Annotated in this window: 56 protein-coding genes (2 of these 56 only partly in view); 5 read left to right on the top strand and 51 right to left on the bottom strand. The window is 43.6% G+C overall.

Features of this window, described 5'->3' with window-relative positions:
• Nucleotides 1-1,011, bottom strand: the 5' portion of a protein-coding gene (locus NST85_RS12445) for a CobW family GTP-binding protein (protein ID WP_341189437.1). Its footprint begins 54 nt before the window's first position; the window shows 1,011 of its 1,065 coding nt (coding positions 1-1,011); it begins with the start codon at nucleotides 1,009-1,011; its stop codon lies beyond the left edge, outside the window.
• Between the two features lie 153 nt (nucleotides 1,012-1,164).
• Between NST85_RS12445 and NST85_RS12440 the strand changes: the two genes are divergently transcribed.
• A complete protein-coding gene (locus tag NST85_RS12440; RefSeq protein WP_341189436.1) occupies nucleotides 1,165-1,677 on the top strand; it encodes a MogA/MoaB family molybdenum cofactor biosynthesis protein in 513 nt (170 codons plus the stop codon).
• A gap of 90 nt (nucleotides 1,678-1,767) precedes the next feature.
• Here NST85_RS12440 and NST85_RS12435 read toward each other — a convergent pair whose 3' ends face one another.
• From NST85_RS12435 to miaB, 11 genes are all read right to left on the bottom strand, one after another.
• Nucleotides 1,768-2,286 (bottom strand): hypothetical protein, encoded by a 519-nt coding sequence (locus tag NST85_RS12435; protein ID WP_341189435.1) that lies wholly within the window; start codon nucleotides 2,284-2,286, stop codon nucleotides 1,768-1,770.
• A gap of 177 nt (nucleotides 2,287-2,463) precedes the next feature.
• The gene (locus tag NST85_RS12430) at nucleotides 2,464-3,465 is read right to left on the bottom strand and encodes an acrylyl-CoA reductase family protein (RefSeq protein ID WP_127194891.1); all 1,002 of its coding nucleotides are present in this window, start codon (nucleotides 3,463-3,465) and stop codon (nucleotides 2,464-2,466) included.
• A 38-nt stretch (nucleotides 3,466-3,503) separates the two neighbouring features.
• Nucleotides 3,504-5,810 (bottom strand): thiamine pyrophosphate-dependent enzyme, encoded by a 2,307-nt coding sequence (locus NST85_RS12425; RefSeq protein WP_127194892.1) that lies wholly within the window; start codon nucleotides 5,808-5,810, stop codon nucleotides 3,504-3,506.
• A 20-nt stretch (nucleotides 5,811-5,830) separates the two neighbouring features.
• Entirely contained in the window at nucleotides 5,831-6,838 is a 1,008-nt protein-coding gene (locus tag NST85_RS12420; RefSeq protein WP_127194893.1) for a 2-oxoacid:acceptor oxidoreductase family protein, read from the bottom strand.
• 360 nt (nucleotides 6,839-7,198) lie between these two features.
• Nucleotides 7,199-8,248 (bottom strand): YkvI family membrane protein, encoded by a 1,050-nt coding sequence (locus NST85_RS12415; protein WP_127194894.1) that lies wholly within the window; start codon nucleotides 8,246-8,248, stop codon nucleotides 7,199-7,201.
• A gap of 163 nt (nucleotides 8,249-8,411) precedes the next feature.
• Nucleotides 8,412-9,866: a nicotinate phosphoribosyltransferase gene (locus tag NST85_RS12410; protein ID WP_127194895.1), complete on the bottom strand. Its 1,455-nt coding sequence runs from the start codon at nucleotides 9,864-9,866 to the stop codon at nucleotides 8,412-8,414.
• A 240-nt stretch (nucleotides 9,867-10,106) separates the two neighbouring features.
• Complete coding sequence (locus NST85_RS12405; protein WP_341189434.1) at nucleotides 10,107-10,658, bottom strand: cysteine hydrolase family protein; 552 nt, start codon at nucleotides 10,656-10,658, stop codon at nucleotides 10,107-10,109.
• 57 nt (nucleotides 10,659-10,715) lie between these two features.
• On the bottom strand, nucleotides 10,716-11,498 hold the full coding sequence (locus NST85_RS12400; protein WP_127194897.1) for an NUDIX domain-containing protein: 783 nt from the start codon (nucleotides 11,496-11,498) through the stop codon (nucleotides 10,716-10,718).
• A gap of 119 nt (nucleotides 11,499-11,617) precedes the next feature.
• Nucleotides 11,618-12,025, bottom strand: coding sequence for a PaaI family thioesterase (locus NST85_RS12395; protein WP_307399670.1), 408 nt, complete (start codon nucleotides 12,023-12,025; stop codon nucleotides 11,618-11,620).
• A 97-nt stretch (nucleotides 12,026-12,122) separates the two neighbouring features.
• Nucleotides 12,123-12,575 (bottom strand): RicAFT regulatory complex protein RicA family protein, encoded by a 453-nt coding sequence (locus tag NST85_RS12390; protein ID WP_127194898.1) that lies wholly within the window; start codon nucleotides 12,573-12,575, stop codon nucleotides 12,123-12,125.
• Nucleotides 12,576-12,631: 56 nt separating this feature from the next.
• On the bottom strand, nucleotides 12,632-14,239 hold the full coding sequence (gene miaB, locus NST85_RS12385) for a tRNA (N6-isopentenyl adenosine(37)-C2)-methylthiotransferase MiaB (protein ID WP_341189433.1): 1,608 nt from the start codon (nucleotides 14,237-14,239) through the stop codon (nucleotides 12,632-12,634).
• 189 nt (nucleotides 14,240-14,428) lie between these two features.
• Here miaB and NST85_RS12380 point away from each other — a divergent pair, with 189 nt between their 5' ends.
• Entirely contained in the window at nucleotides 14,429-14,875 is a 447-nt protein-coding gene (locus tag NST85_RS12380) for an NUDIX hydrolase (RefSeq protein WP_341189432.1), read from the top strand.
• A 108-nt stretch (nucleotides 14,876-14,983) separates the two neighbouring features.
• Here NST85_RS12380 and NST85_RS12375 read toward each other — a convergent pair whose 3' ends face one another.
• The gene (locus NST85_RS12375) at nucleotides 14,984-15,190 is read right to left on the bottom strand and encodes a DUF1657 domain-containing protein (RefSeq protein WP_127191708.1); all 207 of its coding nucleotides are present in this window, start codon (nucleotides 15,188-15,190) and stop codon (nucleotides 14,984-14,986) included.
• A gap of 175 nt (nucleotides 15,191-15,365) precedes the next feature.
• Between NST85_RS12375 and NST85_RS12370 the strand changes: the two genes are divergently transcribed.
• From NST85_RS12370 to spoVAD, 3 genes are read left to right on the top strand one after another with little or no spacing between them, the layout of a single operon-like run.
• Nucleotides 15,366-16,226, top strand: a complete 861-nt coding sequence (locus tag NST85_RS12370) for a DUF421 domain-containing protein (protein ID WP_307399679.1) — start codon at nucleotides 15,366-15,368, stop codon at nucleotides 16,224-16,226.
• Nucleotides 16,227-16,237: 11 nt separating this feature from the next.
• Nucleotides 16,238-16,726 (top strand): stage V sporulation protein AC, encoded by a 489-nt coding sequence (spoVAC, locus tag NST85_RS12365; RefSeq protein ID WP_127191710.1) that lies wholly within the window; start codon nucleotides 16,238-16,240, stop codon nucleotides 16,724-16,726.
• 1 nt (nucleotide 16,727) lies between these two features.
• Nucleotides 16,728-17,732: a stage V sporulation protein AD gene (gene spoVAD, locus NST85_RS12360; RefSeq protein WP_341189431.1), complete on the top strand. Its 1,005-nt coding sequence runs from the start codon at nucleotides 16,728-16,730 to the stop codon at nucleotides 17,730-17,732.
• A gap of 75 nt (nucleotides 17,733-17,807) precedes the next feature.
• On the opposite strand, the gene pduL is transcribed toward spoVAD, so the two are convergent.
• From pduL to NST85_RS12170, 38 genes are all read right to left on the bottom strand, one after another.
• Nucleotides 17,808-18,380 (bottom strand): phosphate propanoyltransferase, encoded by a 573-nt coding sequence (gene pduL / locus NST85_RS12355; RefSeq protein ID WP_307399684.1) that lies wholly within the window; start codon nucleotides 18,378-18,380, stop codon nucleotides 17,808-17,810.
• Between the two features lie 119 nt (nucleotides 18,381-18,499).
• Nucleotides 18,500-19,366, bottom strand: coding sequence for a 2-oxoacid:ferredoxin oxidoreductase subunit beta (locus NST85_RS12350; RefSeq protein WP_341189430.1), 867 nt, complete (start codon nucleotides 19,364-19,366; stop codon nucleotides 18,500-18,502).
• Nucleotides 19,366-21,129: a 2-oxoacid:acceptor oxidoreductase subunit alpha gene (locus tag NST85_RS12345; protein ID WP_341189429.1), complete on the bottom strand. Its 1,764-nt coding sequence runs from the start codon at nucleotides 21,127-21,129 to the stop codon at nucleotides 19,366-19,368. Before NST85_RS12345 ends, NST85_RS12350 begins: the two co-directional genes overlap by 1 nt.
• Nucleotides 21,130-21,366: 237 nt before the next feature.
• The gene (locus tag NST85_RS12340; RefSeq protein WP_341189428.1) at nucleotides 21,367-22,311 is read right to left on the bottom strand and encodes a dipeptidase; all 945 of its coding nucleotides are present in this window, start codon (nucleotides 22,309-22,311) and stop codon (nucleotides 21,367-21,369) included.
• Nucleotides 22,312-22,407: 96 nt separating this feature from the next.
• The gene (locus tag NST85_RS12335; protein ID WP_127191716.1) at nucleotides 22,408-22,668 is read right to left on the bottom strand and encodes a stage V sporulation protein S; all 261 of its coding nucleotides are present in this window, start codon (nucleotides 22,666-22,668) and stop codon (nucleotides 22,408-22,410) included.
• Nucleotides 22,669-22,767: 99 nt separating this feature from the next.
• Complete coding sequence (locus NST85_RS12330; RefSeq protein WP_127191717.1) at nucleotides 22,768-23,562, bottom strand: TIGR00282 family metallophosphoesterase; 795 nt, start codon at nucleotides 23,560-23,562, stop codon at nucleotides 22,768-22,770.
• A gap of 111 nt (nucleotides 23,563-23,673) precedes the next feature.
• On the bottom strand, nucleotides 23,674-25,215 hold the full coding sequence (rny, locus tag NST85_RS12325) for a ribonuclease Y (RefSeq protein ID WP_341189427.1): 1,542 nt from the start codon (nucleotides 25,213-25,215) through the stop codon (nucleotides 23,674-23,676).
• Between the two features lie 299 nt (nucleotides 25,216-25,514).
• Nucleotides 25,515-26,348 (bottom strand): regulatory protein RecX, encoded by an 834-nt coding sequence (locus tag NST85_RS12320; protein ID WP_341189426.1) that lies wholly within the window; start codon nucleotides 26,346-26,348, stop codon nucleotides 25,515-25,517.
• 121 nt (nucleotides 26,349-26,469) lie between these two features.
• Complete coding sequence (gene recA, locus NST85_RS12315) at nucleotides 26,470-27,531, bottom strand: recombinase RecA (RefSeq protein WP_127191719.1); 1,062 nt, start codon at nucleotides 27,529-27,531, stop codon at nucleotides 26,470-26,472.
• 1,049 nt (nucleotides 27,532-28,580) lie between these two features.
• Nucleotides 28,581-29,846 (bottom strand): competence/damage-inducible protein A, encoded by a 1,266-nt coding sequence (locus NST85_RS12310; RefSeq protein ID WP_341189425.1) that lies wholly within the window; start codon nucleotides 29,844-29,846, stop codon nucleotides 28,581-28,583.
• A gap of 54 nt (nucleotides 29,847-29,900) precedes the next feature.
• Nucleotides 29,901-30,488: a CDP-diacylglycerol--glycerol-3-phosphate 3-phosphatidyltransferase gene (gene pgsA / locus NST85_RS12305; protein ID WP_127191934.1), complete on the bottom strand. Its 588-nt coding sequence runs from the start codon at nucleotides 30,486-30,488 to the stop codon at nucleotides 29,901-29,903.
• A gap of 2 nt (nucleotides 30,489-30,490) precedes the next feature.
• On the bottom strand, nucleotides 30,491-30,652 hold the full coding sequence (locus NST85_RS12300; RefSeq protein WP_341189424.1) for a hypothetical protein: 162 nt from the start codon (nucleotides 30,650-30,652) through the stop codon (nucleotides 30,491-30,493).
• A 142-nt stretch (nucleotides 30,653-30,794) separates the two neighbouring features.
• A complete protein-coding gene (locus NST85_RS12295) occupies nucleotides 30,795-31,286 on the bottom strand; it encodes a YajQ family cyclic di-GMP-binding protein (protein WP_127191721.1) in 492 nt (163 codons plus the stop codon).
• A gap of 198 nt (nucleotides 31,287-31,484) precedes the next feature.
• A complete protein-coding gene (locus NST85_RS12290) occupies nucleotides 31,485-31,652 on the bottom strand; it encodes a hypothetical protein (RefSeq protein ID WP_341189423.1) in 168 nt (55 codons plus the stop codon).
• Nucleotides 31,653-31,734: 82 nt separating this feature from the next.
• On the bottom strand, nucleotides 31,735-32,724 hold the full coding sequence (locus NST85_RS12285; protein ID WP_341189422.1) for a RodZ family helix-turn-helix domain-containing protein: 990 nt from the start codon (nucleotides 32,722-32,724) through the stop codon (nucleotides 31,735-31,737).
• A gap of 70 nt (nucleotides 32,725-32,794) precedes the next feature.
• Nucleotides 32,795-33,565 (bottom strand): DUF3388 domain-containing protein, encoded by a 771-nt coding sequence (locus NST85_RS12280; RefSeq protein ID WP_127191935.1) that lies wholly within the window; start codon nucleotides 33,563-33,565, stop codon nucleotides 32,795-32,797.
• Between the two features lie 212 nt (nucleotides 33,566-33,777).
• On the bottom strand, nucleotides 33,778-34,032 hold the full coding sequence (locus NST85_RS12275) for a DUF3243 domain-containing protein (RefSeq protein ID WP_127191936.1): 255 nt from the start codon (nucleotides 34,030-34,032) through the stop codon (nucleotides 33,778-33,780).
• Between the two features lie 126 nt (nucleotides 34,033-34,158).
• Nucleotides 34,159-34,926: an elongation factor P 5-aminopentanone reductase gene (gene ymfI, locus NST85_RS12270; protein ID WP_341189421.1), complete on the bottom strand. Its 768-nt coding sequence runs from the start codon at nucleotides 34,924-34,926 to the stop codon at nucleotides 34,159-34,161.
• A 1-nt stretch (nucleotide 34,927) separates the two neighbouring features.
• Nucleotides 34,928-36,208: an EF-P 5-aminopentanol modification-associated protein YfmH gene (gene yfmH, locus NST85_RS12265; RefSeq protein ID WP_341189420.1), complete on the bottom strand. Its 1,281-nt coding sequence runs from the start codon at nucleotides 36,206-36,208 to the stop codon at nucleotides 34,928-34,930.
• Nucleotides 36,209-36,211: 3 nt separating this feature from the next.
• The gene (gene yfmF / locus NST85_RS12260; RefSeq protein ID WP_341189419.1) at nucleotides 36,212-37,492 is read right to left on the bottom strand and encodes an EF-P 5-aminopentanol modification-associated protein YfmF; all 1,281 of its coding nucleotides are present in this window, start codon (nucleotides 37,490-37,492) and stop codon (nucleotides 36,212-36,214) included.
• 172 nt (nucleotides 37,493-37,664) lie between these two features.
• Complete coding sequence (gene sleB / locus NST85_RS12255) at nucleotides 37,665-38,501, bottom strand: spore cortex-lytic enzyme (RefSeq protein ID WP_307399738.1); 837 nt, start codon at nucleotides 38,499-38,501, stop codon at nucleotides 37,665-37,667.
• A gap of 170 nt (nucleotides 38,502-38,671) precedes the next feature.
• Nucleotides 38,672-41,272 carry a DNA translocase FtsK gene (locus NST85_RS12250; RefSeq protein ID WP_445671180.1) on the bottom strand — a complete coding sequence of 867 codons (2,601 nt, stop codon included), beginning with the start codon at nucleotides 41,270-41,272 and terminating at the stop codon, nucleotides 38,672-38,674.
• A gap of 129 nt (nucleotides 41,273-41,401) precedes the next feature.
• Entirely contained in the window at nucleotides 41,402-41,635 is a 234-nt protein-coding gene (locus NST85_RS12245) for a YlzJ-like family protein (protein WP_307399744.1), read from the bottom strand.
• The gene (locus tag NST85_RS12240; RefSeq protein WP_370877720.1) at nucleotides 41,632-42,399 is read right to left on the bottom strand and encodes a ClpP family protease; all 768 of its coding nucleotides are present in this window, start codon (nucleotides 42,397-42,399) and stop codon (nucleotides 41,632-41,634) included. The genes NST85_RS12245 and NST85_RS12240 overlap by 4 nt, the downstream gene beginning before the upstream one ends.
• A 297-nt stretch (nucleotides 42,400-42,696) precedes the next feature.
• Entirely contained in the window at nucleotides 42,697-44,376 is a 1,680-nt protein-coding gene (locus NST85_RS12235; RefSeq protein ID WP_307399746.1) for a ribonuclease J, read from the bottom strand.
• A gap of 231 nt (nucleotides 44,377-44,607) precedes the next feature.
• Nucleotides 44,608-45,483 carry a 4-hydroxy-tetrahydrodipicolinate synthase gene (dapA, locus tag NST85_RS12230; protein WP_341189417.1) on the bottom strand — a complete coding sequence of 292 codons (876 nt, stop codon included), beginning with the start codon at nucleotides 45,481-45,483 and terminating at the stop codon, nucleotides 44,608-44,610.
• Nucleotides 45,484-45,557: 74 nt separating this feature from the next.
• Nucleotides 45,558-46,781 (bottom strand): aspartate kinase, encoded by a 1,224-nt coding sequence (dapG, locus tag NST85_RS12225; RefSeq protein ID WP_127191732.1) that lies wholly within the window; start codon nucleotides 46,779-46,781, stop codon nucleotides 45,558-45,560.
• A gap of 85 nt (nucleotides 46,782-46,866) precedes the next feature.
• Complete coding sequence (locus NST85_RS12220) at nucleotides 46,867-47,901, bottom strand: aspartate-semialdehyde dehydrogenase (protein WP_341189416.1); 1,035 nt, start codon at nucleotides 47,899-47,901, stop codon at nucleotides 46,867-46,869.
• 71 nt (nucleotides 47,902-47,972) lie between these two features.
• Nucleotides 47,973-48,566 (bottom strand): dipicolinate synthase subunit B, encoded by a 594-nt coding sequence (locus NST85_RS12215; protein WP_127191734.1) that lies wholly within the window; start codon nucleotides 48,564-48,566, stop codon nucleotides 47,973-47,975.
• Nucleotides 48,563-49,462, bottom strand: coding sequence for a dipicolinate synthase subunit DpsA (dpsA, locus tag NST85_RS12210; protein ID WP_127191735.1), 900 nt, complete (start codon nucleotides 49,460-49,462; stop codon nucleotides 48,563-48,565). Before dpsA ends, NST85_RS12215 begins: the two co-directional genes overlap by 4 nt.
• A 163-nt stretch (nucleotides 49,463-49,625) precedes the next feature.
• Complete coding sequence (gene dut, locus NST85_RS12205) at nucleotides 49,626-50,081, bottom strand: dUTP diphosphatase (protein WP_445671153.1); 456 nt, start codon at nucleotides 50,079-50,081, stop codon at nucleotides 49,626-49,628.
• Nucleotides 50,065-51,318, bottom strand: coding sequence for a M16 family metallopeptidase (locus NST85_RS12200; protein WP_127191737.1), 1,254 nt, complete (start codon nucleotides 51,316-51,318; stop codon nucleotides 50,065-50,067). Before NST85_RS12200 ends, dut begins: the two co-directional genes overlap by 17 nt.
• Nucleotides 51,319-51,446: 128 nt before the next feature.
• The gene (locus NST85_RS12195; RefSeq protein WP_127191738.1) at nucleotides 51,447-52,433 is read right to left on the bottom strand and encodes a polysaccharide deacetylase family protein; all 987 of its coding nucleotides are present in this window, start codon (nucleotides 52,431-52,433) and stop codon (nucleotides 51,447-51,449) included.
• A 178-nt stretch (nucleotides 52,434-52,611) separates the two neighbouring features.
• Entirely contained in the window at nucleotides 52,612-54,705 is a 2,094-nt protein-coding gene (pnp, locus tag NST85_RS12190) for a polyribonucleotide nucleotidyltransferase (RefSeq protein WP_127191739.1), read from the bottom strand.
• 225 nt (nucleotides 54,706-54,930) lie between these two features.
• On the bottom strand, nucleotides 54,931-55,200 hold the full coding sequence (gene rpsO, locus NST85_RS12185; protein WP_127191740.1) for a 30S ribosomal protein S15: 270 nt from the start codon (nucleotides 55,198-55,200) through the stop codon (nucleotides 54,931-54,933).
• Between the two features lie 196 nt (nucleotides 55,201-55,396).
• On the bottom strand, nucleotides 55,397-56,338 hold the full coding sequence (locus tag NST85_RS12180; protein WP_127191741.1) for a bifunctional riboflavin kinase/FAD synthetase: 942 nt from the start codon (nucleotides 56,336-56,338) through the stop codon (nucleotides 55,397-55,399).
• A gap of 38 nt (nucleotides 56,339-56,376) precedes the next feature.
• Nucleotides 56,377-57,297 carry a tRNA pseudouridine(55) synthase TruB gene (gene truB / locus NST85_RS12175; RefSeq protein WP_127191742.1) on the bottom strand — a complete coding sequence of 307 codons (921 nt, stop codon included), beginning with the start codon at nucleotides 57,295-57,297 and terminating at the stop codon, nucleotides 56,377-56,379.
• Nucleotides 57,294-57,671, bottom strand: partial view of a DHH family phosphoesterase gene (locus NST85_RS12170; RefSeq protein ID WP_127191743.1) — the 3' portion only. 600 nt of this gene lie beyond the right edge of the window; the window shows 378 of its 978 coding nt (coding positions 601-978); the start codon falls outside the window, past its right edge; its stop codon occupies nucleotides 57,294-57,296. Before NST85_RS12170 ends, truB begins: the two co-directional genes overlap by 4 nt.

Genomic DNA, 57,671 nt, shown 5'->3' with positions numbered 1-57,671 from the left:
TTGATCGAAATGTTCCCCAATAAATACAGCAACATCAGGGACGTCTCCTTGCGGTGTAATTTTAAGATAATCAGCTTCACGGTAGGCGTATTGGAACAGGAAGCGACTAGCCGTATCCGAGAAACTTAGCACGCCTTTACCCCTGTATACTTCCCGTGGTAACTCAGCAATAAACCGCTCAAACTCTACACTATCCACCGGTCCATTAAAATAATGACTATACACCGTAACATGATTATGCGATACATGAGTATGCGGGTGGTTATGAAGATCCTTATCATGTTCGTGGTGCTCATGGCCTTCACCATGCTCATGTTTGCAATTCTCATCACATTTTTCATGATCATCCTCAAGATTGTACTCTTCCTTAACTGAACTAACCCCACCATTAGAATGCTGTTTTAATTTGTCTCGCAAAAGTACTCCAAGATCTACATCACATTTCACCGCATCAACGATTTCAGCGTAAGGATTCAGTTTGATAAGCAATTCCCTGATTTCCTCTCGCTTCTCCTCGCTGATTCGATCCACCTTATTCAGAATCAACACAGAACCGCAGCGGATCTGATCAAGCATTAAGCGGTAAGTTTTCCCCTTCTGGGACTCATATAACTCCGCCAAATACGCAGAATCAACGACTGTAATCATCGGTTTAATCTCCAGCTTCAAATACAGGGAAACCTCTGTAACCGCATCAAATATCTCCATCGGATTAGCTGCACCTGTCGCTTCAATGATGACCAAATCAGGTTGTTCCTGTGTAACTAACTCCGACATTTGAAGTCCTAAATCACCTCGCACCGTACAACAGATGCATCCATCTAACATTTCCGCCATGGGGACTTCCTCAGTCACCAACAGACCATCCAAATTGATGTCTCCAAGCTCATTCATTATCACAGCAGGACGTAGCCCGTTATCTTTCCAATAAGACAATAAACGCTGTAACAGCGTCGTTTTACCGCTCCCTAAAAATCCGGATAAAATATATACTGGTGTAACTCTTTCCATATTCAAATCCTCGCTTCCAATACCCATTGTATGAAAGCGAGTTTACACCAAGCCGCCGCTAGATGCAACCTCTTGTCCAAAATCTGATTATGACGTTACATGTGGTAATATATATAATGGACTCAAACCTGTCCGGAAAAGGAGAGAACATGGATGAAATCAGTAGATGAGCACCGTAGTCAAGCGCCGGACAACGTCTCCTGTATGATTGTTACGGTATCAGACACCCGAACAACGGAAACGGATACGAGTGGTCAATTGATGCGTACCCTACTTGAGGAGAACGGTTATACAGTTGTAAAATATCAAATCGTCAAGGACGATTATGACGGGATACGCCAACTATTGCGAGAAGCTGCTCCCGATCCCCGTGTGGAGGCCGTTCTACTTACCGGTGGTACTGGAATTGCACCGAGGGATACGACTTATGAGGCCGTGCGTAGCCTGCTCAGTAAGGAAATACCCGGATTTGGCGAAATATTCCGTTATCTCAGCTTTACCGAAGACATCGGTTCTGCAGCCATTCTAAGCAGAGCGATAGCTGGTACCATCAACAATATGGCCGTATTCTCCATGCCGGGTTCTCAAGGGGCTGTTAAGCTTGCTATGGAACGGATCGTTCTTCCTGAATTACGGCATGTCATGCGTGAAATTTATAAGAAATAACACAAAGAAATCGCCCCTTTTTTGATAAATTGGAAGTACCACCAACCATCATTAAAAGGAGCGATTTTTCGCCTATAATCTTAGTTCTTATTATTCTAAGTTATCTAGCAAATTCTCAAATACTAATTCCATATCATCACGGTACTGACTTTTCGTCTGACCACTAGAGGCATAGACTAGAGCGGTGTTATCCCTGGCTGAAATAACAGCAGTTTCAGAAGAATCTACTTCGTCTTTCCCATCCTCAGAACCGTATATTTCCGTAATCTCACGAACCCGGTCGCTCTCACTTGGATATATATGCACGATAACGAAATGACGCGCATCTCCATTGATGAAATAGCTGTAACTGATATTGCCATCTAACCCTTCAGCATAAGTTTCGTGGGACAAACGGATTCCACGCTGTACACATTCGTTTTTTAACGATTGAAGAAACGTAGTATTTCGTGTAGTGCCATTGATCCGCTGATTTTTATTTCCATCTTGGTAGCTTTTCATATTGTATCTGTCCACTTCTTCTTTTGCCGTTCTTTGCATCCCGTCACTACACGCCGCAGTCATCGATAATGCAATCACGGTATACAGGCTAACCGTCCACCACTTCATAGGTAAAATCCTTCCTTTTTTGTAAGGTTGAACTCCATTCTCTCTGTGGATAGGTTGCCTATACGTCCCCCATTTTATACCAATATGTATGCTTCATAAATCCATGTATGCAGCAAAAAAGACATCCCCCACAATATTATGTGGAGAATGTCTTGACATTGACCTCGTGCGACTAGTTTATTTACTAATTAGTGAAATAACCTGACGGCCAACGGCTTTACCTCCCAGAATGGTGGATAAAGCTACCGGAAGTCCATCCAATTCGTATACCGTAACGGCATCTTCTAAAGCTGTAACTGGTTTCCAATCACCAGCAAGCTGTTGCCAAAGCTTCAACCGTAACGGTGCCGGACAGAATACAGAGTCGATTCCAAGTAAATTTACACCCCGCAAAATAAACGGAAATACCGACGTATCGAACTTCCCACCACCAGTAAGACCTGACAAAGCGATGGATCCACCGTATTTAACTGATTTAAGCAGTTCTCCAGTGGTTGCGCCACCAACCGGATCAATAACAGCAGCCCATAACTCTTTACCTAGTACGCCTCTACTACCTTGGGAGATATCTTCTCTTGAGATGACGTTTTGAGCACCAAGTCCGAGTAATTTGTCCTGCATATCACTCTTACCAGTAGCCGCTGTCACTTCGTATCCAAGCTTGCCCAATATCGCTACAGCCATGCTTCCTACACCACCAGTCGCTCCCGTAACAAGTACGGGGCCACTTTCAGGCGTTAAGCCGTTCGCAAGCAAGCGCTCAACCGATAAAGCCGCTGTAAATCCAGCAGTACCTATCGCCATCGCTTCAAGCGGGGTTAGTCCTTCAGGCAAGGAGACTAGCCAGTCGGCAGGAACTCGCGCTACTTCAGCGTATCCGCCCTCATGTGTAACACCCAGTCCGTATCCGGTGCAAAGAACAAGATCTCCAGATTGGAATCGATCATCCCGAGAATCTACTACTTCTCCCGCCAAATCTATTCCTGGAATGAAGGGAAATGATTTTACAATCTTCCCTTCCTCCGTGCTTGCGAGTCCATCTTTATAGTTCACACTAGAGTAATGTACTCTCACTGTCACTTCGCCTTCTGGTAGATCTGTTAAGCTGATCTGATCGATACCTGCCCGGAACCCCAAGTCATCCTGATGGACGCGAAATGCTCGGAATAACTCCTCTATGATGTCCGCCTCCTTCTTTTATGACAACAATGCCTTTTTTACAAATAAGGATTTTCATTCTTGGCTAATAGTACTTGCCAACGTCTTTGTACTTCGCGCTCAAACGAAGCTAGTGCTTCCGCATTTTCTGGTTTGGTTAAATGGCGAGTTTTACCCATAGTCTTCAGCCAATCAACCAGCGGAATCCGTTTGTCCTTGTCTTCTGGATTGAATGTAATTGTTGTTTGGCCATGTTCCACTTCATACAGTGGGAAGAAGCAGGAGTGAACAGCCGCATCAATAATATCCGTACCCTTATCATCCGGGCTGATCCAGTTGAGCGGACAAGCTATTAATATTTTACCATAGACGAGTCCTTCATTCTGAGCGTACCACTGCGCCTTAGCCGCTTTCTTCACTAAATCCTGTGGATGCGATTCACTACCCGTAAATACATACGGAATGTTGGTCGCTGCCATAATTTGCGCTGTATCCTTATGATGAGACGCTTTACCCTTTTGTACTGAGCCAATGTTCGATGTGGAAGTACGATGTCCGATCGGCGTTGAGTAAGACATTTGCGCGCCTGTGTTCATGTATCCTTCGTTATCATACTCTACGATGATCATACGATGGTTACGAAGGGCTGCTCCAATCGCTGGTCCCATACCGATATCCATCCCGCCATCGCCTGTAACCATTACGAACGTAAAGTCATCCTGTAGACCAAGATCATCGAGTTCGCCTCTACGTTTACGCTCCCAGAACATCTCTACAACACCGGATAACGTTGCAGCACCGTTCTGGAACAAGTTATGAATATAAGTTGCCTTATGGGAGGAGTAAGGATAGCCTGTCGTTACAACCATCGCACAGCCTGTATGGAACAATGCGACGATGTCACCTTCAATTCCTTTGAAGAACAGCTCTAGTCCTGAGAAAATGCCACATCCCGGACAAGCTCCATGACCTGGTGCAATCCGTTTCGGTTTCTTAGTCAGAGCACGAAGTGGTGGAATACGCACACCAAGCTTCCCTGTTTCCTCATTGCGAGTCACCGTAATGAGTCCAGTTTTCAAATCCTCAAATTTAAGTGGGTTTAACACTCTCTTTTGTGTCTTCTCTTTATCTCCAGGTGTGTGTCCATAATAATCAAACGGAACGCTCACTTTATTCTGCTCTGCCGCTTCAATCGCCAGCGAGAACAAATGATGACCATCCTCTGCGTAAAACTCCTTGCCGCCAAGACCGTAAATACGGCTAACAACTTGTGTTGTCTGATTGCCATATGTAAACAGCGCGGCTTTAATTTCATTCACCATGTTACCGCCATAGGCACCATAAGAATCAGCCCGATCTCCTACGGTTATCGCCTTCACATTTTTCAAGGCCTCAGCAATTTGGCGTTGTGGGAATGGACGAATCATATTAGGTGCGATGGAACCTGCCTTAATCCCTTTCAGACGCAGCTCGTCTACAACATCCTTAATAATCTCCGAAGCCGAGTTCATTAAGAATACGGCAACTTCCGCATCCTCCATCCGGTACTCATCCAGCATTTTGTATTCCCGACCAGTTAATACAGCATATTCTCCAGCGATTCTCTCAAAAACAGCCTCAGCATTGTACATTGCTTGGGATTGTTGGTAACAGTTGTTGATATAATCCGGTTCGTTCATATAAGGACCCACCGTAATGGGGTTGTTGCGATCTAATGTATGTGCGAATCCTGCTGGGGGTTGTTCTCCAACAAACTTTTGCACATCTTCGCGATTAGCAAAGGTGTGGACACGACGTTTCTGATGGGATGTGAAATAACCATCTGACGCCACAAGCACCGGCAAACGTACTTCTGGATCTTCAGCCAATTTTATCGCCATAATGTTCATATCATATACGGCTTGCGGATCACGACACATCAGAATCGGCCACCCCGTATTGAGAGCGTAGTACAGATCGGAATGATCTCCGTGAATGTTAAGTGGTCCCGATACGGAGCGACAAACTAAGTTCATAACCATCGGAAAACGTGTTCCTGACTGTACAGGCATCTGCTCCAACATATACATATACCCATTTGCACTCGTTGCGTTAAATACCCGTCCGCCGCCTGTTGAGGCACCAAAACAAATACCAGCAGAGCTATGTTCTCCGTCAGATGGAACCAGCTTGATATCATGCTGCCCGTCAGCCTTCATCAAATCTAAATATTGAGCCACTTCCGTTGAAGGCGAGATAGGAAAATACCCCATAATATGATAGTTAATCTGATGAGCAGCATAAGCTGCCATCTCATTACCGGACTCATATACGACACGTTGTTCAACTTTGGCTACGCCACGTTCTTTTTCCATATTAATTGCCATATCGGTTCCGCCTCTCTATATTAGTGAACAGCCAAATCGAAGAGGTGCGGAACACGATGATCATCCGCATAGCCGTCTTCCTCACGTTCGCCGGACAATGCGTCCGTCGGACAAGCATGTATGCATTTCAGGCAACCTTTACAATATTGATAGTCAATCCCATTTAAGAACATTTGTGGTCTGCCCTTTTTATCAAGTCTCTCTTCCCATACGAAGCAATTATCTGGACATACGGTATCGCACTGCGCGCAGTGTATGCAGGTTTCTTCTTTAAAGTGAGGCATCATTCCCGAACGGGAAATGCTAAGATCCTTCAGAATACTATTACCAGGATTCGAAATGATTCCTCCCATATGTTGAGTTTCATAACCAAGCACCGGAGTGTCTGTACGAACAAATTCTGGCATACTAGCACCCTCAGGCAATTCAAAGGTATGGAATACTACCTCATTATATCCTCGTTCAAATGTAGCTAAAGCTGGGGCAACTGTCTGTGGATATTTCTTCTCCAGCGATTTAGTAATGACATCCTTCATGGTCTCTGGATCAAGAAATGGACATAAACGGAACATAGCTCCTAACATCGCCATATTGACGCGGTTATTTAGTTCAAGCGCAATGCCCGTTGCATCTATAACGGCAATAGTTCCGCCGATGAGCTTCATTTTTTCTTTCAATTCTTCTGGAGTTTTGCGAGAGTTCACCAGAACCGTACTGTCCTCATAAATACCACTAATTACGTTTACGGTCTTCGCGAGTGCTTCTTGAAAGATACAAACGACATGTGGACGTTCAACTGGTGAGGTATCACGGATTGGCGTGTCCAAATCACAGAAACGGATATGTGCTTTAACAGGTGAACCTTTCTTCTCTGAACCATATGAGGAGAAGCTTACACCGTTTAATCCTGCGCCCTCTACACCTGCCTCAGCGAGCATTTTACCCGCCAAATTGGCACCTAATCCCCCGATTGACTCCAAGCGGATTTCAAAAAAACCAAGCTCATTTAATTTAGGTAGAAGTACCACTTCTTGACCCCCCTCTTTGCAAATATGAGTTCTCACGATCTAATTCAAGGAAATTAAAGCATATAACTGGAAAAATAACCGGATCTCGAAGCCTATTTTTGAGTAAAATGTCACAGTAAAATATACCCCGATTAATTTTTCAATTTATCATAGATTTAGTGTGATGAATGTAACAATTGTCATAAGGACAAACTCATTTTGACATATTCAACTTGGTTGTCATCAAATCCACACTTTGTCGAATTAACGCAGGAAAATCGCTGAACATATCATTTCCTGCGCTTTCCCGAGAAATAATTAAAATACGAAAAACCATCCCTTAAAAGGAACAGTTTCACACAGCAGTATCATAGCTTTTATTTAGATGATTTTTTTCGGATATTTTTTAATAACTAAGAAAAATAGTAGAATCATACCCAAGTAACCAAAGATAGGGTAAAGGTAGTAGAGAAGTGAGCTGAACCCCACTTGGCTGATTAAGAAGCAAGACAATAGAATGAATAGAGCTACCCCTAATTTCGGGAAAGTATATAAGCTCTGGATCTGACGAGTTATTCCAAAAACGTTACCTACCAGTGTTGTGAAAATTTCTCCGTATATCACGATTAAGAACAAAATATGCATCGGCATTCCGAAACTACGAATGATCTCAGCCATGGGGATATCAAACTGTACAATTTCCGGCATCCTAGAATTTATCGCAAAATGACTGATCAATAACATAAAGCCAAGTCCAATGCCACCCCAAATCCCGCCCCACTTTAACACATTTTCATCCTTAACTTCATTACCGAGTGGGACCATAACCGCTTGGATAAAAGCAAAGTTTAAAGCAGCGTAAGCAAATGGACTAATCAACCATTTAAAATCTTGCAAATGCCCTCTTTGCAAATCCGTTGTATGCAAGATATTTTCAAACCCAACTACCTTTGTGGCAATGATAATTAAGAAAATGAGCATCATGGGTACGACCAACGAATTCACAATTAATATACCGTTCATCTCTTTAGTCATGACAAGAAAGCAAAGTAGAATACTGATGATAATGCCAAGTTGATAAGGTAATCCCAACTGTTCCTCAAAGATGGAACCTGCCCCTGATATCATGACCGATGTTACACCAAATAAGATTATAAACGTCAGTACATTAGCAACTTTTCCAAAAAAACTACCAAACAAATAATTGTTTAGTTCCTGATATGAATTAGCTTTGATTCGATGCGACAGAATCATCATTTTAGTACCAATCCACATAAATAGTAACGTAGCTATAAATATACCTACTCCACCGATTGCTCCGTATATAGTGAAAAACTGCATGATCGATTGTCCAGAGGCAAAACCAGCACCAACTACCGTCCCTATATAAGTTGCGGCAATTTGCAATATCAACCTTGTTTTTTTGCTCATATATCCCCCACCGCATATAAAAGATTAGATGATACACTAGTCTATGTCTGCCAGGCTTGTATATTCCGAAAAATGGAAATGTGCTCAAATAATAAAAGGTTGGTTAATAGGCTTATTAGACCTAGTAACCAACCTTTTATAGGTGCACTTAATTTACTTAAGATTATTCCTCTTGCAGGTTCATATAATCCTCGATCATTTTTTGCTTCAATTCCCAAGCTTCCTGACTCAAGTTGATGCGATACTTCTCTGGATTGAGTTTTCTTAAATATTCAGGCCAGAACAAATTAAGCTGCTGTTGATGAAATTCACGAATTTCTTCCAGGGTTGGAAGGTCGTATACCAACTTACCTTCATCAAAAACAAGTTGGAGCATGGAGACCGTATCATAATCTGTTACGGATTTTTTAATATAAGGATGCACTGGATCAAAAAGTCGAAGTTTACCTCCACTACGCGCATGTTGCTCATGCGTGAAGCAAATATAATCAGCGGTTGCCTTGCCACTATCTCGATTAATAAGCCGTAGTACATCTTTTTTGCCAGGTGAGGTCACTTTCTCTGGGTTACCCGAAATCTTAATCGTCGGTTCCATCTTGCCATCCTTCTCACGCTCAACTAGCTTGTATACACCACCAAGAGCAGGTTGATCTGCAGCCGTAATGAGTTGTGTTCCAACACCCCAAATATCAATCTTAGCACCCTGGGATTTGAGGTTGAAGATTGTATTCTCATCTAGATCATTGGAGGCAACAATCTTTACATAAGGTAGACCGGCGTCATCCAGCATTTTGCGGGCTTTAATCGATAGATAGGCAAGGTCTCCACTATCCAAGCGGATACTTCCTAAACGTTTGCCCATCGCTTCAAGTTTCTTCGCTGTCTTGATAGCATTGGGTACTCCGCTTTGCAAAGTGTCGAACGTATCCACAAGTAACGAGACTTGATCAGGTAAGGCCTTAGCATAGACTTCAAATGCCTCTAGCTCTGAATCAAAGATTTGAACCCAAGAGTGAGCGTGTGTGCCTTTCGTGGGTATACCAAAAATCTCACCAGCTAGCATATTAGATGTTGCATCGAATCCCGATATATAAGCTGCACGTGCTCCCCAAATCGCTGCATCGGCTTCCTGTGCCCGGCGAGTACCAAATTCTAGCAGAACATCATTCTCTGCTACACGTTTGACCCGAGACGCTTTGGTAGCAATTAGTGTTTGAAAATTCATAAAATTCAGTAATGCCGTCTCCACCAGTTGCGTCTCCAAAATAGTTCCCTCTATACGAATTAAAGGTTCATTTGGAAAAACCACAGCTCCTTCTTGCATGGAGTGCATCGTTCCTCTAAAACGGAAATCCCGTAGTAACTCCAAAAATTCCGGTTTATAGTTTTCCTCCTGCTTAGCCAGATAAGACAGATCGTCTTCAGTGAAACGCAAGTTAGAGATGTACTTTACAATCCGTTCTAATCCAGCAAATACAGCAAATCCATTACCAAAAGGTAACTTACGAAAATAAGCCTCAAACACCGCTTTACGAAGATGTGTCCCATTAATCCAATGAGCGTACATCATATTAATTTGATATTTATCAGTATGTAGCGCCAAGTTTTCACTTTGCATCGTCTCTCATCCTCTCTGGCTGCCTGATATTTTCTTGTATAATTAGGCTACGTGGGCAAAATGTTCTTACGATCGCTGTTGTCCCCGAATTTCTTTATTGAATGGTTGAATTGGTTGAAATTCGGGGACAAAGGCGAACGTAGCTCAAGCTTCCGATGTAGCTTTCTCAAGGAAAGCTTTTAGCTTCTTCAGAATCATTTCGCCCTCGTAGCTAGTATCATCTTATATAACGCAAAATGTTCAGCCACAATCATGACTATCTGTCACCTTTGCACCCAAACTTCCACGAAGATGATCCAGCGCCCAGACATGGCCCTCTGGATTAAAACTAGCTACAGCATCATTATAAACCGTAATCGCAAAGCCCTTATTGTAAGCATCTACAGCTGTATGTAGTATACAAATATCCGTACAAACACCGATCAGATGCACTTCTGTTATCCCTCGCTCACGGAGTTTCACTTCGAGGTCAGTACCGCAAAAAGCACTATATCTGGTCTTATCCATCCAATATACCTTATCAGCATGGCGAGTATACACCTCAGCCAGATCTCCATATAATTCCCGGCCTTCTGTACCGCGTAAATTATGTGGTGGAAATAGCTTACTTTCGGGATGCCAACTATCTTCTCGTTCATGAAGATCTACAGCCATGACTACAAAATCGCCATGCTCAACATATAGTTCAGTCAATCGGCAAATATTGCCCGCAATCGCGATTGCGGGTTCGCCTACAGGAAGATTACCATCTACAAAATCATTCGTGAAATCAATCACGATAAGTGCCTTCATGAATTTCACCCCATTAATTAATTTAGATGAAGTGCTACGCGTAACGACAAGAACAACCTACGTATAAATAGATAATTGCGGTGTATAGTCCGTAAAGCGATATAACTGTGCTGGTCGTTGTGAGTACTGATTAGATAATAAAGCCTTACCGTTCTCGTCACGAACCTCTTCCAAAATTCCTTGACGACTACGTGTTGAGGTAATTTTTCGGATGAAATTCAACTCAGCAAAGTCGGGTACAACCGTCTGAATAACTTGGTACAATTCACCCAATGTAAAATGCGGAGGAAGAAATTGCTTAGCGATTGTCGTGTGCAGCATCTGCTGTTGAATTCTTTTGTAAGCATCCTGCAATATTTCGCGATGATCAAATGCCAAATCCAAATCTTCAAGCGCCTCATTCACGGTAAATAAGCCAACCTCTTGCGCATCATCCGCAGATTGACGTTTCTCTAGAACCGACTCCTCAACAAGTGCTGAGAAGGCGTGAGAGATAATCCATCCACGGGGATCTCGTCCTGGCTTACTATAGACTCCAAGATACTCTAGATGATGACCATCATCAACACCTGTTTCTTCCTTCAGCTCTCTTCTCGCTGTCTCGAATAGCGATTCATCTTCCTGAGAGAATCCGCCCGGAAGCGCCCATGCGCCAGCAAAAGGCCAGCTTCTACGCCGAATCAACATGACCTTAAGCTCAAACCGAGGCAACGATTTAGTCGCTGCCTTACGCTCGAGTCTCGCCAGAGTAAACATAACAATATCCGCTGGTATGCCATCAGGTGTCCGGTATTTCTTCACATCATAATTTTGTTTGTTCTGATCCTGTTCCTTGCTCATCAACAATCACCACATCAGTCATTTGATAACGTCCGCACCCAAAGGTGCTGGGCATTCCCTTATATTCATAACCTTAAAGATGTTATACAAAATCATCTAAATTAATCATTAACCCGTGTTTACTTCGAATCTCGAGGTAGGCGAAATGTTGCTGTCGAGATACACGCTAATGTTCCATCTTCACCACGAACCTCGGAGCGAAGTGTCATCGTACGGTGTGTCTCATGTAGTGGATAGGCCGAAGCAATCAATTCACCACTACGCATCGCACTTAAGAAGTTGACATTCAAATGAGTCGTAACTCCTTGGCTGCCATTCTTAATCGCCGTGACCAGTGTCCCCATAGCTTGATCCATCATGGAAGATAGAACTCCTCCATGTACGATTCCCATTGAATTCAGATGCGATTCATTCACCGTTAATCCTAGTTCTACAAGCTTGCTGTCTGCTGACAACATCCGCAAGCCAAGCAGTCCCCAAAATGATTTCTCACTTCGAGCCATAATTTCCGACCAATCCATATCCATATAGGTTCCCCCTATGTTGTTTAGGTAGATAGAAATCTACTTTATTCATGATGTTAATCATCAAAAAGTGCGGAAGATATATCTCCGCACCCCTTTATTATTCGCCGTATCCTGATGTAGTTTCAGGAGCACTACCAGCTTCCACATTAACTTTCTCCGAGACGGTATCTCGGATTACAGAAATGACAAGTTGGAGTAGATAATTAATATCGCTCTGGCTTTGTTGAAACTCAGTAACCACAGGAATACTTTCTAATTCCTCCTGAAGCTCATTCATTTCGCCTTCAATCTTCTCTACCATCGCTTTATTCTGAAAGCTTTCAAATGCAACTACTTCTTTTTGCTTCTTCTTGATCGTACTGATCAGAGCTTGTACACGTTCATGCTGCTGAATCAATTGCTCTGCCTTTTGAAAATGCTGAACTTCTTCGCTCGTTCCGATCAATTCGGCGAGTTCCTTAGCTTTGGACATGATATCTCCGCGAATGACTAGATCACGAGAATTAAATTTTGGAATACCGCAATCTGTATGATCATTATGTTGTTCCAAGGTCTTCTCCCCTTATCGATTAATCGGATTTACGGCCTGGGCATCATAATTAATAATTAAGCCAGCATGACCGCTTCCGGTACAATATTACCTTTAATATACCACGTCATCGGGTCAGTAATCTCTACTTTGACGAAGGTTCCGATTAAATCACTACTTCCTTCAAAGTGAACCAGCTTATTACTGCGAGTACGACCTGCGAGTACATTTGAGTTATTCTTACTTTCTCCCTCAACCAGCACTTCAACGATTTGTCCCTGTACCCCATCATTACTCTTCCGGCTATATTGATTGATCGTCTCATTCAACCGCTGAAGACGTTCCTTCTTAGCTTCCATAGGTACGTTATCTTCCATTACTGCTGCAGGTGTACCCTCACGCGGTGAGTAAATATAAGAATAAGCAAAATCGAAACCGACTTCTTGTACTAGGGACAATGTATCTGCAAATTGTTCTTCGGTCTCCCCTGGGAAGCCGACAATGATGTCCGTCGTTAACACTACATTAGGAATTGCTGCCTTGATTCTTGACACAAGATTCAGATAATGTTCCCGTGTATACTTGCGGCTCATACGTTTCAGCACCTCAGTACTACCTGATTGTACCGGTAGATGAATATGCTCTACGAGGTTACCCCCTTTAGCCAACACCTCAATCAAATGATCATCAAAATCACGTGGATGTGAGGTCATGAAACGGACACGCGGGATATCGATCTTGCGAATATCATCCATTAGATCAGCGAACAAGTACTGAATATCTGTAAAATCCTTACCGTACGCATTGACATTCTGACCAAGCAAGGTAATTTCCTTGAATCCTTGACGCGCCAATTCCCTTACCTCGGCGATCACATCTTCAGGTCGACGGCTGCGTTCCTTACCACGAGTAAATGGAACAATACAATATGTACAGAACTTATCGCAGCCATACATAATGTTAACCCATGCACGCATGCCTTCACGTTTCTTCGGCAAATTCTCAATGATATCGCCTTCTTTGGACCATACTTCAACAACCAATTCCTTACTAAATAATGCCCCTTGGATTAGTTGCGGTAGACGATGCAGATTATGCGTTCCGAAGATCATATCGACGAATGAATGCTTCTGCAGTATCCGATTCACAACACTTTCTTCTTGTGACATGCATCCGCATACCCCAAGTAACAAACCTGGCTTCTCTGTCTTCAATACTTTTAGATGACCCAGTTCGCCAAACACCTTGTCTTCTGCGTTCTCCCGAATCGCACAAGTATTAAGCAGGATAATATCCGCCTCTTTGCGATCTTCTGTAGACTGATAGCCCATTTGTTCTAGTAGACCCTTCATTGTCTCCGTATCATGCTCATTCATCTGACAACCATAGGTCGCTATAGAATAATAATGTTGACGTTGAAGGTTCATTTGTCTAAATTGTTCCATCAGTTCGTGAGTATCGGTATCTTCGAAGTTAATCACTTCAATTTCTTGCTTCCCTCTTCGTTTACCCTCTTTGTAATCCGGGTTCGAATTGATTTGTACCGTACGTCCCTTAATCCGATAAGTGGTCTTGCCGTCTTCTTCTGAGATTACTTTTGCATCCGAAAAATCAAAATACTTGGAGTAATCCTTCGAACCCTTGCCGGATTTTAAGTCCGGTGAGTTTGGGTTCTCCTTAGTCATATTTGTTCACGTCCTTTATGTGATAGAGCTCTGCAATTTTGTACTTTGCTAATATAAAATTATAACATAAGGCTTTGACGCAATCCATGTATTACAAATTTTAAAATACTGTCCCTATATATAGAAAGGCAATCGGCACCACTTTTCATGGTATAATTTTCGAGACTATTTTAAATATATAGGGAAGATGTGGTCCGTTTGATTACAGTAGTAAGTTGTCTGATTATACATAACAATAAAGTTCTAATGATTCAAGAAGGCAAAGATCACATATACGGATTATGGAATCTCCCAGGTGGTAGATTAGAAAATAATGAAAGATTAGCTGACGCTGTTGTGAGAGAGGTTGCTGAAGAAACAGGGTATCAGATTACCCTCTCTGGATTAACCGGTATTTATAATTTTGTTAGCGAAGCAGATACACAAGTTATCATGTTTGGCTTCACTGGTGATGTTATAGGCGGAGATCTAAAATTTGATAATGAGGAAATAGTAAATGCAAAATGGTTGTCCCCTCATGAAATTGCTGAATTGAGCGATGATGAACTGCGCAATGGCAAACTTATCAGAAAGATCATTAAGGATGTTAACAATAATTGCACAGTATCTCTTGATGTCATTCATGATCTAATTTAATTATTTATGCAGTAAAAAAGAGCTGTCCCTTCAGTAGAGTTTTCTACTTTGGGGGCAGCTCTTTTGATGTCTATATAGGGGCACGTCGAGATACTCAACTATTGATAATTAGAAACCTTTGTATTGAGGCTCCTCATTTTCTAGTTGTTGTACCCGGCTCTCCACCTGCGTTACGATTTGTTGTGTTTGTTCGGCACAATTCGTAAACATAGTTTTTGCCTCTTTATTTTCTGTACCAAGTGCGAAGGTCTCAAGACTCGCTTGAGCACTTTTTAATGATGCCAACGTCGTTTTAACTTGGGATGCTACTGTCAAAAATATCACCACCTTTTGTTTTTAGGGATCTTTTCTTGCGCACTATAATTTGTCCTGCTATTTCATAAAAGATTCAACTTCACTATTTCCATTTTTTATTTTAGTAAAAAACATGAGATATGCGCACAATTGGATTACTCGTATGTTAAAAGTTCTAATCGAAAGGAGTATGGACATGCCGCAATGGCTAGAAGTTATTATTCGAACATTGGTTTCTGTTGTTGTCTTATTCGGTCTAACCCGCCTTCTAGGGAAAAGACAAATATCCCAGTTGTCGTTCTTTGAATATATCACAGGGATAACCCTCGGCAGCATTACTGCTTACGTATCCATTGACATCAATACAGATTGGTACCTTGGACTGATCTCTATGGGCGTGTGGGTACTTGTCTCCCTTGGTATTGAAATTCTACAAATGAAAAGTAAGAAAGCTAGAAACTTGATTGACAGTAAGGGGACCGTACTGATTAAAGATGGCAAAATCCTCGAGGATAATCTGAAAAAGGAACGTCTGACGAATGAAGATTTACTTGAGCAGCTTCGGAAAAAGAGTATTTTCAAAGCCGCTGAAGTAGAATTTGCCGTCATGGAGCCAGATGGAGAAATTAATGCATTACTCAAAAATGAATATCAACCCCTAACACCTTCTCACCTTGGTATTAAAGTATCCCCAGAACCTGAACCGCAGGCCGTTATTCTGGATGGAGAAATTATGGATGAACCACTTTCAACATTGAAATTAAACAGACAATGGCTCAATACCGAATTAGAAAAAATAGGCGTCTCATTAGACAATGTCTATCTTGCCCAAGTTGACGGATACGGTCAATTATTTGTCGATTTGTACGATGATCTCGTTCAAGTTCCCGAACCCCAAGTAAAAGCATCCTTGTTAGCGCAAATCAAAAAGTGTGAGGCTGATCTCGAAATGTTCGCCCTCTCAACACAAGATCCCGCCGTCAAAGCGATGTATGGGACTTGCTCTACAAAGCTGCAACAAGTAATTGATGAAGTTAAGCCCATATTGTCACAATAGGAGGCCTGAGCATGTCAAACAAGAAGAGCAAGAAACTCACTCCAACACAACAACAATACCAACGATTGGCCAGTTCACGTGAGCCAAAACGACCTGTAGCAGTCAATTGTCTCCGTGCTTTCTTATCCGGCGGATTCATTTGTCTGCTGGGAGAGTGCATTCGCAAGGCTTTCATAACTTACGGTGGCTTTACTGAGAAGACAGCATCCGACCCCACTGTTGCTGTTCTTATCATCTTGTCGGTTATACTGACCTGTCTAGGTGTATACGATAAAATCGCACAATGGGCCGGAGCTGGGTCTGCCGTTCCTGTCACGGGATTCGCCAACTCGATGGCGTCTTCTGCCATAGAGCACCGAGCTGAAGGTTTAGTTCTAGGCGTTGGCGCTGGTATGTTCCAACTAGCAGGCTCGGTTATCGTCTTTGGAACAGTGGCCGCATTTATCATTGGCTTGATTTATGCTCTATTCGTCCCGGGCTTTGCGGGAGGTGGCCACTAAGATGCTCAAAGGACATCAAAGCTGGATATTTGAGAAAAAGCCGAAAATTATAAGTACTGCAACAGTAGTTGGCCCATTTGAGGGTCAAGGACCACTGGCCAATGATTTCGATATCATCCATGGAGATTTGTATTTAGGACAGGATAGTTGGGAGAAAGCGGAGAGAGTACTCCTCGAAGAATCCACCCAATTAGCGATAGAAAAGGCAAGGTTAACTAAAGAACAGATCCAGTTTTACTTTGGTGGGGATCTGATGAATCAGATCATTAGTAGTAGCTTTGCTGCCCGGACGCTTAGCATCCCTTATATCGGCATGTTTGGTGCATGTTCGACGTCCATGGAAAGTTTGGCACTGGCATCTTTTATCGTCAACCACAATGGGGCCAAATATGCGTTAGCTGGAACTGGCAGTCATAATGCAAGCGTAGAGAAGCAATTCCGCTATCCTACGGAATATGGCTCACAAAAGCCCCCTACAGCACAATTTACGGTGACTGGCTCAGGAGCGGCTGTAGTGTCGCTTGAAGGAGAAGGACCCTCCGTAACTTCAGCTACTATAGGCCGGGTTATCGACATGGGAATTACCGACCCGTTTAATATGGGCGCAGCTATGGCACCTGCTGCAGTTGATACGATTGAGGCTCACTTTCGCGATCTACAAATCAAGCCTTCCCATTATGATCTGATTGTGACAGGAGACTTATCTAAAGTCGGGTATGAAATCGCCGAGGATTTACTCAAAAGACATCACATTCCGATGGAGGAAACCACCTATAAAGATTGTGGAATGATGATCTACGATTATAACAAACAAAAAGTTCAGTCCGGCGCAAGTGGCTGCGGCTGTTCTGCAGTCGTCACTTACGGACATCTATTAAACCGGATTCGTAAGGGCGATCTGAAGCGAATCCTAGTCGTCGCAACAGGCGCCTTGCTCTCCCCCATATCATTCCAACAAGGTGAGAGTATTCCTTGTATCGCTCATGCAGTCTCCATTGAGCGGTGAGCACGCTTAACGCATTTGCATATAAACAAAAAGAGACGAGGATATAAATCCTCGTCTCTTTCGTTATTAAACTTATTATTCTACGATTTCAGCTGTATCGCCATTGTTAGCACCGGCAGCATTCGCTTCATCCGTATCAATATGCATATCCAAAGCGAAAGAATCAGAAACGCGGGCAACAACATTCTCTAATACTAATCCACGTTCGCCTCCAAGGCGAACTTTGAGCATTTGTTTATCTTGAATGCCCCATTTTGCTGCATCAGACGTATGGAAGTGAATGTGACGAGCGGCAATGATAACGCCTTGCTCCAATTGAACTTCACCTGCTGGTCCTTTTAGAAGGACACCTGGAGTTCCATCAATATTACCTGATTCACGAACTGGAGCTTTTACGCCGATTGCAAAAGAATCCGTACGGGAAATTTCAAGTTGTGATGATGGACGAGCTGGTCCCAAAATACGAACTTTGTCGAATTGTCCTTTTGGTCCAACGACAGCCACTGTTTCATTAGCAGCAAATTGTCCAGGTTGGGATAATGGTTTAAATTCTGTAAGCTGATAGCCTTGTCCAAACAAAGCTTCAATATGTTCCTGTGTCAAATGGATATGACGTGCAGAAACGCCGACTGGTACTGTTTTACTCATTTTTGCAAACACTCCTCGTATATTCTCTATGTCGATGACGATTCACATCAATCTCATTATACACCTAATGCACCTAAAATGAAAAAGGCATCCGCAATAAACGGACACCTTTTGCTAAATTATCTGAATTCTGCAACAAGATTGTCAAACTCACTCTCCGATAATACTAGTGGTTGACTAACCAGTGGCTCCTGACGGAAGCCATGGATGAGATCCTCGTAGCACTTACGCTCTTTGTTCTGATAGATAAGTCCGGTGATCATGCTCCCCGTCTCCATCAGCTTCGTCATAGCTCCCAGACGATTTGTTGGATCGTAATCTGGAATCGTGTCCAGATTGATGATATTCTCCTTGAACCAGTCGTACGTGTTGACTTTGTTGAAGGTGACGCAAGGGCTGAACACGTTGATGAACGAGAATCCCTCATGTTGTATCCCCTGCTCAATCAAAGAAGTCAATTGTTTCAGATCACTTGAGAAGGATTGGGCTACAAAGGTCGCTCCAGCCGAGAGAGCTATTTCCAGTGGTGCCAATGTGGATTCAATCGATCCTTCAGGTGTACTCTTCGTCTTGAAGCCCTCTCCACTACGTGGAGAAGTTTGGCCCTTAGTCAAGCCATATATCTGATTATCCATAACTATATACGTAATATTGACGTTACGGCGGATCGCATGGATAGTATGACCCATCCCAATCGCAAAACCATCCCCATCCCCACCAGAAGCGATAACCGTCAGATCACGGTTTGCAAGCTTAACTCCTTGTGCGATAGGTAGTGAACGCCCGTGAATTCCATGAAGGCCATATGCATTGATATAACCTGAGATCCGGCCCGAACAACCAATTCCTGAAATAACAGCTAGCCCATCAGGCTCTAATCCTACGTTAGCAGCAGCCCGTTGGATCGCAGCTTGGATAGAGAAATCTCCGCATCCAGGACACCAGTTAGGTTTGACATTGTTACGAAACTCTTTAAAGGTTGCCATTACTTAACCAACTCCTCCTGTGATTTATTATGCGCTGCCTTCATGCACTCGCTATAAATTTCCGAAGGAAGGAACGGATTACCATCATATTTAAGCACATTCACGATTTTGTCGTGATGACCAACGTTCATTTTGATCAAGTTAGCTAACTGACCCGTTGCATTGTTCTCCAAGACAAGTACTTTTTTGGCTTTTTCGATTTGTGGTAACACTTCATTGATTGGAAAAGGATGCAACAGCCGAACCGTCATGTGGTTAGTCTCGACCCCTTCTTCTTCCAAGCGTCGACGAGCTTCATCAATTGTGCCGCCCGTAGATCCCATACCGATAATTAGAATTTCTGGATCAAGATGTGGCGCCTGCAGATGTATCGGATCATTCACTTGTAACTTATTCAATTTGCGAAGGCGTTTATCCATCATTTTCTTGCGATTAGTTGGACTTTCTGAAGGACGACCAGACTCATCATGCTCGACACCAGTAACATGGTGTATCCCATTCTTCTCACCTGGAAGAACACGAGGCGATATGCCATTCTCAGTAACGGCATAACGGTTGAACATGCTCTTATCTTCGCGTTCAGGAATATCCTTAACAATATAACCGCGGTCAATATTTATTTTGTTATAATCCAGCATTTCGCAAGATTGTTTACCTAAGGAAAGTTGAAGATCCGTTACCAGAATGACAGGAACCTGATACTTCTCAGCCAAGTTAAACGCCTGAATCGTATCATAGAAGCATTCTTCAATGGAGCTTGGAGCAAGCACAATCTTTGGTATTTCGCCGTGTGTACCGTTGATCAACGCATTGATATCGCTTTGCTCTTGCTTTGTAGGAAGTCCTGTACTAGGACCACCGCGCTGTGTGTCAACAATAACGACTGGGGTCTCTGTCATACCTGCCAGACCAATTGCCTCCATCATCAGAGACAAACCAGGGCCAGCTGATGCTGTCATAGTCCGCACACCGGCATAACTTGATCCAATAGCCATCGTAATTGCAGCAATCTCATCTTCCGTTTGGATTACGGTTCCACCAAACTTCGGAAGTCTTTTAATTAAATATTCCATAATTTCTGTAGCAGGTGTAATCGGGTATGCACTCATAATCCGGCATCCCGCAGCAACTGAACCGAGTCCAATGGCGTCGTTACCGATCATGAACATCTTTGGTTTACCATCAGCCGGCTCAAGCTTGAAGCCTTCGATCGGTCCACCGGCAAGCTCAAGCACAAATTCTGCGCCACGTTTCACCGCTTCGATATTCCTCTCTACAATCGCTAATCCTTTACGACCAAATTCTTCTTGCACCGCTTTATTAAATACCTCAATCGGTAGACCCAGTAAGGCCCATGATGCACCGGAAGCGACCATATTCTTCATGAGTGAAGTACCGAGTTCTTCTGCAATGCTTGTAATCGGTACAGAGAATAGAGTAGCCTTTACACCTTCAGGTACAGTTGGACTAAACTTCGCATCTGCGACGATGACCCCACCGCTTCGAAGTTCACGTGCGTTTAAATCGATACTTTCTTGGTCAAAAGCGACTAGGATGTCCAAGTCGTCGGAAATTGCACGAATCGGCTTGGTACTAATCCGGATTTTGTTGTTTGTATGACCGCCTTTGATACGGGAAGAAAAATGTCGATAACCATATAAAAAATATCCCAATCTGTTCAAAGCCGTCGAAAAAATCCGATCTGTACTTTCAACGCCTTCCCCTTGCTGACCACCGATCTTCCAAGACAATTGACTAATCAAGATCGCCCACCCCTTTACTCGTATCGCGATAAAAGTAATAGAAATATAATGCCGCTAGAATATAGACTCATAAAAAAATCATTTTGTCTCCCTGTAATTGTGAACATTTTGTTTCTGAGTCATGTCAATTTTATGTCGGAAAACAATAAAAAGCAAGCGTTTTCTAGCCCCTTTTCATATAGTAGTTTTCGATCATACCGTTCTCGTAATGACATTGATTAAAGCGCTTTCTTTTGCTTAAGGGAGCCAAATTTTTAAAAATGAGACTGCATTTCCGTACAACCATTGCCTTACAAGGTTTTCTGGATAGTGTACGAGTAGTGTTTCTACCCATCTGGCATAATCTCCTGAATGCTTCAAATCGCTAAGATAAGTTTCGATACCATCAAAATCCGAACCGAACATCAACGTATGTTCACCACCAAGTGAACAGATATGTTCAATATGAAGCAATAAATCTTTGCTTGAGGGATGTTTTCCTTCTTTTACAAACCAAGGGACAAACGTCAGACCAATCCGGCCGTCTAACGAAATTATCGCTTTTATTTGCTCGTTTCGTAAGTTACGCGCATGAGCACAAACTTGATAGGCATTGGAATGCGACGCAATAAAGGGCCGCCCGGACTCTGTAGCGAGTTCGACCAGTTCCCAGAATCCCTTTTGTGATAGATGAGAAACGTCTAACGTAATCCCCAGCTCATTACAAACCTTAACTAGTTCCACACCCTGTGGTGTGAAGCCACCATTCCTTACTTCCATGATACCATCTGCAGCCCAATTAGAGAAATTCCATGTTAAGCCGAGAAATCGAACTCCACGCTCATAACACAACCGTACATAAAACATATTGGCTTCGAGGCCATCCGCCCCCTCAATAGAGAGAATCCCTCCCCTACCTCCCGTTTGCTCGAGCGACACTAGATCCTCCGCGGTACGAATAGGGCTGATTCCTTTTGTCACAACTTTCTGATGAAAAATATCGATTTGTTCCAATATATGTCCTATTTTAGGCTTACCAAGAGACTGTGATACAAAAATAGCGAAACACTGCAACATGACTCCTCCCTGAGTCATTGTCTTCAGCGAGACATCCAATTTACGATCTTCGCCGAAATCAAGCTTAGGATCAAGTTGCATTTTACATAGAGCATCACAGTGAAAATCTACTACCTTATACCCCATTTCTATCCCTCCTAGAAAAATAGGATTATTATGCCCCTGAACACAAAAAAACCTGTCTACAATCGTAAACAGGTATCATTGTCATTATTGAGTTCTTTATCTAGGTTCGACGATTAATTTCATTGCCGTACGATCCTCACCATCAATCACAATATCAGTAAATGCCGGAATGCAAATCAAATCGACTCCACTTGGCGCTACAAATCCTCGAGCGATCGCTACTGCTTTGATGGCTTGGTTAAGAGCGCCAGCCCCGATAGCCTGAAGTTCGGCATTGCCACGTTCTCTTAACACCCCAGCTAACGCACCCGCAACGGAGTTGGGATTGGATTTTGCTGAAACTTTTAATACATCCATAGTAAGTACCTCCCTGGGAATAATGGTTGAATTCCACTACTTAGAGCATATTCGGGAGTGTCAGATACATTCCTTATTTTTCCCAGAGGTACCGCAGGACTAATCCATTAACCACTCATCTTCGAGAATACGGATTTTTTGAATCTTCTTAGCACGTCCAGTAACATCATCCAAATCAACTAATACGGCATGGAATTGCCATTTACCTTCACACACTTGGAAGCGCACTGGCAACTGGGTTACAAACTTACGCAAGACAGCGTCCCGTTCCATTCCGAGCACACCTTCACGTGAACCGACCATACCAGCATCCGTTAAATAAGCAGTTCCCTGCGGCAAAATGACATCATCGTTACTCTGTACATGTGTATGTGTACCAACCACTAGGGAAGCACGGCCATCGAGATACCAACCCATGGATATTTTCTCCGAAGTCGCTTCAGCATGGAAGTCCACCAAGATATGTTTATGCTTTTTGGACAAGTTATCGATTATCTCATCTGCTGCACGAAATGGGTCATCAATCGCCGGTAGAAAAGTACGGCCCATCAGATTAACCACCGCTAGTTCTTTATTGTTGACCTTAATAATCGTATGACCCAGTCCTGGAGTCCCTGGTGGGAAGTTTGCCGGGCGAACCATCCGTGGTTCGTCATCAATGAAATCAAATATATCTCTGTTATCCCAAGTGTGGTTACCCATCGTTAAACCATGAATACCCATTTCAAAAAACTCTCTAGCAATAGCTCCAGTGATGCCTCGACCGCCTGCAGCATTCTCTCCATTAGCAATAATGATATGTGGGCTATATTTTGATTTCAAATAGGGAAGAGTTTCTTTCAATGCCTTACGTCCAGTATTACCAACAATATCTCCAATAAATAGTACTTTAATAATAATTACCTCCTCTTAAGTAGCACACCTATGGTAGCTTTTATTACCTTCGCAGCTACTATTAGCAAAATGAAAAAGCGGCCCTCAAAGGGGCCACTCTCATCATAACCTTTACTTTGCGTATTCAACCGCCCGTGTTTCGCGAATGACGGTAACCTTGATATGACCAGGATAATCCAGTTCACTTTCAATTGTCTTCGTGATGTCTCTAGCAAGACGGAATGCTTCCGCATCATCGATCTTGTCAGGTTGTACCATTACCCGAACCTCGCGGCCCGCTTGAATGGCAAACGACTTCTCAACGCCTTCGAACGATTCGGATATTTCTTCGAGTTTCTCCAACCGTCGGATATATGTTTCCAACGTTTCACGTCTCGCACCTGGTCTTGCTGCTGATAAAGCATCAGCTGCGCCGACCAACATGGCTATAACGGATGTGGCTTCACAGTCCCCGTGATGGGAAGCAATACTGTTGATAACCACCGGATGCTCTTTATACTTCTTAGCTAGTTCTACGCCGATTTCGACATGAGATCCTTCCACATCATGATCAAGCGCTTTACCGATGTCATGCAATAGACCAGCACGTTTAGCAAGTACAATGTCTTGACCTAGCTCAGCAGCCATCAATCCAGTCAGATACGCGACTTCCATCGAATGCTTCAGCACGTTTTGGCCATAGCTTGTCCGGAATTTGAGTCGCCCTAAGATCTTAATTAGATCCGGATGCAGCGCATGTACTCCAACTTCAAATGTAGCTTGCTCACCATATTCACGAATACGTTCATCCACTTCCCGACGAGACTTCTCAACCATCTCTTCAATCCGTGCCGGATGGATACGTCCGTCAGCCACCAATTTCTCCAGTGCTGTACGTGCGATTTCCCGACGAATTGGATCAAATCCCGACAAAATAACCGCTTCAGGTGTATCGTCGATAATAAGATCTATTCCAGTTAGAGTTTCTAGAGCTCGGATGTTACGGCCTTCGCGTCCGATAATCCGTCCCTTCATCTCTTCGTTCGGTAAGGTTACTACCGATACCGTAGTTTCCGCAACATGATCAGCTGCACAACGTTGAATTGCGAGCGTAATGATTTCACGGGCTTTCTTATCCGCTTCTTCTTTTGCCTGCTGTTCAATGTCTTTGATCAACTGTGCCGACTCGTGGCGAACTTCCTGCTCAACATTGTTCATGATAATGGTACGGGCATCTTCCATACTTAAATTCGAGATACGTTCCAATTCTTGAACCTGGCTCTTGTAAATCAGGTCAATTTGTTGCTGAGTTTCTTCAATTCGTTTCTCTTTGCCTGCCACTTGCTCTTCTTTTCGCTCAAGTGAATCTAATTTTTTATCCAGCGACTCTTCTTTTTGCAACAATCGTCTTTCCTGCCGTTGAGTTTCATTTCGACGTTCACGAATGTCTTTATCAGCTTCAGTTCTGAGCCTATGAATCTCATCTTTGGCTTCCAGAACCGTTTCTTTTTTCAGTGCTTCTGCTTCTTTCTTTGCACCCTCCAAGATTTGACTTGCAGCATGCTCCGCACTGGAAATTTTAGCTTCCGCAAGAGATTTTCGAATAAAATACCCGACCACGAACCCCAAGAATAAAGCGGCTGCAACGAGAACGATCCAGATTACTGTATGCATCTGTTCACCTCCCCGCTGATTCCTCCAAGGTATTCCTTGGGATTGTTTCAATTGTAATTAACTTTCTCATTCATCATCATACTAAGAATCGATTATAGGCCGATTCAGGTAGGCTGTCCATGCAGCAGCATGGTCGTTCCGTTGAAAGATACGGAAGTGCAGACCTTCATGATTGGCGAACAGAATCTCTATAGAGCCATAATTTTGGAAGGAAAAAAGACTCCATTACATATAGATTCATATTCATTTTATTATTTGACGAAAGAAGTTGTCAAGCAAATGACAAGATAAGTCATCTTTTAGTTGTATTCCTCTTCCCAGTCCTCTTCCCCATTCACTCCATCTCGGCGACTTAACTCGCTTATCACCCTAGAAACCAGCCCTCCAGAGTATCCACGACGCATGAGAAACGTGCCGGTTTTTCGTCTTTTTTCTAGTGGCTCTCCCTTTGTTGCCTTCCACTTCTTAACGGCAATTTGTAATGCGCTGTCGAATTCATCTTCCTCGCTCACCTCATTCAGTGCTTCCTCAATGAGAGGCTTAGAGACCCCCTTCTGACGCAGTTCATGCCGGATCCACATCTTTCCCTTGCCTCGATTCTTAACACGCTGTCCGGCCCACTCCTGAGCGTATGCAGCGTCATCTACAAATCTCTCTCTAATAAGCCGCTCAAGAACTTTCTCTATCGTATCTTTGCTCCAGCCCTTTTCTCCTAGACGAACTCCAATTTCATGAGATGTACGAGGTTTCCGACTCAAATAGAGTAGTGCATCTGCATACCCTCTCTGCCGTTCGTCAGCCGACACGACTTCCTCGAGATCGCTTTTAGTAAATACAGCCCCTTGAATCATTCGATATTTAATCATTACATCTTCATGTACATCTAGTGCATACTGACCAAAGAAGATTCGGTAGCGAAATTTAGGACGTTTTAGAAGCATAACAGAAGTGATCGTCAGATCTACATTATCCGGCATAGCCGATATTCCATTTTCTTCTTGACTCGGTTTCTCAATCGGCTGGTCCCAAGACCTCTCATCGGAGATATCCACGACCTCACTAGCACGACTTTCTCCAGCCTTAGGTCTATCCTGTTGCTGCCTTTTCCCCCAACCGCCATGTCGATAATCCACTCTGTCCACTCCCTTGCATTTTAATGAAGTTAATTCCAATTAAGACCATAATATTCTGGATAACAAAAACGCTCTGCCCCGGCAAATACACCGGGTATCAGAGCGATCAACTACTTCTAATTTATTCGTCTTCGAGAAGTTCTTCCTCTTCCTTCAATGACTGCTCCAATTCACTATCAGAAGTCGGAGGAATCACTGTCGTTAAATTGCTACCCTCACGAACCTTCTGTTCAATTGCACTTGCTATTTCTGGATGATCTTTCAAATATTGTTTAGCATTCTCACGCCCTTGACCAAGCCGTTCTCCTGCATAAGAATACCAAGCACCACTCTTATCTACGATATCGAGTTCGACACCAATATCAACTATACTTCCTTCTCTGGAAATACCTTCACCATACATAATGTCAACTTCAGCCTGCTTGAATGGAGGAGCCACCTTGTTCTTCACGACCTTAATCCGTGTCCGGTTACCCACCATGTCATTGCCCATCTTAATCGCTTCAACTCTACGTACATCAAGACGAATTGTTGAATAGAACTTTAATGCCCGTCCCCCTGGAGTTGTCTCTGGGTTACCAAACATAACGCCAATTTTCTCACGCAACTGGTTAATAAAGATAGCGATTGTCTTCGACTTACTAATAGCACCAGACAATTTACGAAGTGCTTGAGACATCAATCTTGCTTGTAAACCAACGTGGGAATCTCCCATATCGCCTTCGATTTCAGCTTTAGGAACCAGTGCTGCCACGGAGTCAACAACAATAATGTCTACCGCTCCACTTCGTACCAGCGCTTCAGCGATTTCCAAGGCCTGTTCACCTGTATCCGGTTGGGATAACAGCAATTCATCAATATTCACGCCTAGCTTGCTTGCATAGGCAGGATCAAGTGCATGCTCTGCATCAATAAAGGCTGCTTGTCCCCCTGCTTTCTGAACTTCAGCGATGGCGTGCAATGCCACCGTCGTCTTACCGGATGATTCTGGCCCGTATACTTCAATAATCCGACCACGGGGAAAGCCCCCTATACCTAAAGCGATATCTAATGCCAACGCTCCACTGGGTACAACTTCCACTTGCATATGAGTGGATTCTCCGAGCTTCATAATCGAACCTTTACCGAATTGTTTTTCTATTTGACGAAGCGCCATATCCAGCGCTGCACGACGATCTGACATTCAACTCACATCCTTATCATGATTAATCTCTAAACTAATTGTATCTTGTTTCGATACGTTTGCCAAGCATTTTTTCGAACATACATTCGGGTGTTGTCACATCCCCCCCAAACCCTCCCTTGTCCTAAGGGAGGGCCCCAAGGGTTGCACCCTCTGGACTCCGGCTTTTAAGGAACTTTAGAGTTGTAGAGGCGCTCCTGATCGCTCTCCCCTTCGGGGATTCGCTTGATGTTGGCGCATGGCTCGCTTTTCCCCCTTCGGGTACGTCTTACTTTTCCTGCACCCATATTACCGTGAAAACCTTTTTTTAGAGACGATTCGAGGTACAGAGGCGCTCCTGATCGCTCTCCCCTTCGGGGATTCGCTTAATGTTGGCGCATGGCTCGCTTTTCCCCCTTCGGGGATGCGCTTGACGTTGGTGCGCGGCTCGCTTTTCTCCTTCGGGTACGCTCTTACAGATGTTCTCCTGCGTTGTAGAGACGTACTCTAACGCTAATATGCCACTACTTATTCGAGGCGACTGCCCCTTTAGGGATACATCTTCCTAAATGTATTAGTCATGCGGAACTGAACAGCCTTGTTTGCCTACTGTATTTAATAGTACGGCACCTCCCCTTCGTGGAAATATAGACTCATAACCATACTCAGTGCTTAATGAGAAAACAGATGTGTCGGCAACAGAAGTCATATAGCTACAAATTAATCTTCGCTTCTGTTTTTTAAGAATGTATAAGTTAAGCTAAAGAAAAAGTGACTGCGGAGATAGCGAAATGATTCTGAAGAAGCTAAAAGATTTCCTTGGGAAAGCTACATCGGAAGCATAAGCTTCGTTCGCCTTTGTCCCCGAATTTCTACCTCTATTACAATTCAATCAAGAAATTCGGGGACAACAGCGATCGTAAGAACATTTCGCTATCGTAGCCTACTCACAATCCACAGTTTTACTTATACAGACAACAAAAAAAGAACCGCAGCATAACTTGGTCAGTTAGCTACGGTTCTTCCGTGACTTGATTATACATCTAGCATATGTGACGCGCAAGAGAGGATTAATTGTGAACTTCGTTCTCCTTAAGCTGCTTCCACAAATGATAGAGAACCGTTTTGGCGGAGCGGATACGGATGGTATCGCGATTCCCCTTCAGGTTGAGCTCCATGACAAGTGTGTCGCCGCCTCTACGGGATATGGCGATGTAGACGAGACCAACTGGCTTCCGCTCAGAATAGCCAGGACCGGCCACACCGGTAATGGACAAGCCGAAGTCGGTATCTACAACCATACGCACTTGCTCGGCAAGCACACGGGCCGTCTCGGCGCTGACAGCACCAGGTGCGTCATCACCTTCCAACAAATCGTGTGGTACGTTAAGCAGCTTCTCTTTCATCGCATTGGAATAACATACAATCCCGCCTATAAACACAGTAGCACTACCCGGAATTGAGGTTATCGTCTCCATCAACATACCACCTGTGCAGCTCTCAGCGATACCAAGCGTGAGTCCCAGCTCTGTCATCATATCGATGATGACCTTCTCAATCGGAACGTCCTCGCTTGCGTAGAGATGATCTGACAGCCGAGCTGTGATTTCCTGTTCCATTGTATTCAGCTTTTCCTGCGCCTCGCTATCACTTTCCGCTTTTGTCGAAATACGGATCGTGACTTCACTTTCTTTAGCGTAGGGTGCTATCGTAGGATCGCTTTGGTTCTCAATTAGATCCATCAACTTGGTCTCGAGCAAAGATTCGCCAATACCAGCAAATTTGAGCATTTTAGAATATATCGGAGCCTCATTTGTCAGAACGTGTCCAAGAATCCAAGGTTTGGCCTGATTCTGAAACATTGGTTTCATCTCACTCGGAGGACCCGGGAGCACAATATAATACTTCCCATCTTCAGATAGGGCATTTCCCACGGCCAGTCCAGTCTCATTCGGTAGAGGTGTACCACCATCGATAGCTAACGCCTGACGACGATTGTTCTCAGTCATCGGAAGTGCGCGATCCTTAAAAAAACGATCTAAATTGTCCATAGCCATACGATCGATATGGAGAGACCTTCCGAGTACAGTAGCTAAGGCCTGCTTCGTAATGTCATCTTGAGTTGGTCCAATCCCACCGGTGAATATCATGAGATCAGCCCGAGAAGAAGCAAGACGCGTCGCCTCACAGAGCCGATTCATATTGTCGCCAACCACGGTCTGGAAATAGACATCAATTCCGAGAGAAGCCAGTTCTTGTGATAAATATTGTGCATTAGAATTTACGATCTGACCCAGTAATAGCTCTGTACCGACTGCAATAATTTCCGCTTTCATAATCTGCCATGTCTCCTTATACGGGCTATAAGGCAAAGCTGCTTTTAAAGTATCTTAAGCCTTAGAAAATGAGAACAGCCCTTTGTTTTTGACGAAATAGTCGATACCGGAATAGATCGTAATCAACACTGCAAACCATATAGCGATATCATCAAACGGAATATGTAACCATTCAAACGGGAAGTTGTTCAGTAGTAATGCCGAAATCGCGACAATCTGGGTAATTGTCTTCGCTTTCCCCCACTTACTGGCAGCAATAACAGAACCCTCTAATAGTGCCACCTCACGCAAACCCGTCACTGCAAATTCACGGCTGATAATAATGATGACCATCCAAGAATCAAGTTTTCCCATAGATACGAGCGCAACCAATACTGCCGCAACCAACAGTTTGTCAGCCAGTGGATCGAGTAGCTTACCTAGATTAGTGACCATATTTCGCTTACGAGCAATATAACCATCTATACCGTCCGTACTAGCAGCAATAATGAACAGTAGTGCACCAATCAATTGGTTGAGTGGGAGGTGATAATCTCCTAAAATGATTTCACGAGTCCACCACCCATAATCCAGAAGCAGGGCTACTAACATTAATGGAATCATAAAAATACGCGCAAGCGTAATACGATTAGGCAGATTCAGATTCACAGAACACCCTCCCCTGATAATTCATGAGTACGAATACCTTGTACCTGTGATACTTCATTACTCTCTGAGAGACACTTTTTCATGTAAACATCTCCATCAATCTTGTGAGCCAGGGTCAGTTGACTCCCTAGTCTTGTGCTCTTCACTCTTTCTGTCATGAGTCCCATCCCCCAGTAATTAGAACAACGTTTCCTCTATTTTCCCCTACAAGTATAATATTTAGAAACAGGCCCTGTCAAAAAGAAAGAAAGGTCCCTCGCAAAGTGCTCTACGCCGCGGGAGACCAAACCTAATACTACACTATTTAAAGTTGTTGAACTGCAAATCAACTGACAAATCAGCTTTACGAAGTAACTGCATAATTTCTTGCAGGTCGTCTTTACTTTTACCGGTCACCCGGATGGAATCACCTTGAATCTGGCTTTTGACTTTCAGCTTTGAATCGCGAATTAGAATGTTAATTTTCTTCGCATTCTCCTGATCGATACCTGTCTTCAAGTTGATACGCTGGCGCACAGAACCTAGAGATGCCGGTTCGATTTTGCCATAGTCCAAATTTTTAATCGGCAATCCCCGTTTGATCATTTTAGACTGCAAAATGTCGATAACTGCATTCAATTTGTATTCATCATCTGAGGTGATAACCAATACATCTTTTTCGATCTTAAGTTCACTTTTACTGCCTTTGAAGTCAAATCGATTAGCGATTTCTCGTTCCGTCTGATCAATAGCATTAGCTAATTCCTGCATATCCATTTTTGAAACGATATCATATGAGCTTTCTGATGCCATACTTCACAATCCCTTCCTTATTCCTATATACATTAATTATATGACGGATGGTCAAGCCCTGTCCACTTAGCTTGATCCTCAAATTAATTAGTAAGCTAACTCCAATCGACGATAGACGACAAGAGTTCAGGCTTCAAATAAATAAAAACAGGCGTTCAGTGAATAACTTACTGTAACGCCTGCTTAATATTGTGTTAGTTATTTTCCACCCTGGCGTTCCGGACTACGGAACATATCCAAGATACCAAGTACAACAATAGCTAAACCGAACCCGAGAATACCGTAGCCCCAAGCACCAGGGGTCAAATAATACCCAATAAGGGAAACAACAATACCCACAACGGTAACAACCCAACTAATTGCCATGGATTAAACACCTCACCTTTAAGAAGAATTCACTTGCTGGTACCTCTACCTGCAAATTTATCCTTTCCTTAAGGATGTGTCCTTATTCTGTGGTATCATTCGCGCTTGTATCATCAGCGCTTGTATCTTCACCCATATCCAGATTCAATTGTATTTTTGACGTATTCTTACCGTCTTCAACTACCACTCCAGCAACCGTGATCGTAGTATAAGGAGAAGCACCTGACTTAATATACAACCCTTCAGGTCCCAGCTCATAGGTCTTAACATCCCCATCGGCCGTAGTATCAAAGAACAGCTTCTCACCATTCTTATCTCCTTTACGGATATCCATCCAACTCCGACCTGTCGCGGTAATGACTACTTGTACTGGTTGACCATTCGAATTCTGAACTTTGAACTTAGTTGTACTTCCTTCCGTTCCATCGGGAACAACAACTATGTCTAATGGCGTTTCTGGCGGAGTATCACCTTCGCCTTCGGTTCCCTCAGTTCCATTTCCCGAGTTCCCCGGAGTATCTGTACCTTCCCCATTACCAGCATTGCCCGTTCCATTCTGACCTCCATTTTGCACGTTTCCATTGGAAGGGGTGTTCGTGTTACCAGCTGTTGTTGGGTCTTGCTGTTCTTGAGTAATCTTCGTCGGGTCTGTTTGCTGGTCTTTCCCCGCATCTTTTGAATTACTGCCATACGAAAAGTACAAATAAATCACAACAAGGATCAAGACAGCAAAAGACCACATCAATGTAGTCGACAACCACTTAGAGTTGCGTTCCGACGCCACCCTGCTACGCCGTTTCTGAATCACAGGTTCCATCGTTTGCTGCTCAGACGCCGTAGCCGGAACGTGCTGGCTATGTTCGGCAAGCAATTCATCAGGATCAATCCCTACAGCTTCAGCATAAGTTTTGATAAAAGCCCGTACATAAAAGCTCCCTGGTAATACTTTGTAATCTCCTGCCTCGATGGCTTCCAAATATCTCTTGCGAATTTTTGTTACTTCCTGAACATCGTCGAGCGACAAGCCTTTGGCAAGGCGTGCTTCTTTCAATTGCTGGCCCAAATCCGACACAACCATCACCTCCAGTAAATAATTTATATGGGTACTACCCTATATTTTGGTCAAAGAAACTCTAAAACTGCTATAAATCTTCATCACCATACATTGTTGTGAACGAATCATATACGATTTGTTCATCGGGATTGTTACGTAATTCGATAATTATGTCAAAATCGTCATATCCGTATTCTGTTTCCTTGATAAATACATCAGGATGCTCGATTACTTTAGTTGAGGGCATAGCCATCATCTCTTGAAGCAATTGATGGTGTTTTTCATTGGTGCGTAATGTACTAATGATACCGTCTATAATAAAAACATTATTAGGGCTGAGCTCATCCTCAGATAATTGACTACGGACTGTTTGCCGAAGCAGAGTCGATGATACGAACGTCCAACGTTTCATGGCGCAGACGCTTCCTGCAATAATGGATTCCGTTTTGCCAACTCGAGGCATACCTCGTAATCCAATTACTTGATGACCCTCTCTCTTTAATACTTCACCCAAAAAGTCGACTAATAACCCAAGTTCGTCTCTCGTGAACCGAAATGTCTTATCATCATCAGAATCGCGAACTATATAACGTCCATGCCGCACAGCTAAAAGATCGACCAATCGTGGACTACGCAAAGCGGTTACGGTAATGCTATCCACCTTTCCCAACATATTGCCGATCAGAGCGATCTTCTCATCATCGTCGCTTTCAATCAGCATACCACGAGTCTCACCTTCAACACCGTTAATTGTTAAGATATTAATCTCAAGCATACCAAGCATCGAAGCAATATCACCGAGCAAACCTGGACGGTTTTTATGTATCTTATATTCCAAGTACCACTGTTTCTGTTTCAACATGAACACCTTCTTTAGTTCCTACTGCCTCTTTCGACAATTTAGGACTTATTTCCTGCTTAATTTTTAAAATAGCCTACATCTTTACTCCCAAAATGCAGTATTAAAAAAGCAATTCGTATTTTATGATATATAAAAAGAAATTGAAAGGCAAGCCACAGAAAAAAATGGGAGAAAAGCCCCCCTAAATAGGGGAGCTTTTCGGCGCCAAGCTATGCGTTTTTCTTCGCCAACTTCACCATTAAACGAGCAATGGTTTTACGCTCTTCTTCATCGCCTACATCCCAAATTTCCTTCAGGGCACGGTTTGAAGAATTTTGCGGGTCGACTTTCTCATCAAGGAAACCACCAATCTCATAGGCAAGATTAGCGATAACCTCTTCGCTGAGACCTGCTTTCTCCGCACTCTTGACACGTTCACCTAAGAAGTTTTTCCAGGTATCGAAATTTTTGAGTACTGTTGACATCTTTAAATCCTCCTTTGCTTGGCTCATGAGATTTAAAATCAACAGTTGTAATATGTGATTTTTTCGATAACCTTATACTTAGAAAGAGCCATCTGCTCCTGACCAATTATTTCTTGGACTCTTAAGTCAGGTCATCCAGCCTCCGTTTGGACTAATGATCTGTCCCGTGATATAGCCCGATTCCGGCAAAGCCAGAAAATAAACTAGCGAAGATATCTCTTCGGGCGCAGCAAGCCGTCCCACTGGAATTTCTTCTTCAAGGAGTCTAAGTTCCTCATCGGTAAACCGACTCATCATATCTGTCTTCACTGCACCAGGAGCCACTGCATTAACTGTAACCCCGGAAGGAGCCAATTCTTTAGCCAACGCTTTCGTAAAAGCATTTACGCCACCTTTAGCAGCCGAATAAACGGCTTCACACGAGCCACCAGATATTCCCCAAACTGAGGACACATTAATAATCCGGCCAAACCGTTGTTGAATCATATACGGCATAAAGGCTTGACTACATAGGAAAACACTCTTCAAATTAACATCCATCACTTCATCCCAGTGCTCTTCATCCACATCAGAGAGCAGTCCATAATGTGAAATCCCTGCATTATTCACCACGATATCAGGTCGCATACCGTGGGTGTCCAGTCTCTCTTTCATCCGCATAATTTGCTCTTTACTTCTTAGGTCTGCGGTTACTGTATACACTTTAGCCCCTAAATCCATGCACTTACGTGCCACTTCATTAGCGGCTTCATGTGAGTTCAAATAATGAATAACAATGTTCATGCCAACCGCGGCAAATCTTAGTGCCACCTGAGCTCCTATTCCCCGACTCGCTCCCGTAATCAGAACGGTCATTTCACCAATTTCCTTCTCAACCCCATGATGTATTGTCATTTTAAGGACTCACCACAAGTGAAACTGCTAACTGCTCCCAATCAATATGATCTCGTAGCCGAGCATTCACTTCTTCCAGCGTTAAAGATTCATAAATCGCAAGTATGGAGAACAGATCTCCCCCGCGAAAGCGGTATTTCGTGAATTCGTGAGCGATATTCTCCGGTGAGTTGAGCATTCTTAAGTACCCGCCAATTTTCTTCTTCCGAGTCCGTTCGAAGTCCTCCTCCTTGAAGCCAGAAGCAGTCATAGCCTTCACTTCTTCGGTGATGATCTTCAATAGGGCATCAGGATCCTTGGTATCTCCCCCAATAGCTGAGAATCCATAATTCGGATCACTGTTGTATTCATGCCCGAAACTGTCGGAAATCAAATCCATGTCATATAATTTCTGATACAGCTTAGTGCTAGAACCAAACAACAAATCCAGCGCCAGTTTTGTAGTTAAATCGCGCCGGATCAATGCTTCACCTGTCAGCCCAATCTGCTTATCCTTGAAACCGAATAGACATTTAGGTAACGAGACTGGAAGTTTGATTTCGCGCAATTTCTCATGAACCTTTGTAGGTTCTTGCTGGAACAATCGCTTGATAGCACCTTGTGGCGTATATTTCTTACTCGACTGATTTTTACGAACCAGTTCAAATACTTCCTCGGCATCTACCCCCCCCACTACAAAGAGCAGCATATTGCTGGGATGATAGAACGAGTTATAACATGTATATAAAGTTTCTTTGGTAATGGTCGCAATAGATTCCACCGTTCCGGCAATATCGATATGAACAGGATGGAGCTCATACATCGCTTCGATTAACCCAAAATAAGCTCTCCAATCCGGATTATCTCGATACATTCCGATTTCCTGACCAATAATCCCCTTTTCTTTCTCCACATTCTGATCCGTAAAATACGGATTCTGCACAAAATCAATCAGGGTCTCTAGATTTGCCGGAATATTCTCCGTAGCGGAGAACAGATACACGGTTTGGTCGAAGCTCGTGAAAGCATTCGCAGAGGCACCTTGTGAGGCAAACTTAGCAAACACATCACCTTCCGGCTCCTCAAACATCTTATGTTCTAGAAAATGAGCAATGCCATCAGGTACGGAAACTTCTTCCTCGCCCTCCACCTGAAAATGATTGTCAGTCGAGCCGTATTTCGTAGAAAAAGTGGCATATGTCTTCTGAAACCCTGGTTTCGGAAGCACATAAACCTGAAGGCCATTCTCCATTGTCTCATGATATAGAGATTCCTGTAATGCATCATATTTGATGACTTCCACCAGCTACACCTCTCTCTTCCCAGTCAAAAAGTAAATGGTATCCAAATGGAATTCTCCAGCCACAGCAACAACATCTTCTGGAGTAACCCGCTCCACTTGATTTAACAATTCTTCCGCTGGACGGTCCTTGTTAGATAGGACACGATTGAAATCGTAAGCAATCATTTCGAACGCAGAATCCCCAATCTCCAGCAAACTATTGCGGATCATCGCTTTTGTTTGGGACATTTCAAGCTCACTAATTTCGCCGCTGCGCATACTCTCAAGTTGCGCTTTGATAATATCTAGCGCTTTAGTATAGTTCTCCATCTCTATTCCAGATTGAATCGTCATGATGCCTTTATGCCCGTCAAACCGCGAAGAAGCATAATAGGCGAGACTTTCCTTCTCTCGAACGTTAATGAACAGCTTAGAGTGAGGGTAACTTCCAAGAATACCGTTATACAACAAGGCAGCGGCATATCGATCGTCACCATAAGTAATCGGTGTGCGCAGGCCAAGGTTGAGCTTACCCTGGTTGACATCAAGGACCTCTTCCACCGTTTGAACTTCTCTAGCTGTGACATCATTAACTACCCGGGCATAGTCTGGCGTAGTAGAACGATTCAGATTGAACTTTGTTTCCACCAGTTCCTGCACTTCGGCTAGTGTTGTATCACCAACAACGTATAGATCTAAACTTGCCTGCTGTAACCATTGTTGATATGCCGCATACAGTAGCTCCGATGAAATTCCTTCAAGCTCTTTACGCTGCCCTAGCGGATGAAGCCTATAAGGATCATTCTTGAACATTTCCTCAATACAGCGCTCAGCTGCATAACGTATCTTATCATTTATGATCGATTCTAATTTTTGGCGCACGGTTTCCTTCTCTGTTGCCACATATGAGTGGCGGAATGCACCATTTTCAGTTACAGGTTTAGTTACGACTTCACCTAAAAAGGAAATTGTCTTTTCGAGCATGGATTCCTCGCTCTTAACAAACGAGTCATTAATGGTGTCCATTCTAAACTGAACGATTTGATAATCTCCCCGTTTATACACGTCGAATCCAAAACCTGCGCCATATAAATGCTCAAGTTGCTCTTTAAACTCAATTGTCTCTGGATGAGACTCTGTTCCACGTCGAAGCACAAACGGTGTTAGGGCGGTAGTTGTAACCGTATCCTCATGTAGCGGGATTCCCGCAAACAGTGAGATAGCGAAGGTTTTGAATCTGTTAGTTGGCAGGACGTGAATCCGAATATGACCTGCACTGCCACGCTCAAATCGTGTTTTATTCAAACTCAAAACTCCTTTACGAGAGACTGATATTACACTCTATTGTTAAAATTGTAGTTCCATTCTATACCATCCCAAAGTAAAGAAGCAACCTGATGAAACCAGCGGCTGCTTCCTGTCAAACGGTATTTATAGACAGATTGTCAGCCCAAGTGCGACAGGGCGGCATAATCTGTCACATACAAAAGATATGTTTCCCGATGGTCTTCAACTGTGGACGAGTCCAAATCCATTTGGATGTAGCTGTTTCGGGATTAAAATAGTACAAACATCCCTCTGACGGATCCCAACCGTTCAAAGCTTGTTGAACAGCCTTTCTTGCACTTTCATTTGGCTCAAGATATATTTGCCCATCTGCTACTGCCGTAAATGCACCCGGCTGAAAAATAACGCCAGAAGCGGTATTCGGAAAGCTTGGTGATTTAACGCGGTTGAGAATAACTGCGGCAACTGCAACCTGACCTTCAAATGGTTCTCCGCGTGCTTCCCCGTATACAGCATTGGCCATTATTTTCAAATCATTCTCGGAAAGTCCATGTCGATTGGATTGAGCCAATTGAGACTCTTTCTTTGTTTCTGTTTTAGCTGGAGTTTTGGTGGGTTGTTTAGCTGTTGTTCCCGTGTTAGTTTGCCCCCACTTCCAATCCTTTGTAGCATTATAAAGCTTAAGCTTAGTCTTCGGTCCAGCTAAGCCGTCAACCTTCATTCCAAACTCGGATTGGAACCATTTGAGTGAATCACGAGTTTTCGAACCGAAAATACTGTCTAACTTACCGTAATAAAAACCGAGATAAGACAGTCGGCCCTGAAGTTCATATACATCATCACCAAACGCTCCATAAGTGATGACTTGAGAACTGAATACCGGAATAGCTGGTGGTGAGGGTTCGGCCGCTTTTTCTTCTATTGCCGACGTTACTTCGGTAGTTTGCCGGAGCCCCATAACCCCGTATACAAGTCCGAATAGAAGCAGCACTAAACCGCCAGCAAACCAAATTTTCGCTTTTTTCATACGTTTAGCTCTACCTTTCTTTTGTGGATTAACATGAATGGTTGACTTTAGTATGACAAGCGTTGCCTCTTCCTATGCACTACGCAAAGACAAAAAAAAGAGGTTGTCCTAAAGCCATACCCACGGCTTTTAGACAACCTCGTACAACTATTATAACCCATATCCATACTTCAGGAAGAGATCCTACCCATCTTGTATTGTTCAATGGAGATCAGAACTTCTCTTGGCTTACTACCCTCGTAAGGGCCTACGATACCTCTGGCCTCCATCGAATCGATCAGCCTGCCAGCACGAGTATAACCTACACGCATGCGACGCTGTAACAGTGAGACAGAGGCTTGCTTAGCCTCCAATATGATCTGAACCGCCTGATCGTACAGCTCGTCCATCACTTCTTCTTCTCCCTGAACCTCATCCTCCACTTCAGGAACAAGACTTTCATCATACTCGGCTTGTCCTTGACCCCGGACATAACCTACGATAGCCTCCACTTCCTGATCGCTCATAAACGCTCCTTGAACACGAACTGGCTTGGATGCGCCCATAGGCATGAACAACATATCACCACGACCCAGCAATTTCTCAGCACCAGCCATATCAAGAATAGTGCGTGAATCAACTTGAGATGATACACCAAACGCAATACGTGAAGGAATGTTTGCTTTGATCACGCCGGTAATAACATCAACAGAAGGACGCTGCGTCGCAATAATCAAATGAATACCCGCGGCCCGGGCCATTTGAGCAAGACGGGCAATTGCATCCTCCACATCTTTAGCAGCGACCATCATTAAGTCTGCCAACTCGTCCACAATAACGACAATATACGGAAGTACAGCATCAGGGTTATCCTTCATCATCAAGTTATACCCTTCAACATTCCGTGCTCCTGATTTAGAGAATAACTCGTAACGTTTCTCCATCTCAACAACGATCTTCTTTAAAGCCAACGAGGCTCGTCTTGGATCTGTGACCACAGGAGCTAGCAAATGGGGAATCCCATTGTACATATTCAACTCAACCATTTTCGGATCGACCATCAGAAATTTCACTTCGTTAGGTTTTGCTTTATACAAAATGCTCGTGATAATACCATTAATACACACTGATTTCCCTGAGCCAGTAGCTCCAGCAACTAGCAGATGGGGCATCTTCGTTAGATTACCTACGATTGTCGCTCCTGATATGTCGCGTCCAAATGCAATAGACAGCTTGGATTCCGCCTCCAAGAATGTAGATGTCTCCATAACTTCACGCATAGTTACAAGTGACACCTCACTATTGGGTACTTCAATACCAATAGCTGATTTACCTGGAATTGGCGCCTCCATGCGAATATCTTTAGCAGCCAAAGCCAGAGCAATATCGTCAGTTAAATTCACGATCCGACTAACCTTAACTCCGATATCAGGTTGGATTTCATAACGCGTTACCGCGGGGCCTCGAACTACTTCGAGTACACGAGCTCTTACACCAAAGCTCTCTAGTGTAGCTTCCAACTTACGTGCTGTCTGCATGTAGTCAGCTTGATCTCCCGATTTAGAGGCACCTGCAGGCTTAGAGAGTAATCGAAAAGAAGGAAGTTGGTACGGCTTTGGAGCCGGTTTAGGTGGAAGTACCACTGCTTCTACGACATCTTCCGTTGGCACTGGAGATGAGGTTTCCCCATCTTCTTGCACAATATCGATGGCTTCTGTATCCGGACTCAGACTAGCACTCTCTTCGGTTTGAACATTCCAGACCTGTTGCCCATCTGCTTGTTCATCAAGTTCAAATTCATCCTTGCTGAACCCATTTTCTTTTTGAATATTATCAAAGAAGTCACGGATGATCGGTCCCGTATCTCCTCCCGTACTATTAAGATTAGCATGAGGATCGTTCTGCAAATTCCCGGACATACCCGTTCCAGCATATTGCAGATCATTCCAATTAATAGTACTGGGTGGACCCTGCTCAATAATGTCACTTACTTGCGGTTCTGTCTCGTGCAGAACAGCGGGTTCCGTTTGTACAGGATTAGAACGTCCCTTAAATCCAAGCAACTGGAAAAACAATGGCTTTTTCGCCACTCTTGGAACAGGCTCATTATCCTCTTCTTCGATGTCATCATCGGTCACTATTGGGACGGGCTTCATTACGCGTTGATTCTTCTTAGCTGGTACGGGCACAGGACGAAGCATTCTTATTTTCTTACCAACCTGTTCAGCGAATACGCCAACTCTAGTGCGTAATAGGGTAAATAACTCTACGTATGATAGCCCTGTGATCAGCATAAAACTAATGGCCAACATAACGATCATGATTAACTTAGCACCAGCTATACCGAACAGGGAATAGAGCAAAGCAAACTCTAATCCACCTATGTATCCACCGCTGATATTCATATTAAGGAGATCAAATCCTGCGTCTCCCATTCCAGGTCCAAAGAGCGATCCCTGCAAATCCCGATGAATTTGCGACAAAATATTACCCGCCGACATCGGAACTGCGGGTACAAGCTTCTGTTGCATGGAAAGAATAGTGCTCATGAGTACAAGTGAAAGTACAGCAAGAAGCGCTCCACTCCGTCTTGTTCCCCAGCGAGATGGCCACTTTCTACTTATCATAACTGCAAGACCAACATAGATTCCAATCAGAGGAATAGCAAAGTAAAATTTACCGAGAACTAATGCAGACATTTTGGACAAAGTTCTTCCAACCGCTGCTTCCCCGGACAAGGCGATTATTGATAGTGTAATTAGGATGATTCCATAAATTTCATATTTAAGCATACTTCCAAGCTTAGCTCTTTTCTTTTTACGTTTACGCGCTGCCAAAAAGGAACACCCCCCAGATGAATATTATACCATATTTTCTGGGGAGCTTCCTATACTAGGATAGATTGATCTACAAGCTAATTCTTATCTAAGTAACATCGGAATGTAAGCAATCTGCCCGCCTGGGGCATAAGCCGGATTTAGATAATCATTAAGGCTACTACAGCGCAGCAAACGAACGATTGTCGCACGGTTCCCCCCATCCATTCTAACCTGCATCAGAACCCCTCCTAGTTCGACCTCACTGTACATATAGTTCAATTCCTCATTCTCGTTCTCTCCGTACATCTCCTCAGGTATAATCGTATAATAACTCATTGAATGATCCCCCCAGCATTTGCTCGCCGTGCCTCGATCAGCGAGTTCAGTTTTTTTAGACCTTCACCGATTCCTCCAATTCCGTCAATCAATCCATACTTCACCGCTTCAGTTCCTCCTACTGCAGTGCCGACATCACGGTTTAGCCCACCCATTTTGAACATAAATTCTTTAAACATTTCTTCTGAAATATTCGAATGCATCGTTACAAACCGAACTACTCTCTCCTGCATCTTCTCAATATATTCAAAGGTTTGCGGCACACCGATCACCAGCCCCGTCATACGTATCGGATGAATCGTCATGGTCGCACTTTCCGCAATAAGAGAATAATCTGACGCTACTGCGATCGGTACCCCTATACTATGGCCTCCACCGATCACGACAGTAACCGTTGGTTTGGTCAGAGATGCTATCATTTCAGCAATCGCGAGTCCCGCCTCCACATCCCCTCCAACCGTATTTAGAATGATCATCAGACCCTCAATATTCTGATTCTGCTCCGCCGCAACAAGTTGTGGCAGCAAGTGCTCATATTTCGTCGTTTTGTTCTGCGGAGGCAGTACGATATGCCCTTCAATTTGACCAATAATCGTTAAGCAGTGAATGTTTGATTCACCAGGTGTCGGCACGGCAGTCTGACCTAACTGTTCAATCATATCTGTCACTGGAGGAACTGCTTTCTTATCACTTTCAGGAGTATTAGCCGGTATCTCCCCCTCATTATTCTCACTCATATGCAACTTAGAATATCTGTTCACCATATTTGCTTCCTCCCGGCCATCCTGGCCCATTTTGATTGTTATAACCATCGCAAATAATAGTATGCCGACAACCTTCCGTCCTCTATGCAACGTTAATCATAAAAAAGACACAAAAATAACCCCCATATCATGAGGGCTTTCTCTTTAACATATATTCCATTACGTTAAGATTAGCTCCGTAACATAATTTCGTATAAAAAAAGCCTTCTCTCCCACAAGGAACCGTCCAATGTTACCGGTAGGAGAAAAGGCGACTGTGTGCCTAACTTATAATTATATTCTGCTTGCGTGTGTTACTTATACTTCCATAATAATTGGAAGAATCATCGGTCTACGACGAGTTTGTTCGTAAAGGAAACGACCAAGTGCATCTTTCACGTTTGTTTTCAGGGAAGCCCATTCATTCACATTCTCACTCATTAGCTTCTCTAAAGTGCTGGATACTATGCGATTTGCTTCTTCCAGAAGCCCTTCGGATTCTCTTACATAAACGAACCCTCTAGAGATAATATCCGGACCGGAGACGATTGTACCATCCTGCTTGCTAAGCGTGACAACGACAACTAAGATACCATCTTGTGACAACAATTTGCGGTCACGAAGTACGATATTCCCTACATCGCCAACACCCAACCCATCGATCAATACGTTACCAGCAGGTACTTTGCCAGCTTTGCGTGCAGTACCATTGTCAATTTCAACAATCTCACCGATATCCATCAAGAAGATGTTCTCCGGATCGATCCCTACAGATTGACCTAGTTGCGCATGTTTACGCAGCATACGGTATTCACCGTGAATTGGAATGAAGAATTTAGGTCTCATTAGATTTAGCATTAATTTTAATTCTTCCTGGCTACCATGACCTGATACATGGACACCCGTATTAGAACCACTATAAATAACCTCTGCTCCGAGGCGGAACAGTTCATCAATAGTACGTCCTACATATTTTTCATTACCTGGTACAGGTGTTGCTGCAATAATTACCGTATCACCAGGTAAAATATCTACTTTACGATGCGTCGAACGCGCCATACGAGTTAATGCCGACATAGGCTCACCTTGGCTACCTGTGCACAGTATAACAACTCTGTCAGCGGCCATTTTGTTCACTTCTTCTGGCTCAATCAAAATACCTTCTGGTACGTTAAGATATCCTAGTTCTGAAGCGATTGAAACCACATTAACCATACTACGACCGATAATTGTTATCTTTCGACCCGTTGCAAAAGCGGCATCAATTACTTGTTGAACACGGTGAACGTTAGAAGCAAATGTGGCTACAACCACCCGTTGTTGTGCTTTACGGAAAATATCATTAAGCACGATACCTACATTTTTCTCTGAAGGTGTAAATCCAGGTTTCTCAGCGTTGGTACTATCCGAAAGAAGTGCAAGTACTCCCTTTGCGCCGATTTCACCCATACGATGCAAATCAGCATATTGATCATTAACAGGTGTGTGATCAAACTTAAAGTCACCTGTATGCACAACATTACCTTCAGGAGTTTCAATGCAAACACCGACAGAATCAGGAATACTGTGATTTGTTTTGAAGAAAGTAGCCTTCATCGTTGTTCCCAGTTCAATTTCTGAATCAGCGTTGATTAGCACCCGTTTTGTTTCGCCGAGCAAATTGGCTTCTTTCAGCTTGCTTTCCACAAGACCTAAAGTCAATTTCGTTCCGTAAACGGGAACATTCAAATTCTTCAGTACATAAGGCAATCCACCAATATGGTCTTCATGACCATGCGTAAGCACGATGCCTCTTACCTTATCGCGGTTCTCCGTCAAGTATGTGATATCAGGAATAACAATATCAATACCAAGCATGTCCTCTTCCGGAAATTTCAAGCCGGAGTCGATGACAACAATATCATTGCCATATTGAACGACATACATGTTCTTCCCAATTTCAGCGACGCCGCCCAATGCAAAGATCATCAATTTTTCATTATTATTTTTTTTGGACAAAAGAATCCAACCCTCCTAATTAATTTGGACGTCGTATAGTTTATTATTATTAAATTTTAATTAAAATTCACCGCACCCAGTCACTTGAAACCATTATACATGATTAATTTGACAAAAAACAAGTCAAACGCTTTCTTGCCGTTTAACTTTAACTTGTTCCATAACGAAAAAACCGATGCCTATAAGGAGGCAACGGTTTTTGGAAGGATGACTTAAATTTGGAATTCCTGCTTATCTCAGCAAGTTACGAATGAAGCTCGCTTCCTCTTCAGTCGGAGGTAAAAGTGGTTGACGAACAGAGCCAACTGAATACCCAAGTTCGTTAAGCGCAAACTTTACAGCAACGGGATTTGGTACTGGATTTGGACATTCGAACAAGCCTTTGAACGTAGGTAACATTTCTTGATGAAGTCTGGCCGCTTCAAGCACACGTCCTTCTATAAATGAAGTAAGCATTTGCTTCATTTTATCACCGATAATATGACTTGCAACGCTAATCACACCGTACGCACCAACCGATAGAGCAGGTAATGCCGCCGAATCATCTCCCGAATACACCTTGAAGCCTTCTGGTGCTTCTGCAGCAATTGTAGCTACCTGTTCCAGTGAAGCACATTCCTTAGTAGCCACGATGTTAGGAATCTGTGCCAATCGAAGAGTTGTAGCTGCGCTCATGCTGATTATGCTACGACTTGGTACATTATAAAGAATAACAGGTAGCGAGGTGGATTGCGCTATTGCTTCAAAATGCCGGTATAAACCTTCTTGATTAGGCTTGTTGTAATAAGGAACAACCAGTAGTACACCATCCACACCCTGCCGCTCTGCTTCCTGGGTTAAGTGGATTGAATGTGCGGTAGCGTTACTTCCTGTACCAGCAATGATTTTGCAACGACCTGCACTGTATTCTACCGCGAATTTAAACAATTCCAACTTTTCTTCATCTCTTAAAGTAGGCGACTCGCCTGTTGTACCACAGACAACTAAGGCATCAGATCTTTGCTCTTCAATCAGATAATCCATTAACCGTTTGGTTTGTTCCCAATCGATGAGTCCCTGATCATCAAAGGGAGTCACCATGGCAGTAATTAATCTTCCGAAATCCATTGCTTCTCCTCCTTCAGCTTCTGCGGACACCCATCTTACCTTGGTAAAACTTCCGCGTTATTTACTTTCTTTAACTAGCAACGCCCAAGTTCAAACTTTGCATGAAGCGCCCGCAGCGCTTGAACCATATCTTCCTTATTAACTAACACCCAAATTGTTGTGTTAGAATCCGCCGACTGTAAGATCTGAACATTTTGCTCTGAAAGGGCTTCGACAATCTTTGCCATAATCCCAGGAACACCGTTAATTCCGCCTCCGATGACGGATACCTTGGCACATCCTGTTAAGATACGTGGCCCGAGTCCTAGCTGTTCTAGAATAGCTTCAGCCTTAGCCGAATCGGAATCAAATACAGTATAAACGGCTCCCGAAGGGGTAACATTAATAAAATCTACACTGATGTCATTCTCAGCCATAGCTTTAAATACCTTCAGTTGAAGATTGTGTCCAGTTTTACTCTGAGACTCAACCGTAATCTGTGTTACGTTAGCAACGTAAGCAATTCCTGTCACATAACGGTCTACAACTCCAGTCTGAACGTCTTTAAAACCTTCAGGATTCGCTACAAGTGTCCCCTCACTTTCCGAGAACGTAGAACGCACCCGTACCGGAATACCCGATTGCATCGCAATTTCGACAGCGCGGGGATGAATCACCTTAGCCCCCTGATGGGCCATATTGCAAATTTCAGCATAACTTACGTATTCCAAAGGCTGTGCATCTTCAACAATCCTTGGATCAGCCGTTAGTATCCCATTGACATCTGTATATATATCTACCATTTCGGCATGGAGAGCTGCACCCAGCGCAGTAGCAGAAGTATCGCTACCTCCCCGACCGAGAGTCGTGAGGTCACCATCCAAACTTTGACCTTGGAATCCAGTAACAATAACAACATCCTTATGTTCTAGTTCTTCCAAGACTCTGGTAGGTACTATATCTAAAATACGTGCGTTTCCAAATTGTTGATCCGTCCGAAAACCTGCTTGAGCCCCTGTCAAAACAACCGAGGAGATAAGTTCACTCTGCAGCAAGCTGCAGAGTGTAGTTGCCGATATAATTTCACCACAGCTAAGTAATAAATCCTGTTCTCTAGCTGGCAGCGATCCACCACCAGCGGAGATTAAATCGAGTAAAGTATCTGTAGCGTAAGGTTCTCCCTTACGCCCCATCGCCGAAACTACAACCACCAGCCGATAACCGTTCTTAAGTTCTCTTTTGATGTGTGAAATGACATGTCCTCTAGCTTCTTTAGAAGCTAAAGACGTTCCACCGAACTTTTGCACCAAAATGCGCATGGGTATCCTCCCGTTTCATATGCGGAGTAAAGCGTAACTTCATTCCGTTTCCTTAATAAGCCTATAATGTTGAAGTTAGCGTAACTTACGCCTTCGCCGCAATGATCTCCGCGATCTGTACGGCGTTCCATGCAGCGCCTTTGAGCAGATTATCCGAAACGATCCACAAATTAAGTCCACGTGCATTTCCAAGATCACGACGTACCCGCCCTACAAATACATCAATTTTACCTGCTGCATCCGTTGCAAGCGGATAAGCTTGAGCTGCCGGATCGTCTACAAGTGTAATACCAGGTGACTCCGCAAGAAGTTGTTTCACTTCTTCGAGTTCGTAGTCGTTCTTCAGTTCAACGTACACCGATTCAGAGTGACCATATATTACTGGTATGCGTACACAAGTAGCAGTCACAGCAATATCTTCATCTCCAAAAATTTTCTTGGTCTCACGTACCATCTTCATCTCTTCAAGTGTATATCCATTATCCTGGAATTTATCAATTTGCGGAATTGCGTTAAATGCGATTTGGTGCTTCACTGGTAACGACCCAACCGGTAAAATATCCGGGTTAGCATCTCTACCTTCCAACACCTCTTTGCTCTGACGCAACATTTCATTAATTGCTTTAGCACCTGCACCGGATACGGCTTGGTACGTTGACACAATAATACGTGAAATACCGTATGAATCATAAAGCGGCTTCAATGCCGCGACCATTTGAATAGTAGAACAATTCGGATTAGCAATGATACCTTGGTGCTTGTCGATTTGATCGGCATTCACTTCAGGTACAACAAGCGGAGCCGTTGGATCCATCCGGAATGCATTCGTGTTATCAATACATACCGCACCATGACGCACAGCATGTGGAGCAAGCTCCTTACTTACATCTCCACCAGCGCTGAATAGTGCAATATCAATACCCTCAAAGCTGTCCGGGCCAGCCTCCTCAACGGTAATTTCCTGTCCCTTAAAGTTAAGAACGGTACCCGCTGAACGTGCCGAAGATAATAGCTTCAGCTTATCTACCGGAAAGTCCCTTTTCTCTAATAATCCGATAATTTGTTCTCCTACGGCTCCCGTCGCTCCGACTACAGCGACATTAAATTTCGTCTTGCTCATCTGGCACGTCTCCCCTTCTCTTACATCACAATTTATAATAGTTAATGAGTTAATACACTAGTAAAGGTTGTTCAGTTCCGAAATTTTTCAATAATAAGTGGTTGAATCTGCCGTCCCTCTAGTGCTGCATAGCACGACTCTGGAACAAGTTCCATCCGGGCGACAAGCGAGTTTGGTTTGCCTTCTGGGCTATCTTGACCGAACGGTACAAAATAAATATGCTTAGCAACAATTAACTTTGCGATATTCGCCAGATTAAACCCTAATCCATCATTTGTCGAAACCGCGAGTACCACGGGCCGACTGTTGCGAAGCTGCGCTTTGACCGCCATCAATACTGGACTGTCAGTCATAGCGTTAGCCAGTTTACTTGTTGTATTCCCCGTACAAGGGGCAACTACCAAAACATCCAAAAGTTTGCTAGGACCTAATGGTTCAGCATCCACAATTGTAGAAATAATATCATTCCCTGTTATATCTTTCAACTGTTTCTGCCAATTATCCGACTTGCCGAATCGAGTATCTGTCGTCATTACCGTCTGCGAAGCAATCGGAACAACTTTCGCACCCATGTCAACAAATCGTTGAATTTGTGGCATTACTTCTGCAAATGTACAATGCGACCCGGTAATGGCATAGCCAACTGTTTTCCCTTGCCAATTCACTCTTCATCCCCCCGTATATGAAACTCTTCCATAATTGACTGACATAACGAGTTCGCTATGATAATTCCAGCCGTTTTGGGAGCTACGATTCCAGGTAAACCAGGAGCAAGAAGAGCCTTGATTCCGCGTTTTTCAGCAAAACGGAAATCCGTTCCACCAGGAGCAGAGGCAAGGTCGATAATGACTGCCTGCCGGGGCAATTTCGAGATGATTTGCGCTGTGACTATCATAGTCGGAATTGTATTAAAAATCAAGTCAATCTCCCCGGCATAAAGAGCCAAATCCGTTGTCGCAAAAGGCTTCCAGCCCATTTGTACTGCTCTTGCAACATGGTCTTCTCGTCGCACTCCTACCTTTACTGTCGCTCCTAATCCTTTCAATGTTTCCGCCAACGTGAAACCTGTACGTCCTATTCCAAGCACAATACATGACGAACCATGGATCGTAATATCCGTATTCTGTATCGCCATCATGACGGCGCCTTCCGCTGTAGGAATCGAATTGTATATCGCTACGTCATCACGTTCTAGTAGCTCAATCAAGCGAAAACCGTATTCCATACTCATTTTTTTCAGGAAGCTCTTGGAAATTCCCGTATACACCAAGACGCCCTCCCGTATTGCCGCGAACATCTCATTTCTAATCACTACTTCCCCCGTTGAGAACGGTGCAGAAATGACACCATGATCATCGCAACCCATTACTGGTAGAACGACTACATCGGCTCCCGCTAGGAGACCTGGTGTTAGGGTTTCATGAGATACTCCGATCAAAGGGGACTCCAATCGGTCAAATCCGACAACTCGTACTGTCGCATCCATTTCAACACATTTGTTAATAACTTCAATCTGTCGTGCATCTCCACCAACGAAGAGAATGGTAAGTCCTGTAAGCATTCAGGATGGCACTCCTTCCAAAGCAACACAGTATAGAGTATCGTATGCCATTGCCTATCAAGTGGTGAAACTGATCATCTAACAAAAAAAGCTTACAATACCTCAGCCATTTGGCTGTAGTATTGTAAGCTTTTGTAAATTTGTAGATAATAACTTGTTAAGATTAATTTTTGCCTGTATGGCCAAAGCCACCAGCACCGCGCTCAGTGTCAGAAAGCTCATCCACAGGAATCAGATTCACTTCAGGCACAATCTGGAATACCATTTGCGCAATTCGCTCATTACGCTTGATGGTAAATGGCTCTTCTCCAAGATTGATCAAGAGCACCTTGATCTCTCCCCGATAATCGGCGTCAATTGTCCCCGGTGTATTCAAACAAGTGATACCATGTTTGAACGCCAATCCACTGCGTGGACGGATCTGCGCTTCCAAACCCGCTGGCATCGCTATAGCCAATCCAGTCGGCACAAGCCCACGTTGACCTGGAAGAAACACAATATCTTCAGTCACAGCAGCATATAAATCAAACCCAGAGGCTAGCTCCGACATTTTGCGAGGGAGCTCAATATCTTCATTTCCAGCAAGACGGTTAATTTGTACATTAAATGACAAGTTCATCTCTCCTTATTCCCGACAGTACTCGATCTGATGAGCCAACCATGGCAAGTGAGAACGGCTGCTTAAACATTTCTCTCAGCACAAAATTAACATCATCCATCGTAACAGCCTCAATCCGGGATATCATTTCATCGAGCGTATAATGTCTACCGATCATCAACTCGTTTTTGCCGAGTCGGTTCATTCTACTGCCCGTACTTTCCAAACTTAGAATCAAACTTCCCTTAAGCTGTTCTTTCCCTTTACGAAGCTCACTATCACTAATGCCCTTGATCGACACATCGTGCAGGATTTCTTTTGTCAGATCTAGTACTTCCTTACTTTGTTTAGGTGCAGTACCTGCATATACCGTAAACAGTCCACTGTCTGCATGAGAGCTGTGATAGGAGTAGACTGAATAAGCTAGCCCTCTCTTCTCCCGAATCTCTTGGAACAGCCGGGAACTCATCCCGCCACCAAGTGCATTATTCAGTAGAACCATTGCATATTGCCTTGGATCTCCGCTCTTTAGACCCGGAAATGACATACAAATGTGGTTTTGTTCGGTCTTTTTCTGATGAAACTTAAAATCTCCAAGAAAAATAGGGGGCTCTGGTTGTTCTTGAATACCATGAATAGCAAAATCACCGAAATGTTTCTCCAGCAATTCGATAACACTATCATCAATATTACCAGCGACACTAATTACCGTATTCTCAATCGTATACTTCTGACGCATGTATTCACGAAGATGTGACGGCCCCATATTGCGCAGATTTTCTTCCGTTCCCAAGATCGGTAAAGCCAGTGGATGATTGCCATAAGCAGCTCGTGACATCAAATCATGCACCATGTCATCCGGCGTATCTTCATACATCGAGATTTCCTCTAGGATGACATTCTTTTCTTTACGCAGCTCATCTTCGTCAAAACGTGAACGGAAAAACATATCTGCTAATATATCTACGGCAATCGGCAAATGCTCGTCGAGTACTTTCGCGTAGTAACACGTATATTCCTTGGACGTAAATGCGTTGACATTTCCTCCGATTGCATCGAATTCTTCAGCAATCTCCTTAGCATCAAAACGGTCCGTACCTTTAAACAACATATGTTCGATAAAATGCGAAATCCCACCCATCTCGGGACTTTCATTACGTGATCCTGTTTTAACCCATATGCCAAACGACACCGAGCGGAAGGTTGGAATGGTTTCCATAACCACTCGGAGGCCGTTTTTTAATTGTAATTTCTTCACGAAAGGCCCTCCTATAAGTTTTGCGTAGCAAAACTCTCATCGTAAGCATAAGCTTTAGTTTTGCGAAGCAAAACTGACTTCGTAAGCATAAGCTCAAGTCTTAATCCTATCAAAAAAAGAGCAAATGCTCAACTCACGGGTGTACCCACTCGACTTGGAGATAACGTTTCATCCACAGTCCCTAGCTTCAACCCTTTATCTTGTATGCTTTTAATGATATCCTTTAGTGCCTCACTCGATGATGCCGTTGGGTGCATTAGAATGAGGGATCCCGGCTCTACCTTCTTTGATATTTTAGCCACAATGCTGTAGGGTGTCGGATTTCTCCAATCCACCGTATCCAAAGTCCACAGCACAGTCTTAAGACCCTGATCTGCCGCTTGGCGAACTGTCTTATCATTAAAATCCCCAGAAGGAGGCGCAAACCACCGATTATCAACACCTAATTTTTCCTTCAATAAATCTTTTGTTTTCGATATTTCCAGTCTAGCACGACTATCTTCAAGCTGACTCATATTGGGATGCGAATAGGCATGATTCTCAATCTGATGACCTCTTTTCTGGATCTCAAGTGCTAGTTCAACATTCTTCTTTAACCAACTACCATCCAGAAAAAAGGTTGCTTTCACCTTTGCTTCATCCAATGTATCCAACATCGGCACCACGTATTGATTACCCCAAGCAACATTAATCATCAGAGCAGCCATGGGCTTAGCTGGATTGCCTCGGTAGATAGGCTGAGGCTCCAGATCATCAAGACTTACCCGTGGTTTGATCTCCCGGTAAACGTACTGTATCTCCGCACCTTCAGGACCCGCTTTAGTCTTCTGATATGTGCTTTCAATATCAACTTCTAACCCATTGTAACCCGGGATGGCCTTCCATACACGATCGATAACGGCATCTACCGGTTCGATTTTTCGCTTAGCGGCTTCTTCTTGTATTTTGCTCTTTAGCGTATCCATAGTCTCACTATCATTAAATAATTCAAACGCATAACTTCCACTTTGGCCTCTCTCCACACCTTCTACAAAAGCTCTTACCCCGGTAAACTGCCCCATAACAAAGACTAACATCATGCAAAAAAGTATAATAGCGAACTTTTTCCGATTCATGGCAGGCTCATCCCTTCAACCTGGTTTTGTCCTCATCATATGTGGACACGTCCATGATTATGCGGAATTAGGGAGTAATCTCTAGGGCAGAGCTATTTTTAAATGTAAAAAAAGAGCCAGAATGTTTACATTCCGTCTCTTTTCAGCAGAGTAGGGCCTGATAATAAATCTTTATGCATTACTCCGACTGGCTGGTTAATACGACTTTGCGGGAAAGATTAACTCGTCCCTGTGGATCGATTTCAGTAACTTTGACAGTAATTGTATCGCCAATTGATACGACATCTTCCACTTTGGCTACGCGTTCTGTCGAAAGCTGTGAAATATGAACCAGTCCATCTTTGCCTGGTAAAATCTCTACAAATGCGCCAAATTTTTCGATTCGTTTCACCGTACCGATATAAATTTCGCCGATTACGACTTCTTTGACGATTCCTTCGATGATGGAGCGAGCTTTGTTATTCATTTCCTCGTTTGTAGAAGCGATGAATACGCGGCCGTCCTGCTCGATGTCAATCTTCACGCCAGTTTCCTCGATGATTTTGTTGATGATTTTACCACCGGGACCGATAACGTCACGGATCTTGTCCGGATTAATATTAATAATAATAATCTTAGGAGCATATTTAGACAAATGTTCGTTTGGCTTGCTGATACGTTCCATCATTTTAGAGAGGATATGCAAACGTCCCTCTTTAGCTTGAGTTAATGCATCAGACAAGATTTGACGATCAATACCATTAATCTTGATGTCCATTTGGATAGCTGTTACACCTTCAGCTGTACCTGCTACCTTGAAGTCCATATCTCCCAAGTGATCTTCCATACCTTGAATATCAGTCAGGATCGATACATGATCTCCATCCTTGATGAGACCCATCGCCACACCAGCTACTGGAGCTTTGATTGGCACACCTGCATCCATCATTGCTAAGGTACTAGCGCAAATACTCGCTTGGGAAGTAGAACCATTGGATTCAATAACTTCGGATACGAGACGAATAGTATATGGGAATTCTGTTTCAGATGGAATCACTTTCGAAAGTGCTCTTTCACCAAGTGCTCCATGTCCAATCTCACGACGTCCTGGTGGACGAAGCGGACGAGCTTCCCCTACGCTGAATGGAGGGAAGTTGTAATGATGCATGAAACGTTTGGACTCTTCCAAATGAATACCGTCCAAGATTTGTACATCACCCAATGCTCCAAGTGTACAAATGCTAAGTGCCTGAGTTTGTCCACGTGTAAACAGACCTGAACCATGAGTTCGCGGCAATAAGTTAACGTCACAGTCAATCGGACGAATCTCGTCCAATTTACGACCATCCGGACGGATTTTGTCATGTGTAATTAAGCGACGAACCTCTTCTTTAACGATGTCGTGCAGCACTTCTTTCACGTCTTTCAAAAGCTCCGGAGATTCTATGTACTTCTCCGCGAAGTAGGTTACTGTCTCATCGTTAATAGCGTCAATTGCTTCTTGGCGAGCATGCTTCTCAGCCACTTTCACAGCTGCCACCAAACGTTCAGCAGCAAAGTCACGCACTGCGGAATTAACTTCGGCATTAACGGTATGAAGTTTTACTTCCATCTTCTCTTTACCGGCAATTTTGACGAGTTCCTCAATGACTGCAACGATATTCTTGATCTCTTCATGACCGAACATAATCGCTTCAAGCATGACTTCTTCCGGTACTTCGTTCGCTTCAGCCTCAACCATCATAATGGCATCTTTAGTACCCGCAACAGAGACATAAATGTCACTAATTTCTTGTTGAGCGATATCTGGATTAATGATGAATTCTCCATTAATTCGTCCAACCACTACGTTACCAATTGGACCATTAAATGGAACATCAGAGATACTTAGCGCTGCAGAAGTACCAATCATAGCTGCAATTTCAGGCTGACAATCCTGATCCACACTCATGACAAGATTTACAATTTGTACATCATTTCTAAATCCCTCTGGAAACAATGGACGAATTGGACGGTCTGTTAATCTACTAGCAAGAATAGCTTTCTCGCTGGGACGACCTTCACGTTTGATGAAGCCACCAGGTATTTTACCTACCGCATATAACTTTTCTTCATAGTTAACGGTAAGTGGAAAGAAATCTAGATCTTTAGGTCCAGGGGACGCTGTTACTGTACATAATACAGCTGTATCACCATATCGTACCATTACCGCTGCATTTGCTTGCTTAGCCAAACGACCGGTTTCCAGTATAAGAGTTCTTCCTCCTAACTGCATTTTCACATGTTTCTCCATGAAATCCCTCCTTCTTACAAATAAAAGTTCGTTACGGTGTTCATTATTTCCTTCTTTTGCACAATTCATAAGAAGGGCACCTTGCGGTGCCCCTCGAAGATGTAATCAAATCTTACTTTAATAACGTATTCATTTCCACGACTTTAAAAAGCAACCCAGTGACACCCCGTCGCTTAAATAGCGTAACCGGCGGCCACCAGGCTGCTTTGGCTAATCATGAGAAAATTAACGACGCAATCCAAGCTTCTCAATCAAAGCGGAGTAACGTCTCACGTCTTTGTTCTTCAAGTAAGCCAACAATCTACGACGTTGACCAACCATTTTCAAAAGACCGCGACGGGAATGATGGTCCTTCTTGTGCGTACGCAAGTGGTCCGTCAAGTTCACGATGTTCTCCGTTAGGATAGCAACTTGCACCTCTGGAGATCCTGTATCGGATTCATGAGTTTTGTGCTCTGCAATCAATTGGTGTTTACGTTCTTGAGTCAATGCCATCCGGTTCACCTCCTTTATATAAATCGCCATTAGCCTCGTTATCGGGCGGTGAGGACCGACTAACCAAGCTAAGGTTATAGTTGCCTGATCCAAGATAATAAAATCCCATATCACAACAACGTCTATCAGTATACCATATTGGACTAATGAAAGTAAATGCTGCTGTTTTACTTGATCCCTGTTTCAGCTTTAATCTTTAGGACAGCAACAGTTTTCTTGCACTCTCAGCATCTCTAGTAATTTGAGCAATTAATTTCTCAATCGATTCAAATTTGTGCTCTTCGCGAATGAACTCCACTAGCTCCACTTCCAACATCTTACCATATAGGTCGTCATTGAAATCGAGTAAGTGAATTTCCAACGATGGTGCTACCACGTCACTGTGAAACGTTGGCTTGACTCCAACATTCATAACACCGGAGACGCATTTCCCCTCAACGTTGACACTTACAGCATATACTCCTTTAGCAGGGAGGACGAAGTGCTCATTAGGTTTCATATTGGCTGTAGGAAATCCGAGTAATCGACCTCGTTTCTCCCCATGCATGACGGATCCAGTAATCTTGTAGCGACGACCTAACCAACGGTCTGCCAAGGCAACATCGCCTTCCTGAAGCGCCTTGCGGATTCCAGAGCTGCTAACCTTTTCTCCATCGATAAGAAATGCAGGTACTGTGTTAACTTCCATCGCGTTCCCACTCCATTCACGAAGCGTTGACGCATGGCCTTCACCACGGTAACCATAACGGAAATCAAATCCAACCACTGCAGTATGAACCTGTAGCGGTAGGAGCATGCCACATACAAAATCATGTGGACTCACCTGTGAGAAAGCATCATTAAAATCAACGATATATAAATAATCAACTCCCATTTCACGTAGAAGCTGCTCTTTCTCATGGGGTGGGGTAAGGTATCCGTCGTAATCTCCCTTCTTCATGACCTCTTTGGGATGTGGATGAAAGGTCATAACTGCCGAAGGAAGGCCTATATTTGCCGCTAAGTCGACAGCAGATTTAATAACACTGTTGTGACCTAGATGCAAACCGTCGAATTGACCAATGGCCATCACTTGCGCCCTGGTATTTCTAGCAATAATATCTTCTGATAGAGGATAAGATAAAGTTATCGTTTCCACAATGGTTCACCTGCAATTTCACTGTGATGGGCATTACTTTAATCGTTCTGAGAGAAAACTTTGATCGGCTTCACAATCCGTCCGTCTTCTTCCATACGAAAAATACCTAAAAACTGTTCATCTGGACTGTACAGCCTAATAATTTCACCGGGAGTAGCTCTAGGAAGTATTACATCCGGGGATAGTTTCTGCCCTTGAAGAGCGGATTGTACCTTTTCCGTTATTACGGTATGTGCAGGTAAGTGTTCCACCGCCTTATCCACAGAAAGTAAATAAGATTGAAGTGTTCCTTCCTCTGCGTACTTTGCTATTTCTTCTAGCGTGAGGCATTCTGCCTCAGGTATTCCTGCAGACATCGTGCGCTTGAGCTGAGACATCGTAGCGGGCACACCAAGTGCTCGGCCAATATCTACACATAATGTACGGATATACGTTCCTTTGGAGCAGAGCGCCCGGAAAGAAATGGTTGGATGATCTCCTTCTGGATCGAAGGCGAGCATTTCTAATTCATGGATGGTAACTTCCCGTGGTTTACGCTCTACAGTCTTTCCTTCACGAGCTAGTTCATAGAGTCGTTTACCGTCCTGCTTCAAAGCAGAGTACATCGGAGGAATCTGAGAAATTGTTCCTACAAATTGAGAAAGAACCAACCGTACTTCTTCTTCAGTTACAGAAACTTGATCCAAACGTTCCACCACAGTACCTGTTGCATCTTCCGTATCCGTAGCGATACCTAATATTAATGTAGCCTCGTACTCTTTGGGCAGTTCTTGCAAATATTCAACCATTCGAGTCGCACGACCCAAACATAACGGAAGTACACCCGTTACCGCAGGATCAAGCGTACCAGTGTGGCCGATTCGTTTCATTTTAAGAATTCTGCGTGTTTTAGCTACTACATCATGGGAAGTGAATCCGGTTGGTTTATTCACCGGTAAAATACCTTCATATGTTTTCATAATTGCAAATTCACCTGTTCCACTACGCGAGAAATGATATCTTCAAGCGTACCTTCAATACGAGCACCAGCAGCACGGACATGTCCGCCTCCACCAAAATTTTGGGCAATTTCAGCGACATCGACTTTACCATTCGATCGCAAACTTACTTTCACTGCATTTTCATGGATGACTTTGAATAATAGACCAACCTCAACACCCTGAATATTACGTGGGTAATTGACGATCCCCTCTAAATCTTCATGGATAGCTCCCGTTAATCTCATATCCTCGTCATCAATGGTTACCCAACTGATCTTGCCATCCTCGCTAATAACTAACTGATTCAAGGCTCTCGTCAATAAACGAAGTTGTGGCAGGGTCATTTGTTCTAA

The organism is Paenibacillus sp. FSL K6-2524 (assembly GCF_038005525.1).
Taxonomy (GTDB): domain Bacteria; phylum Bacillota; class Bacilli; order Paenibacillales; family Paenibacillaceae; genus Fontibacillus; species Fontibacillus anaericanus.
The sequence above is the reverse complement of the archived record's forward strand: the minus strand, read 5'-3'. Positions and strand labels throughout refer to the sequence as shown.

Coding starts and splice junctions, on each gene's coding strand:
- spoVAD (WP_341189431.1), top strand. CDS start 16,728: ATGCTCAAAGGACATCAAAGCTGGATATTTGAGAAAAAGCCGAAAATT.
- NST85_RS12340 (WP_341189428.1), bottom strand. CDS start 22,311: ATGGGGTATAAGGTAGTAGATTTTCACTGTGATGCTCTATGTAAAATG.
- NST85_RS12220 (WP_341189416.1), bottom strand. CDS start 47,901: ATGAGCAAGACGAAATTTAATGTCGCTGTAGTCGGAGCGACGGGAGCC.
- sleB (WP_307399738.1), bottom strand. CDS start 38,501: ATGAAAAAAGCGAAAATTTGGTTTGCTGGCGGTTTAGTGCTGCTTCTA.
- NST85_RS12250 (WP_445671180.1), bottom strand. CDS start 41,272: ATGCTTAAATATGAAATTTATGGAATCATCCTAATTACACTATCAATA.
- dapA (WP_341189417.1), bottom strand. CDS start 45,483: ATGGATTTCGGAAGATTAATTACTGCCATGGTGACTCCCTTTGATGAT.
- NST85_RS12350 (WP_341189430.1), bottom strand. CDS start 19,366: ATGGCAACCTTTAAAGAGTTTCGTAACAATGTCAAACCTAACTGGTGT.
- pnp (WP_127191739.1), bottom strand. CDS start 54,705: ATGGAGAAACATGTGAAAATGCAGTTAGGAGGAAGAACTCTTATACTG.
- NST85_RS12370 (WP_307399679.1), top strand. CDS start 15,366: ATGCCGCAATGGCTAGAAGTTATTATTCGAACATTGGTTTCTGTTGTT.
- dapG (WP_127191732.1), bottom strand. CDS start 46,781: ATGCGCATTTTGGTGCAAAAGTTCGGTGGAACGTCTTTAGCTTCTAAA.
- spoVAC (WP_127191710.1), top strand. CDS start 16,238: ATGTCAAACAAGAAGAGCAAGAAACTCACTCCAACACAACAACAATAC.
- NST85_RS12300 (WP_341189424.1), bottom strand. CDS start 30,652: ATGACAGAAAGAGTGAAGAGCACAAGACTAGGGAGTCAACTGACCCTG.
- NST85_RS12310 (WP_341189425.1), bottom strand. CDS start 29,846: ATGAAAGCGGAAATTATTGCAGTCGGTACAGAGCTATTACTGGGTCAG.
- dut (WP_445671153.1), bottom strand. CDS start 50,081: ATGAACTTGTCATTTAATGTACAAATTAACCGTCTTGCTGGAAATGAA.
- NST85_RS12435 (WP_341189435.1), bottom strand. CDS start 2,286: ATGAAGTGGTGGACGGTTAGCCTGTATACCGTGATTGCATTATCGATG.
- NST85_RS12440 (WP_341189436.1), top strand. CDS start 1,165: ATGAAATCAGTAGATGAGCACCGTAGTCAAGCGCCGGACAACGTCTCC.
- NST85_RS12240 (WP_370877720.1), bottom strand. CDS start 42,399: ATGGTGAACAGATATTCTAAGTTGCATATGAGTGAGAATAATGAGGGG.
- NST85_RS12275 (WP_127191936.1), bottom strand. CDS start 34,032: ATGTCAACAGTACTCAAAAATTTCGATACCTGGAAAAACTTCTTAGGT.
- NST85_RS12410 (WP_127194895.1), bottom strand. CDS start 9,866: ATGCAAAGTGAAAACTTGGCGCTACATACTGATAAATATCAAATTAAT.
- NST85_RS12245 (WP_307399744.1), bottom strand. CDS start 41,635: ATGAGTTATTATACGATTATACCTGAGGAGATGTACGGAGAGAACGAG.
- NST85_RS12405 (WP_341189434.1), bottom strand. CDS start 10,658: ATGAAGGCACTTATCGTGATTGATTTCACGAATGATTTTGTAGATGGT.
- NST85_RS12395 (WP_307399670.1), bottom strand. CDS start 12,025: ATGGATATGGATTGGTCGGAAATTATGGCTCGAAGTGAGAAATCATTT.
- NST85_RS12415 (WP_127194894.1), bottom strand. CDS start 8,248: ATGAGCAAAAAAACAAGGTTGATATTGCAAATTGCCGCAACTTATATA.
- NST85_RS12290 (WP_341189423.1), bottom strand. CDS start 31,652: ATGGCAATTAGTTGGGTTGTTACCGTTGTGGGTATTGTTGTTTCCCTT.
- dpsA (WP_127191735.1), bottom strand. CDS start 49,462: ATGCTTACAGGACTTACCATTCTCTTCGTTGGTGGAGATGCACGACAG.
- rny (WP_341189427.1), bottom strand. CDS start 25,215: ATGCATACAGTAATCTGGATCGTTCTCGTTGCAGCCGCTTTATTCTTG.
- truB (WP_127191742.1), bottom strand. CDS start 57,297: ATGAAAACATATGAAGGTATTTTACCGGTGAATAAACCAACCGGATTC.
- NST85_RS12335 (WP_127191716.1), bottom strand. CDS start 22,668: ATGGATGTATTAAAAGTTTCAGCAAAATCCAATCCCAACTCCGTTGCG.
- recA (WP_127191719.1), bottom strand. CDS start 27,531: ATGTCAGATCGTCGTGCAGCGCTGGATATGGCGCTTCGTCAAATAGAA.
- rpsO (WP_127191740.1), bottom strand. CDS start 55,200: ATGGCATTGACTCAAGAACGTAAACACCAATTGATTGCAGAGCACAAA.
- NST85_RS12195 (WP_127191738.1), bottom strand. CDS start 52,433: ATGAATCGGAAAAAGTTCGCTATTATACTTTTTTGCATGATGTTAGTC.
- miaB (WP_341189433.1), bottom strand. CDS start 14,239: ATGACTAAGGAGAACCCAAACTCACCGGACTTAAAATCCGGCAAGGGT.
- NST85_RS12295 (WP_127191721.1), bottom strand. CDS start 31,286: ATGGCATCAGAAAGCTCATATGATATCGTTTCAAAAATGGATATGCAG.
- ymfI (WP_341189421.1), bottom strand. CDS start 34,926: ATGACAATACATCATGGGGTTGAGAAGGAAATTGGTGAAATGACCGTT.
- pduL (WP_307399684.1), bottom strand. CDS start 18,380: ATGAGTAAAACAGTACCAGTCGGCGTTTCTGCACGTCATATCCATTTG.
- NST85_RS12400 (WP_127194897.1), bottom strand. CDS start 11,498: ATGAGCAAGGAACAGGATCAGAACAAACAAAATTATGATGTGAAGAAA.
- NST85_RS12425 (WP_127194892.1), bottom strand. CDS start 5,810: ATGGCAATTAATATGGAAAAAGAACGTGGCGTAGCCAAAGTTGAACAA.